Annotated in this window: 40 protein-coding genes (1 of these 40 running past the window's edge); 4 read left to right on the top strand and 36 right to left on the bottom strand. The window is 37.3% G+C overall.

The window, feature by feature from the left end:
- Positions 1 to 474 precede the first annotated feature (474 nt).
- The gene (locus tag D778_RS06005; protein ID WP_007648694.1) at positions 475 to 846 is read left to right on the top strand and encodes an endonuclease domain-containing protein; all 372 of its coding nucleotides are present in this window, start codon (positions 475 to 477) and stop codon (positions 844 to 846) included.
- Between the two features lie 905 nt (positions 847 to 1,751).
- On the opposite strand, the gene D778_RS06000 is transcribed toward D778_RS06005, so the two are convergent.
- The 36 genes from D778_RS06000 to D778_RS05825 form a co-directional block, all read right to left on the bottom strand.
- On the bottom strand, positions 1,752 to 2,762 hold the full coding sequence (locus D778_RS06000) for a glycosyltransferase family 4 protein (protein WP_040491626.1): 1,011 nt from the start codon (positions 2,760 to 2,762) through the stop codon (positions 1,752 to 1,754).
- The gene (locus D778_RS05995) at positions 2,713 to 4,077 is read right to left on the bottom strand and encodes an O-antigen ligase family protein (RefSeq protein ID WP_051052640.1); all 1,365 of its coding nucleotides are present in this window, start codon (positions 4,075 to 4,077) and stop codon (positions 2,713 to 2,715) included. The genes D778_RS06000 and D778_RS05995 overlap by 50 nt, the downstream gene beginning before the upstream one ends.
- Before the next feature lie 94 nt (positions 4,078 to 4,171).
- Positions 4,172 to 4,912 (bottom strand): transglutaminase domain-containing protein, encoded by a 741-nt coding sequence (locus D778_RS05990; RefSeq protein ID WP_007648684.1) that lies wholly within the window; start codon positions 4,910 to 4,912, stop codon positions 4,172 to 4,174.
- A gap of 148 nt (positions 4,913 to 5,060) precedes the next feature.
- Positions 5,061 to 6,182 (bottom strand): glycosyltransferase, encoded by a 1,122-nt coding sequence (locus D778_RS05985; protein ID WP_007648682.1) that lies wholly within the window; start codon positions 6,180 to 6,182, stop codon positions 5,061 to 5,063.
- A gap of 1 nt (position 6,183) precedes the next feature.
- A complete protein-coding gene (locus D778_RS05980; protein ID WP_007648679.1) occupies positions 6,184 to 6,732 on the bottom strand; it encodes an LbetaH domain-containing protein in 549 nt (182 codons plus the stop codon).
- Complete coding sequence (locus D778_RS05975; RefSeq protein ID WP_040491624.1) at positions 6,732 to 7,829, bottom strand: glycosyltransferase family 4 protein; 1,098 nt, start codon at positions 7,827 to 7,829, stop codon at positions 6,732 to 6,734. The genes D778_RS05980 and D778_RS05975 overlap by 1 nt, the downstream gene beginning before the upstream one ends.
- Positions 7,830 to 7,992: 163 nt before the next feature.
- Positions 7,993 to 8,166 (bottom strand): glycogen/starch synthase, encoded by a 174-nt coding sequence (locus D778_RS14500; RefSeq protein ID WP_155949895.1) that lies wholly within the window; start codon positions 8,164 to 8,166, stop codon positions 7,993 to 7,995.
- Positions 8,167 to 8,190: 24 nt separating this feature from the next.
- Positions 8,191 to 9,531 carry a glycosyltransferase family 2 protein gene (locus tag D778_RS05970; protein ID WP_040491622.1) on the bottom strand — a complete coding sequence of 447 codons (1,341 nt, stop codon included), beginning with the start codon at positions 9,529 to 9,531 and terminating at the stop codon, positions 8,191 to 8,193.
- Positions 9,531 to 10,334: an FkbM family methyltransferase gene (locus D778_RS05965; RefSeq protein ID WP_162138292.1), complete on the bottom strand. Its 804-nt coding sequence runs from the start codon at positions 10,332 to 10,334 to the stop codon at positions 9,531 to 9,533. Before D778_RS05965 ends, D778_RS05970 begins: the two co-directional genes overlap by 1 nt.
- 177 nt (positions 10,335 to 10,511) lie before the next feature.
- On the bottom strand, positions 10,512 to 11,708 hold the full coding sequence (locus D778_RS05960) for a glycosyltransferase family 4 protein (protein WP_040491620.1): 1,197 nt from the start codon (positions 11,706 to 11,708) through the stop codon (positions 10,512 to 10,514).
- Positions 11,709 to 12,060: 352 nt separating this feature from the next.
- Positions 12,061 to 12,366: a GIY-YIG nuclease family protein gene (locus D778_RS05950; RefSeq protein ID WP_007648669.1), complete on the bottom strand. Its 306-nt coding sequence runs from the start codon at positions 12,364 to 12,366 to the stop codon at positions 12,061 to 12,063.
- A gap of 711 nt (positions 12,367 to 13,077) precedes the next feature.
- On the bottom strand, positions 13,078 to 14,274 hold the full coding sequence (locus D778_RS05945) for a glycosyltransferase family 4 protein (RefSeq protein WP_007648667.1): 1,197 nt from the start codon (positions 14,272 to 14,274) through the stop codon (positions 13,078 to 13,080).
- Between the two features lie 19 nt (positions 14,275 to 14,293).
- The gene (locus D778_RS05940) at positions 14,294 to 15,187 is read right to left on the bottom strand and encodes a hypothetical protein (RefSeq protein WP_040491616.1); all 894 of its coding nucleotides are present in this window, start codon (positions 15,185 to 15,187) and stop codon (positions 14,294 to 14,296) included.
- A gap of 2 nt (positions 15,188 to 15,189) precedes the next feature.
- The gene (locus D778_RS05935) at positions 15,190 to 16,617 is read right to left on the bottom strand and encodes an MBOAT family O-acyltransferase (RefSeq protein ID WP_040491614.1); all 1,428 of its coding nucleotides are present in this window, start codon (positions 16,615 to 16,617) and stop codon (positions 15,190 to 15,192) included.
- Positions 16,618 to 16,626: 9 nt separating this feature from the next.
- The gene (locus D778_RS05930) at positions 16,627 to 17,481 is read right to left on the bottom strand and encodes a sulfotransferase family protein (protein ID WP_007648662.1); all 855 of its coding nucleotides are present in this window, start codon (positions 17,479 to 17,481) and stop codon (positions 16,627 to 16,629) included.
- A 3-nt stretch (positions 17,482 to 17,484) separates the two neighbouring features.
- A complete protein-coding gene (locus D778_RS05925) occupies positions 17,485 to 18,570 on the bottom strand; it encodes a glycosyltransferase (RefSeq protein WP_040491612.1) in 1,086 nt (361 codons plus the stop codon).
- A gap of 64 nt (positions 18,571 to 18,634) precedes the next feature.
- Positions 18,635 to 19,216 carry a serine acetyltransferase gene (locus D778_RS14880; RefSeq protein ID WP_007648660.1) on the bottom strand — a complete coding sequence of 194 codons (582 nt, stop codon included), beginning with the start codon at positions 19,214 to 19,216 and terminating at the stop codon, positions 18,635 to 18,637.
- Between the two features lie 6 nt (positions 19,217 to 19,222).
- Positions 19,223 to 20,209 carry a glycosyltransferase family 2 protein gene (locus D778_RS14140; protein WP_007648659.1) on the bottom strand — a complete coding sequence of 329 codons (987 nt, stop codon included), beginning with the start codon at positions 20,207 to 20,209 and terminating at the stop codon, positions 19,223 to 19,225.
- Entirely contained in the window at positions 20,206 to 21,603 is a 1,398-nt protein-coding gene (locus D778_RS05910; protein ID WP_238307591.1) for an asparagine synthase-related protein, read from the bottom strand. Before D778_RS05910 ends, D778_RS14140 begins: the two co-directional genes overlap by 4 nt.
- 115 nt (positions 21,604 to 21,718) lie before the next feature.
- Positions 21,719 to 23,572, bottom strand: a complete 1,854-nt coding sequence (asnB, locus tag D778_RS05905; protein ID WP_007648657.1) for an asparagine synthase (glutamine-hydrolyzing) — start codon at positions 23,570 to 23,572, stop codon at positions 21,719 to 21,721.
- Positions 23,573 to 23,578: 6 nt separating this feature from the next.
- A complete protein-coding gene (locus tag D778_RS05900) occupies positions 23,579 to 24,697 on the bottom strand; it encodes a glycosyltransferase family 4 protein (protein ID WP_040491610.1) in 1,119 nt (372 codons plus the stop codon).
- A 1-nt stretch (position 24,698) separates the two neighbouring features.
- On the bottom strand, positions 24,699 to 25,613 hold the full coding sequence (locus D778_RS05895; RefSeq protein ID WP_007648655.1) for a glycosyltransferase family 2 protein: 915 nt from the start codon (positions 25,611 to 25,613) through the stop codon (positions 24,699 to 24,701).
- Positions 25,614 to 25,630: 17 nt separating this feature from the next.
- Entirely contained in the window at positions 25,631 to 26,341 is a 711-nt protein-coding gene (locus D778_RS05890) for a class I SAM-dependent methyltransferase (protein ID WP_007648654.1), read from the bottom strand.
- Between the two features lie 41 nt (positions 26,342 to 26,382).
- The gene (locus D778_RS05885) at positions 26,383 to 27,279 is read right to left on the bottom strand and encodes a glycosyltransferase family 2 protein (RefSeq protein ID WP_040491608.1); all 897 of its coding nucleotides are present in this window, start codon (positions 27,277 to 27,279) and stop codon (positions 26,383 to 26,385) included.
- Positions 27,272 to 28,309, bottom strand: a complete 1,038-nt coding sequence (locus D778_RS05880; protein WP_007648652.1) for a glycosyltransferase — start codon at positions 28,307 to 28,309, stop codon at positions 27,272 to 27,274. Before D778_RS05880 ends, D778_RS05885 begins: the two co-directional genes overlap by 8 nt.
- Positions 28,310 to 28,311: 2 nt before the next feature.
- Positions 28,312 to 29,328, bottom strand: a complete 1,017-nt coding sequence (locus D778_RS14300) for a glycosyltransferase family 2 protein (RefSeq protein WP_007648651.1) — start codon at positions 29,326 to 29,328, stop codon at positions 28,312 to 28,314.
- Between the two features lie 414 nt (positions 29,329 to 29,742).
- Positions 29,743 to 30,126: an HU family DNA-binding protein gene (locus D778_RS05865; RefSeq protein ID WP_040491603.1), complete on the bottom strand. Its 384-nt coding sequence runs from the start codon at positions 30,124 to 30,126 to the stop codon at positions 29,743 to 29,745.
- A 662-nt stretch (positions 30,127 to 30,788) separates the two neighbouring features.
- Positions 30,789 to 31,895, bottom strand: coding sequence for a glycosyltransferase (locus D778_RS05860; RefSeq protein WP_007648650.1), 1,107 nt, complete (start codon positions 31,893 to 31,895; stop codon positions 30,789 to 30,791).
- A 9-nt stretch (positions 31,896 to 31,904) separates the two neighbouring features.
- Positions 31,905 to 32,606, bottom strand: a complete 702-nt coding sequence (locus D778_RS05855; protein WP_007648649.1) for a class I SAM-dependent methyltransferase — start codon at positions 32,604 to 32,606, stop codon at positions 31,905 to 31,907.
- Complete coding sequence (locus D778_RS05850) at positions 32,606 to 33,355, bottom strand: TylF/MycF/NovP-related O-methyltransferase (protein WP_007648648.1); 750 nt, start codon at positions 33,353 to 33,355, stop codon at positions 32,606 to 32,608. The genes D778_RS05855 and D778_RS05850 overlap by 1 nt, the downstream gene beginning before the upstream one ends.
- Before the next feature lie 5 nt (positions 33,356 to 33,360).
- On the bottom strand, positions 33,361 to 34,620 hold the full coding sequence (locus D778_RS05845) for an ABC transporter ATP-binding protein (protein WP_007648647.1): 1,260 nt from the start codon (positions 34,618 to 34,620) through the stop codon (positions 33,361 to 33,363).
- Between the two features lie 13 nt (positions 34,621 to 34,633).
- Positions 34,634 to 34,768 carry a four helix bundle protein gene (locus tag D778_RS14495; protein WP_007648646.1) on the bottom strand — a complete coding sequence of 45 codons (135 nt, stop codon included), beginning with the start codon at positions 34,766 to 34,768 and terminating at the stop codon, positions 34,634 to 34,636.
- A gap of 210 nt (positions 34,769 to 34,978) precedes the next feature.
- Positions 34,979 to 35,257 (bottom strand): four helix bundle protein, encoded by a 279-nt coding sequence (locus D778_RS05840; protein WP_007648644.1) that lies wholly within the window; start codon positions 35,255 to 35,257, stop codon positions 34,979 to 34,981.
- A 61-nt stretch (positions 35,258 to 35,318) separates the two neighbouring features.
- Positions 35,319 to 36,182: an ABC transporter permease gene (locus tag D778_RS05835; RefSeq protein ID WP_040491601.1), complete on the bottom strand. Its 864-nt coding sequence runs from the start codon at positions 36,180 to 36,182 to the stop codon at positions 35,319 to 35,321.
- Between the two features lie 181 nt (positions 36,183 to 36,363).
- Positions 36,364 to 36,999, bottom strand: coding sequence for a hypothetical protein (locus D778_RS05830; RefSeq protein WP_007648641.1), 636 nt, complete (start codon positions 36,997 to 36,999; stop codon positions 36,364 to 36,366).
- Positions 37,000 to 38,786: 1,787 nt separating this feature from the next.
- Entirely contained in the window at positions 38,787 to 39,665 is an 879-nt protein-coding gene (locus D778_RS05825; protein ID WP_007648639.1) for a helix-turn-helix domain-containing protein, read from the bottom strand.
- Between the two features lie 91 nt (positions 39,666 to 39,756).
- On the opposite strand from D778_RS05825, the gene D778_RS14760 reads away from it, so the two are divergent.
- From D778_RS14760 to D778_RS05810, 3 genes are all read left to right on the top strand, one after another.
- Positions 39,757 to 39,984, top strand: coding sequence for a hypothetical protein (locus tag D778_RS14760; RefSeq protein WP_238307589.1), 228 nt, complete (start codon positions 39,757 to 39,759; stop codon positions 39,982 to 39,984).
- A gap of 360 nt (positions 39,985 to 40,344) precedes the next feature.
- Positions 40,345 to 41,034 (top strand): FAD-binding oxidoreductase, encoded by a 690-nt coding sequence (locus D778_RS05815; RefSeq protein ID WP_007648636.1) that lies wholly within the window; start codon positions 40,345 to 40,347, stop codon positions 41,032 to 41,034.
- A gap of 16 nt (positions 41,035 to 41,050) precedes the next feature.
- Positions 41,051 to 42,454, top strand: the 5' portion of a protein-coding gene (locus D778_RS05810) for a pyridoxal phosphate-dependent decarboxylase family protein (protein WP_007648635.1). 33 nt of this gene lie beyond the right edge of the window; the window shows 1,404 of its 1,437 coding nt (coding positions 1-1,404); the start codon lies at positions 41,051 to 41,053; its stop codon lies beyond the right edge, outside the window.

Below are 42,454 nucleotides of genomic sequence, written 5' to 3'. Positions count from 1 at the left end.
GTCAGTCTAGCCACGCCTTGCGCCAGCTCGCTCCTGCGCTAAAATAGCCCACAGGGCTATTTCTTAACGCTTGGCCGTAACTAAAGGGAGGAGCCCTGGTTTAGCTATTTTTTATTAAATGTTTTTAAATACCTTGATTAGGTTTGCTTTATAAGTTTACTATAAAAGATAAATAGTTAATATCCCATTCCAAATTCCAATAAACAATAACTACGTGGCTCCCCTCTTCAGTTGAAGAGGGGTGGACTGACGCAGTCTGGACGGGGAGTTTGTTTAAATTAATTATCTGTGTTTAAATAGCAAACCCTCCGTCTAGACTTCCTACTGTCAGTCTAGCCACGCCTTGCGCCAGCTCGCTCCTGCGCTAAAATAGCCCACAGGGCTATTTCTTAACGCTTGGCCGTAACTAAAGGGAGGAGCCCTGGTTTGGTTATTTTTTTTAATAAGTATTTAAATAATATGTATTTTTAATATATGTCCAAACAAAAAATACATAGTAAAAAGGAATATCAAAAACGTAGAAAACAACTACGGAATAACTTAACTCCTGCTGAAGCATTTTTATGGTCTCAGTTAAAGAATAGAAAATTGGACAACAAACGTTTTACAAAACAACATGGTATTGGTCATTATATAGTTGATTTTTATTGTGCTTCTGAAAAGTTAATTGTTGAGTTAGATGGCGAAGTTCATAATAACTTAGAAGCACAGGAATATGATTGTAAACGAACAACATATTTAGAACAAAAAGGTTATAAAGTGATCTGGTTTGAAAATAAAATGGTTTTTGATTTACTACCGTCTGTGTTAAAAGAAATAAGGAATCATTTTGATTCTGAAAATTAATAAATGTTTCTTTCACAAACCCAAAAAACAATAACTACGTGGCTCCCCTCTTCAGTTGAAGAGGGGTGGACTGACGCAGTCTGGACGGGGAGTTTGCTTAAACTAAATATCTAATTTTAAATTACAAACCCTCCGTCTAGACTTCCTACCGTCAGTCTAGCCACGCCTTGCGCCAGCTCGCTCCTGCGCTAATCCCGATAGCTATCGGGACCACAGGGCTATTTCTTAACGCTTGGCCGTAACTAAAGGGAGGAGCCCTGGTTTGGTTATTTTTTATTATATGTTTTTAAATACCTTGATTTGGTTTGCTTTAAAAGTTTACTATAAAAGATTAATAGTTAATATCCCATTCCAAATTCCAATAAACAATAACTACGTGGCTCCCCTCTTCAGTTGAAGAGGGGTGGACAGACGCAGTCTGGACGGGGAGTTTGTTTAAATTAATTATCTGTGTTTAAATAGCAAACCCTCCGTCTAGACTTCCTACCGTCAGTCTAGCCACCTCCCTTTAACTAAAGGGAGGAGCCCTGGTTTAGTTATTTTTTATTATATGTTTTTAAATACCTTGATTTGGTTTGCTTTAAAAGTTTACTATAAAAGATAAATAGTTAATATCCCATTCCAAATTCCAATAAACAATAACCATCTAGCTCCCCTCTTCAGTTGAAGAGGGGTGGACAGACGCAGTCTGGACGGGGAGCTTGTTTAAATTAATTATCTGTGTTTTAATTACAAACCCCTGCCTGCCTCCTATTTTGTTTAGCATTTAGACAGGCTCGTAATCACAAGTTTTTAGGAGTCTTCGTAATAACAGATATAATGATGACACAAGAAAGCAAAACACCTCAACCACAATTTAGATTTCAATTTCCACAGAAAAAGTCCCTTTTGGGAATTTAGGGGCTTTAACTAAGCAATTTTATCCACTGATGTTTTACTAAGTTCCAATCAAATTGTTCCACTTTTTTTCTGGCATGAAAAGTCATGGTTCTGGTAGCCACCGGATTGTATATAAGCTGCTTAATCGCCACTACAAAAGCGTCTACATCCTTAGGAGGTACTAAAAGGGCCTCTTTTTCATGATGCAATAAGTAAGGCAAGCCCCCCACATTGGTGGATACCACCGGTAAGCCCAAGGCCATGGCTTCTATCACGCTTACCGGCATGTTATCATAATTGGTGGTATTGATAAAGATGTTATAGTCTTTTGCCAAGGCAATCCAATCCTTTTTAGGCAGCTTTCCTGTAATGGTTACAGAGACCCCTAAGTTAGTCGCTAAAGATTTTACCCGTTCCATGGAGCCATCGGTATCGGGTCCTACCATACAGAGACTGGCTTTGATACCGTCATCTTGTAATTTTTTTAAAACTGTAACGGCCAACTCCGGATTATAAATCTTGGAAAAAGACCGTACCCATAAGATCTTAACCTGATCCAGTTGTTTTTCGTGAAAGGCATACTGCTCCATCTCTAAGCTATTAGGGATATATACCACATTTTTATAACCGGAAGCTTCAAAAGCTTCCTTTAAATAAACAGATGGGGAGACCAAAGCAAAGGCCGGTTTAAATAGCATTTGAGACCATAGAGGATTGGTTTTTAAACGGCTTGGCAAATTCCCTCCGTGAAGTATGGGAATGTAAGGCAATCCCATAATCCGGCACAGCTGACTGACCAGCAAGGCATAGTAAAAGTTTTGGGTACTATAGGTGTCCACCAATACCCATTGGGATGCTTTGCCATAACGCACACAGGCCCATAGCATGTCCAGGAGCCTTTGAGTTTTATGGGACTTGGAAGAGGCATAGCGCACCCTAAAGCCTTCCTCGGTCAACTTGGGACCCAGACGGCCTATGGCCGAAACATTAGCGCGTTGTTGCTTTAAGTTGTTTCCTATGTACAGGACGTTTTTCATGAGTTACATTTAATAAGGCCAGCCCATAGATAAAGGCTGGAGCCGCAATACGCATGGACGAGTGGTTGATGGTAGCAAACCAAAAAGCCAAAAGCGCATAAAAATAATAATTTTGTTTGTTCTTCGCTCGGATGTCCAAGGGTTTAAAGAGCAAGATAAGTAACATCATGATACCAAAAATACCATGCTCTGCCAAGGTCCTACTTAACTCGTTATGGGAGGTTACCCCTTGCCCCTCTTCTTCAATACGTTGGTCTTTGGCCCGACTGGAACCTATGCCAAAAAAAGGGTTGGTTAAAAAACCTTCTATCTCTTCCATAAACAACTGCTTTCTACCTGTAGTGATATCCTCTTTTTCAACCCCAGCTGCATTTTGATTCGCATAGCGCTTATCAACCATCCCACTGGATTGATTGGAGCTGATCACCCAGGCCATAGCCACACCTCCCAAAAACAGCACAAAAGCTCCCATGACCTGGTTTCTTACCTTGGGATTGGCTTGAAAAAAATACATGATCAAAAATATCGCTATGCATAAAATGGCTGTAATCACGCCCCCTCGGCTTAAGGTAACCACGGCCCGATAGGATACAAAAACAAAAAGTATGATGTTTAATAATTTTAAGGCCAAGGTAGGCGAATTTATAAAGATACGCACCCCCAAGATAAACATGCCCAAACCCAAAATTGATGCTACCTGATTGGAACCAAAGCCTCCTGCTGCTGCTCTGTTGGATGCTGTATTGGTTAAAATCTCACGTAAATCTGGGGCATAAAAATACACATACACCGTATGAGCTATAATGGGCAACAACATAAACAGTAAAATGTGTGACATTTGCTTAAAACTGATATGCTTGTCATAACAAAACAAAGCGGCCAGTCCCAAACACACTGGGCCACTAAGCACAAAAGCAATGTTGGTCCTAAAATTGGCATCAAAACTCAAGGTGGTGGAGGCCACAAAAATAGAAGGGATTAAAAACATGAGATAAATAAAATAGGGATAGCCTTTGCCCGAGAGCCCCCGGTAGAACATCCCCATCAGGATAAACAAGATGACCAAATATTTTCCTGACTCATAGGATATGGCCCCCCTGGTAGTTCTGAAAAATACCTCAGCCCCAACAAAATAAGCACAGGCTTTTAAGACTTCATAAGTTTTTTTATTATCTGCTACGGTAATGATCCGATATATAAAATAAAAAACCGCTAGATAAAAATAGGGCTTGGCCAGGCTCTCATTCAAAAATATCAAAAACCCCAAACCGGCATGGAAGCCTATGGCAGTAATGTATGTGATATTGGTTTTCAATTAAAAAAGAGGCGTTTTTGCAAAGTTACAGCTATTTGGCAAGTTCATATATAAAATGTTTCAATCAAGCCAAAAGTACCAACAAGTATAAGAATTAATTAAATATGTTTCTATAATCGTCCATTGGAAATTTGTAATGGTAGCTTTTTCCTAGAACATAGACCATAAAATGCACGATAAAAACAGGAATGAAGGGCCTGGTCATTCTTAAATAGGCATCATACACCTTATTCCGATACCCACAAATCAAAAAAGGGGTAATGTCGGCATTCAGGTAGTTTTTAAAAACCTGGGATGCTTCAAGGTGTTTATCCTTTATAAAAGAATTGTAACTAACCGTTTGTGCTGTTCGAACCTTTTGAAACAATTCAATTACCGACAAGGGAACTTTGTTTTCATCATAAAACAACAAGCCCCAAGAGGGATCTATCAACACCCATTTTTGCCATTCTTTTATAAATATCTCATTAAAGGAATGTCCCCCGTTGGTATGGGTAAAAGGTACAGAGGTCGTGCCCCATTCCCGTACCTGTATGTTGTTGATGACACAAAAATTATTGAATACCTGTACCATATCACTACAAACCCCTCCTTTTTCGTAGAGCATGGTTTTTAAAACCTTGTCTGAAGGTTCGCTCAAGCCAGGTCCCATTCTTGTATGGGCATTTAACCAAGACACCAATTGCTTGATAAGCTCGAAATCTGACCTAGGTCTGCCCTGTTTAAAAACCTGTGCATTGACCTCATAAAAACAGCGGGGAATGTCTTCTTTTTTATTCCAGACATTATAACTATTCCCTTGAATGGCATCCTCTTCAGCATTGTGAGACAGCAACCAAAACCTTGTTTTATATAAAAAAGGATGACGCTTTACCGTCCAGCGTAGTTTTTTTATCAGCATCAAAGAATTAAAAATGAATTAGTTTCAGATAAAAATATTATTTTTTTTTTAATAGCAACCTCTTATCCCAAAAAATTCCAAATTATAGGACGTCCTGTTCAATTCTCTGGTTGTAATACGGATAGGAAAAGCGTTGCATAAAAGATATGGAAGGTTGTGTCATCGTTTTAAAAGCAGCCTCCTCCAAATCCAAGAACCGGTTCAAACAGGTATTTAGGGCCTGTACCGAAACCGTCTCCATTAACAAACCATTTTCCCCATGTGCGATATATTGCCCAATGGCAGAGACCTGGGAGACAATGGGCACACAACCATAGTTCATGGCTTCAGCAATCACCTTGGGAAAGCCTTCGGAAGCAGAGGGCAAGAGGATGGCATGCGATCTCTTATAGATGTCATGCACTTCCGAACGGGATAAATATCCATGAAAGGTCACAGTCAACCCCAGGGTGTCCACATGCTGTTGATAGGCTGTACTCCTGTTGCCAGCCCCCACCAAATGCAAGGTCGCTATCTTACTGCTTTGGTGATCATCCAAGCTCGCCAAGGCCTCAAGGATGAGATCCACCCCTTTGGCAGCTTCCAAACGTCCCACAAAACAAAGCTCGATTGGTTTTGAAAAGGTCTTATTGGCAACAACTTTTTGCCCCTCATCAAGTTCCTGCTTGGTTAGGCAGGGATTTTCAAAACTCAAACAGTGTTTTGGTTGATTTGGCCAACTCCCATTGATGGTCACCGGTCGGCTCTGGCTTTCTAAAAGCCATTTTTGAAAGCGGTATGCCAGGGGAGCCTGTTCCTGCTTCCAATTCCCTGCATATTTAAACCAGCCCCGTTTGGATGTAAAAACCATTAAATAAGGAATTACAAACACCCCCATCCCTGTGGGGGCGCGAAACTGAAAATAGTCAGCCTGTTTTAAAGCCCGATGGATCTGTACTAAAATATTTGGGGCTTGAAGCAACAGTTGAAGTTTGGCTGCCCATGTGGTACCTCCCACTGCTGGCAAGCCCACAAATGTAATGCTGTTAGAGCTATAGGGCAGTGCACTGGGTGGGGCTGGGGTGTCATGCAGCATGGCCACATGGGTAATGGTATCAAAAATACCTAAAAGCTGATTGATTTCCGTAACGGTCGATCCCAAACCCACAATGCTGCCATCGTCCAATTGGTAATGCTCCGTATGTGATATGATGGTTAATTTCATACTAAGATTTTTGATAATTGGTGGCAGGTACTCCAACCAATACTTGATGTGATTCATAAAAATTATCAACCACACAAGCATGAGCTCCTATTTGAATATAATCACCTAAAATTAAAGGACCAATTAAAGTAGCATTACCACCGAAATGACAATGGTCGCCTATAACAAAATCTCCTTTTTTTGATGTTTTTTTACTACCTATAAGATTTCCTCCAACTAGTGTCAGATTAGCACCTATAATGGCTTGACCTGATATTACAACACCTAAAGAAGGGTGTAAAATTAAAATTCCTCCTTGTATATTTGATTTATAATGAATGTCTATATTGGAATAAGCTTGTATGACATATAAAATGGGTGTTATTGGAATTCTAACATATTTATAATTGTTCCCAAGTAATAAATATAGTGCTCTCTCCATTCTATACATGAAAATCCCACAAAATGACCTACTCATCCAAATAATTAATATTCTCCATTTTGTTTTACCCAACATACGCTGAATATCTTCAAAGAAATATCTCATCTGAAGTTTTTTTTCTTGATTCATTATTTAAACAACTTTAAATAGTCCAAAATAATTTTGTTCCAAGAAAATGATGATGCCCATTCTAAAGTTTTTGTTTTGTAGCTGTCCATATTATTTAAAATTGTATCAATGGCTTCAACAATTTCCAGATTTTCTTTTGGGTTAATTACAATTCCCGATTTATAATTACTAATCGCATCTTCTATCCCACAGCCTTTGGCCCCTATGGCCGGGATGCCCAGAGCATTGGCTTCCAAGATGGCTATCCCAAAGCCTTCCACATCCCCAGTCTCGCTTTCCGTACTCAACATAACAAACACATCTGTAGCCAAAAGCAGGGATTTCAAACTGCTTTCAGGTACTGCCCCATGAAAGGTTACCTGGTCGGCCACCCCCAAGGCTTTGGCCTGAGCCCTACATGCGTCTGCTTCGGTAGGAATCCCAACACAATGGTAATGAAGGTCGGGAAATCGCTGTTTTAAGGCAGGTAAGAGCTTGATGACTTGCAACTGCCCTTTTCGTGTACTCACTCTCCCCACCGTAGTCAACACCGGATATCCCTGTAAGGTGGCTTTCAATATCCCCTCTGTCTGCCATTGGCTGAGATCTATCCCATTGGGAATAACCACCACCTCTTTCTGGATATGGCCCATCAAGCTTTTGGTATAGTTGGAAACTGCCACCAGGGTATCAAAACGTTTTAAAGACATGGCAATCGATTGACGGAGCCAGGGTGTTTTGAAATTGACCTCGGTACCGTGAATGACCGCAAGGGTCTCCCGTTTGTAAAACAAGGAACAAAACGCCACAGACCAAAGCGAGAACTTTCCAGTGGCAATGATGATCTCTGCCTGTTTAAAGCCTTGTATGGTTTTAACGATACGATCTACATACATCCATAGCCTGTGCCGTTTTAAAGCAATCCGTGTGACGCGAACCGGCAAGTCTTGATCAAAAGCCAACTCTTCCCTATGGTCCCCCTCCCTCTGATCGGCAATCACGCTTACTTGATAGCCCTGGTTAGACAGATTCAAGGCCAAATGTAGGGCATGGTTCCCTATGCCACCCGGTTGTGGCGGGAATTCGGAGGTCACTATGAGGATGTGCTTTTTGTTCAATGTGGTTCAGTATTTAGTGTGTTTTAGTTGTTTTTAATCTTACGTTGTTATTTTCATTTTAGAATTTAACTTCAACTTCAATATCTTGGCTCCCCTCTTTAGTTAAAGAGGGGAATGAATTTACCGAAGTACAACGGAGGTAAAGAAAGGGGAGTTTGCATACTCAAATTTTATTACTGGTTAGCAATCCCTCCGTCTTATCTCCACTGCGTTTCGATATCACAGTCACCCCATAACCATTCTTAACCAGATGCAAAGCCAAATAATAAGCATGAGTTCCAATCCCACCCGGTTGTGGCGGGAATTCGGAGGTAACTATAAGGATGTTTTTTTTCACTATTAACTATTAACTATTAACTATTCACTTCTCACGTCTCACTTCTAATTTTTCAATCAAAGCCCCTTCCTTTATTTTCTTACTTGCCAAGTTCCAACTTTCTAATACTTGATACAACACCAAAGGCAAAAGTAAAATACTTAAGAATAAGCCCAACACCAACATGCCTTTGTTTTTTTTAAACTGGTATGGGATCAAGGATGTAGGGATGGTTCGTAATAAGGCCCATCTAGCAGCGCGATCCCCATAATAGGTTCTATAGTAATACAGCACACTGGGGATGGGCCTGGGCGCAAAAAAATTGGAGGGCCTAAAGGCGTCCCAACTCCCCAGCTCCCTTAAGCCACCCGTACCTGCTTTCACATCGATGCAAGAGGCATACGGATTTGAAACCGAGAGCATCCCTTCCAAATACACGCGCAAGCCAAATTCCCCATCGCCCATCCGCTGTTTCTCAAATTGCCTGTCGAACAGTCCCACACGATAAAACACCTCCTTATAAAGCATGGCGTTTCCCGTAGCAAATTGGGAGGCCACAGCAAAAAACGAACGCGCTTTCGGTATTTCCTGTCCTTCTGGATAAAAGACCCCTGCCGATACCTGTGCCTTAAAAAAGTCCAAGCACCTCAAATGATTGGAAATCCAATTGTTGGGAATACGCACATCGTCTTCAGAGAGGGCTATCAAGTCCCCTTGGGCTTCTTTGATGGCGGTATTCCTGGCCAACCATAGGGCTTTTTCTTCCTGACGAATCACACGGATGCGCAAAGGGAACTGTTTGTAAAAATGTGGTTGAAAGGGTTCGGACTGATCTACAACCAAGACTTCAAAATGGGGATAATCCTGTTTTTCAAAATCCTGTAACACGTCCTTTAAGTAGTCATACCGGTTTAAGGTTGGGATGACCACGCTAACCAAAGGTGCCTGTTCCAGTAGTTGCGACTTATAATGGTACCATGCGTCATATGGCAAGGCTGTAACAGATGTAACACGCTTGGTCTTTGCTGTTGCTACCCAAGCCTGAATCTCTTTAAACGGATTGTGAAACGTGCATACCCGACAGATCAGCACATAAAACACCCAAACCGGATGAAACTGTTTCCTGATAAAACGGTACTCGTCTGCAAGGGGTAGTATTTCAAATTGCGTATAGGTCTCCACGTGACCTATATACCCATTTTGAATGGCCTGCCAAGACAAATCGTAATCCCGTGCATGTTCAGACTCATAACCTTCGTCATACATAAGTTGCTTTAAAACCAATTCTGGCAACGCTTCAACCTGTGGAAATACAGAAGCACCCGATGTTTGAAACAATCGAAAATACTGGGTAGGCTGCAAATATGTTAAGAATTTAAAGGGCATTATATAGATTTTGGTAAATGAGACTTTTGAGCAACACCCTTTAAATAGTCTGGGTAAGGTCTATTAAAAGGCATTAAAAGCAAATGACATTTACCTCTTCCTTTTATGGTATTAGCATCAATCAATTCACTTTCCATCTTAAGATACCAGGCCTTATATTGAACTTCCTGACACCAATCCAATATCATTTCCCCTGCTGCTTCCATACCTAAATCTTTCACATCATGCATTTCTATAAAAAAAGTACATTGAGTTTCCAATGCCATCTTTTTTGCTGCTTTCATTACAAGGGTTTCTGCTCCTTCCACATCAATTTTCACTAAATCCGGTTTTAATTCATAATATGCATATAAGAAATCCAGGGTCACCGTATTAACCTCCATGTAGGAGTTTATGGCAGCAGCAGATTCAGCATGTGAGCTATACATACTTCCTGCTTCACCAGAGCCTATTGTATAAAACTTCATCTTTTCATTAAGGGTATCTCCTACAAAAGCAGTAAAATATTGAGCTTTACTACCTAAATTGTTTTGGATGAGATTTATGGCTGCTTTTTGAAGTGCTTTGGGATTAGGATCCACTAAAAGCAACTGTTTATTTGAATCCTGGATGAGAGCCAACAATGCCATATAGCCTATATTACAACCTATATCAAAAATCACATGGTGATGTTTGCTTAAATAAAACCACCAAGCATCATCTTGATCTACAGTTTCACGTATTGTACCTTTCAACACTTTTAATGGAATGCCACATAGGTACTTAGTCTCAAACTTTAGTTTCTCTTGACGTTGCTTTAACATCAATGCCTTTAAAATCTTTTTAACATGCATCCAAATGACCTTTAATTTATATTTAACGAAAATACACAAATAAATGAATTATGTTAAACCATCTCTTAATATAAGGTCTTTTGCTTATTTCACAAGCTTTGTTTAAACATTCTTAGAGCTAAATAAGTATTGAGATTAGCTCAACATTCATTTGTCTGAATAAAATTGAGTGAACTTTTGTATTTGTGTTTCTATGGAAAAGATCTCCTGGACCCGAAAAGAAGCTTCGTGTGTAATCCTTTGTTTTTCCATTTCAGCCATTTGTATGACTTCTATCATTTTTTCTGTCAATAACTGGGGGTTACGTTTTGGTACCACCCAACCTGTTTTTCCATCCAATACATTCTCTGCCAAGCCTTCAGCATCACTCACCACACAGAGCAAGCCCATGGCCTGGGCTTCCAATACGGCATTGCAAAAGCCTTCCTGAACACTGTACTGAATATAATACTGTGCTTGTGTTAAATGCTGCCTCACCTCCTCGTGACCCAGCTTGCCCAAAAAAAACACCTGCGCTTGCAGGCCCAACTGGTAACAGGCAAATTTTAAAGCCTCTTCCTCTGGCCCCGAGCCTATAATCCGGTATTCAAAAGCTATTCCTTGCTGCTTTAAGAGTGCTAAAGCCTCCAAAGTATATTCCAAACCTTTTTTCCAGTGCAATCGGGCTACCGTAATGAGTTGTATGGGATGTTCCACACACACATGTCCCTGCTCAGTAGAAAAATAATGGGTATCTATGGCAGGGGTGATCTTAACAACAGGGGCTTGATCCCTAAACCCATGGGAATAGAGCAATTGCTTGATATCATCGGAAATGACATGGATTTTGGATACTTTATCCCACAGACCGCTATAACACTGGGGATGTTTGATGGGGTACACCCCTATATCAAAGCCCCTAAAGCTCACCGCCATGTCTGCTTGAATAGCAGCTGCCATATTTTCACAGCCCAATGCCAATGTCCCAAACCCAAAATGCAAGCAATCCAAATCCTGCTTAAACACAGGTGCATGCGTGTACAGGCGTTTTAAAATAGGTAACCAAGCTTTTCCATCGGTTCGTTCCAATTGCACAAACCTTCTTAGGGTCTTTACATAGGGCAACAAGCCCAAATATACCCACACAAGTTTAATACCTAGAATCAGTTTGTTTTTAGCTTGCTGAGGCAATAAAACTACTGGACAGTCTTTAAAGCCATGTTGGTTCTCACTACAAAACAACACAAGGTCAAATCCGGACTCCTTTAAACCCTTGATTTTGGATCTAAAAAACGTTTCCGAATACCCAGGTGCTGCAGAAAGCAGCAAGCCAATACGTCCTTTATGTGTGTTTGTTTTAGTCATTTGGTAATGGTTGGTCAAGATATCAAAATTTTGAATCTTAATTTCTATGTATTGATTAATTTCTTTATAGATTCTTCACTTCGTAGATTCTTCACTTCGTTCAGAATGACAGGGGTCATGCTGAGTGCAAGCGAAGCATCTATGTGTCATGCTGAGCGCAAGCGAAGCATCTTTACTCCTGTTCCTATAGATTCTTCTTTTAGATTCTTCACTTCGTAGATTCTTCACTTCGTTCAGAATGACAGGGGTCATGCTGAGTGCTTTGTCATGCTGAGCGCAGTGAAGCATCTCTTTGTCATGCTGAGCGCAAGCGAAGCATCTCTTTGTCATGCTGAGCGCAAGCGAAGCATCTCTATACATCATCATTCAAAAACCTCCATTCAGGATTTTTGGTGGCTATCAGTTCCTCTTTCTTAATTCTAAGCCATCCTTTTATTTGTTTTTCCCGTTCAATGGCCTCATCCACTTCAAAAAAATGTTCATAATAAATCAAAAAGAAACATTTATACTTAGCCGTAAAGGCTTTAGAAAAAGGAAGTGGGTTGGTATGAGCATATAACCGTTCTTTTAGGTTATTGGTAACACCAGTATATAAAACCGTTTTGCTTTTATTGGTTAGTATATAAACATAATAATTATGTGAGCCTTTTGTTTTCATTTTTTAAAATTAAAAAAAATAACAGCAGAATCCACTGTGTGTGAGACTTTCTGCCAATAGGGCAACATGCTCAGTTTGTGGTTTTTCTTTGCAGGTTTTTTTGTAGATTATTTTAATAGATTCTTCACTTTGTGGATTCTTCACTTAGTAGATTCTTCACTTCGTTCAGAATGACAGGGGTCATGCTGAGCAGCCTGTACTGAGCAAGCCTGCACTGAGTTTATCGAAGTGTCGAAGTAAAGCATCTTTACTCCTTTTCCTATAGATTCTTCACTTAGTAGATTCTTCACTTTGTTCAGAATGACATTGTCATGCTGAGCGCTTTGTCATGCTGAGCGCAAGCGAAGCATCTCTTTGTCATGCTGAGCGCAAGCGAAGCATCTTTACTCCTGTTCCTAAAGATTCTTCTTTTAGATTCTTCACTTAGTAGATTCTTCACTTAGTAGATTCTTCACTTCGTAGATTCTTCACTTTGTTCAGAATGACAGGGGTCATGCTGAGTGCTTTGTCATGCTGAGCGCAAGCGAAGCATCTTTACTCCTGTTCCTAAAGATTCTTCTTTTAGATTCTTCACTTCGTAGATTCTTCACTTCGTTCAGAATGACAGGGTCGTTCAGAAATCGAAGATTCGACGTAGTCAATGACAGGGTCGTTCAGAAATCGAAGATTCAACGAAGTCAATGACAATCAAAACATCCTGACAGGTATTGGTTAGTTGACCTTATCAGACCCTTCAAGCATGAGCCTTTTATATAACCCGAGCATCCCAGACACCATTTGAGCTTCGCTGTGGTTTGCTTCCACAAAGGCTCTAGCCTGTTGTGTTATTCTTTGATATGTCTCCAGGGGTAATTCACTCACCTCCTTCAAGGCCAGTGCCATCGCTTGAGCATCCCGAACGGGTACCAAATACCCGGTTTGTTTTGGCAATACCACTTCTTTCATTCCTCCACAGTCTGTGCTTACCACCAAGGTCCCCAAGGCCATGGCTTCCAAAACCACATTGGCGATCCCTTCCTCCACGCTGGGCAACAACATCACATCAGCTTCTTTGATGGCTTTCTGCACCTCTTTAAAGGGCAATGGACCAATAAACCCCACTTCCTGTTCCAAGCCCAATTGGGCGCGCTGAAACAACAAAGCTTCTTCCCCTGAGACTCCAATGATATCATAACGAAATGCAAGCCCCAGTTGTTTTAACGCATGCATGGCATCCAAGGCCAAGCGGTAATTTTTTTTCCAATGTCCCCTTCCAACTGACAGAATGTTTATAGGGGCTTGGGGGTTGGTTGTTTTTAATTGAAAGAGAAAGTCCTGAAGTTTTAGGCCACTTTTAACCACTTGAATATGCTGTTTGTCAGCTCCATATTTACAGGCCTCCTTCGCAATGGCTTGGGAGACGGCATGAAACCCAGCGACTTTTGGGAAGTTTTCTCTATACATGGCTGCTAATTTGGTGTCTGCAATGGGGGAATAATTGATATGGGCTCCACGCAAGCTTAGCATCAAACGCATCCCAAACTCCTGTACCCAGAGCCACTCATCCAGCCCTTTCGCCCATTGGACATGAAAAATGTCCGGTTGGTGCCATAGCACAGGATAGTATTTTACCTTAGAATATAAGGTGTTATTATTTGTTTTGTTGAGTATCGCATCCAAACGTTTTTTTTGAGTCGGCTTAAATAAAAACAAAAGGCAAGTGTATTTGATTAAAACCCAAAGTTTGGAACCTTTTGTGTTTTTATAGCCAAAAACCTGCACCTGGTTCCCATAAGTTGTTTTTTGTTTGATCAGACCAAACAAAAATACCTGACTCCCTGAATCAGAAACCCCCTTAATAAGACGTTCAATAAAGGTCGTGCTTGGAATATTTCCAGAATATATGGCTATTTTTAATGATTTCTCCATGAATTTTTTTAGAAAACTACTACTTCCTTAAAGCTTTAATATCATTAGTAAATTGCTCACTGGCAACCTGTCTCCCTTTTGAATCTACATGTATGGCATCAAAAAAATACTTGGAGTCCTTCAGCAAATCACTATGATTGATCACTAAGAAGTCTTTTGAAGACACCATAACTTTCTTTCCTTCCATAGGAGAAATATAACAAATCAATTCTATATCATTGGCTTTACAAAGTGCTTTTATTTTATTTACATAGGGATTTTTAAAGTCCAAGGTAACAGACTTTAAGTCATTTATCATTTTACTTGCTTTTTTAGATTCGGGATATACATAATTACCAGTAGCATCAAACCTATTCCTTTTTTCCGGTTGCATAAGGGCTACCAACGAAGGGTAAAACAACTCTACATTATAATAGGACACGCCTAACATGGGAAACCACTTGCTATAAGCCAATACCTTAGCATCCACTCCTTTAAATTGCTTATAATAGTCATAAACATAAGTTGTGTTTACATAGGGTAAAAAACGATAATCGTTGCCACTTAATTCATTCGTGCGAACATCATAATCTTTAACACTAGGTGCCAACACACAAACTTTTGTGGTTTTCCCCTGTGCCAAAAAATGTTGCAGCATAAGGTACTGACTGGACAGTGCTGTATCATCCATGGACAGATTAACACCATTGGTATGCAACATAGAATCAATGACTTTGGTATTTAAAGTGGTTAAACCCGTACTGGCACCCAACACTATATAATCGAAGCTTTTTTCGGATAGGGAATTGACCAAAAAAGAGGGTTTATAAAAAGAAGACTGACGTAAGGCCCACAAACTTCCCCAAGACACAAGCATGCTCATACCAATGAAAACCAATACAACAAACCCGATTCTTTTTAAAAACAACATCATCCTTAAAACTGAAAATAAATAAACTCTGAGGGATTCTTAAACACGCCCATAAAACAGATAAGCATGGCAATACATACAGCAGTATATGTTGTTAAAACCACTTCTTTTTTATTTTTTTGAACCGCCAAAAACTCAAATAACAACAAGATAGAAATACTTATTACAATTATGGCACTAAATAAAAGCATTTTTGGAGTCTTATAAAAAGTAGCTACAGAGCCACTGTTAAAACTAAAAATATCCTGAATATATTGCATTGCCATACTTGCGTTATCTGCCCTAAAGAAAATCCATGCAAAAGTCACCAATACAAATGTAAACAGAATAAAAGGTAATTGGCCTAAGCTGATGCGAGTTGTTTCCAGATATTTTCTATGGACTTTAATCAGTAACAAGGGTAAAAACAACAGTGCGTGAATACCACCCCAAATCACAAAAGTCCAGTTGGCACCATGCCAAAACCCACTCACCAGAAACACAATAAACACATTTCGAATCCCTTGCCAAGTATTTCCACGAGACCCACCTAATGGAATATATAAATAATCGCGAAACCAAGTGGATAAGGAAATGTGCCAACGTCTCCAAAACTCAGCGATATCCCTGGAGAAATACGGAAAGGAAAAATTGGTCATTAAGGAGAAACCAAACAATCTTGCCACTCCAATGGCTATATCCGAGTAACCAGAAAAATCCCCATAAATCTGAAATCCAAACAAAACTGCTCCCAAAAACAATTCCAGGGAAGTGTAAGCTCCTCCACCATCAAAGATCTGATTGACAAAAAAAGCACAGTTATCTGCCACTACCACTTTTTTAAACAGGCCCCAAATAATTAAATAGAACCCACTAATTGCAAATTCACTGTTAAAAACACGCTTTTGACTAAATTGTGGCAACAATTGCGAGGCCCTCTCTATGGGGCCAGCCACCAACTGAGGAAAAAAGGACACAAAGGCTGCAAACTGGATAAAATTTGAAGTAGGCTCAATGTTTTTTCTATAAACATCTATGGTATAGCTTAATGTTTGAAAGGTATAAAAAGATATCCCAACCGGCAGAATAATCTGTAAGGTTGTGGTTTGCATGGAAACCCCTATAAGTTGCCATGCATCTACCCAACTGGATATAAAAAAATTATAATACTTAAAAAAGACCAACAACCCAAGGTTGAAACACAAACTGACCAACAATAATATCTTTCTTCGTGTTTGTGTGGTTTCCCTATGCATCAGTTTGGCAACCACAAAATCCACCAAAGTACTTAAAACTATTAAGGCTAAAAACCGATAATCCCACCAGGCATAAAATACATAACTAGCCAGGACAACAAATAGGTTTTGCCGGTTTAAGGAAGGTTTTAACACAAACCAATACAGTGCAAAAACCAAGGGAAGAAATATAGCGAAGTCTAGGGAGTTGAATAGCATATAATGATATTAATAATGTTTGGTATAAAGCTGCGTCTTAAAAACATCCAATAGCTTATTTATTTGGATTAGTTCAGCAGTACTCAATTTATTTTTATCGCTACCTTTCTGTAAAAACACGCTCTCTGGATGTGTTTTGGATGATGGCTGTTTATAATGCCTTTCTAAATTAGCAACTGGTTCCAAATGAAAGGCAGCACATAAATCATAAAACAATTGAATGTTATTGGACAACGCTTCATAACGAACAACAACAGCTTCTTCAGAATAGGGCTCCAATACTTCCAACGGTATCACATTTTCAATACACCAACGCAAGGTTAACTTTTCCACATCCGTCAATGTTTCAAATTGGGTAATATCATACAAAAACTTGTCTTTAATAAGTGTTACCAACTTTTCTTGATTTGCAAAATAAGACAAGTCATACAACCAAGAAAATTTTACTTGTTGCTGAGACCTAATAACATCATAAGGATTTCTAATAAGATGTATAACCGGAATCCCAAATTCATTGTGTATAAAAGGTGCAGACAGATTACAACGTACAAACTTGATGATATACTTTTTGGGTACAAAAGGCCATAAATGACGCTTCCATTTTCGGTTACTGTTTTGTGCGATCCAATCGCAATCCACACGGTTATTAAAAACAGCCTTTAAATATGTATAAGCTTCCTTGGAATCTGTAGGAGACCTTAACCATCTGTCACAAAGCAAATGCCCTCTTTCAGTACGAGTTTCTTGATCGGGTTCAAATAGCATGCGATACCTAAAGGGTTGGGCCATCAGCTCACTCAACCAACTGGTACCACTTCGGGCACTGCCTACTACAACAACATGTTTATTGAAGTTATTGCCCATATCCTATAAAGTTTTATAAAGTGCTTCATGTGCAGCAATAAAAGCCTCCATGGTAAAATGGGTCTCGCAATAAGTGCGCAACCGTTTCCCTAAAGCCAATCTTTGTAAGGGATCCGTAGCTTTTAATTGCTTCATCTTTTCCGCCAAAACTTCTGCGTTTCCTGCTGGAAACAATAGTTCGGGAAATGCTTTTAATACATAATTAATACCTGTAATATGGGAACCCAATACTGGAATCCCCATACTCATGGCTTCCACCAAAGCCATGGGCATCCCCTCTTTTCTCCCTGCATCCAAAGTAGGTATCACATAAACATCGGCTGCGCTTATATAGGGTCTTACATCTAATTGTTTTCCTAAAAACTTAACTTGTTCCTGTAGACCCAAATGCTCCGTTAATAACATCATGTTACGCCCATAGGCATTCTCACAGTCACCCAAAACACTTAGTTGAATTCCAGAATCTTGAAGAATAGCCAAGGCTTCAAGTAAAATTTCAATCCCTTTAACAGGCACCAAATTGGCAACTGTGATAATATGAAATTTATCTGGATTCATGGCCTTGGTTTTAGCAACCTTATTTGTATCATAATATGCTGTATCAATCCCCAATGGGATTAAAGCCTGCTTTGTTTTGTTTGGAAAATAAGCAGACATTTCATCATTGATGGTAATAATATAATCAGCCAAAAAACTTTTTATTTTCCAATGCCTACTATTAAAACCCATCGCTTTTTTGGTGTATAACCATTTCACTCCTGCTAATTTGGCTGCTAAGACCTCCGTCCAATCACTGCTCCATTGCCATGAATGAACAACATCATATTGTTGTTCTTTAAAGAATTTTGAAATCTTCCAGATTCTAAACAATAAGCTGTGGTATGGCCTATAATTTGTTTTGGTTTCAAAAACATGTATGGGCAAGCCCAAAGTTGACACTACCTTATAAAAATCACCATCACTACTACCACAGGCTATTTCAACCTCAAATTGGTTATTATCCATATGTTTAACCAAATCATAAACCACCTTACCACTGCCTGCTGTGTGGAAATTTGAAATTGTATATAGTATTTTAATTTTCTTCATTATTAATTTTACTTCCCTTATCTGCACTAACAAAATTCCTCCCCTTAGGGACGGGGTAAGAAATTCATTCCAATGTTTTAATAACTCGTGCCGGGTTTCCAGCTATCACACTATTGGAAGGCACATCTTTTACCACAACAGACCCAGCGCCAATAACCACATGATCTCCAATGGTAATGTTCCCTATAATAACCACATTGGCACCAACGGTTACATCATTTCCTATTACTGGAAGCAACTTATTATCATTTGCTTTATTGCCTATGGTCAATCCATTTCTAAATTGAAAGTTCTTACCTATGGATTTGGCATTAATGACAGTAGCATACGGATGGTAACATGTCAAGCCTCCAGCTATTTTTGTACTTCTAAAAATTTTGCAGGGCATCTCAGGCACAAACAATGATTTCCAACGATAGTTTAGTTTATTGATTCGCCAAAAAAAGATAAACGCAAAATCTGGATAATACAACATCACATGGTCAAACTGCTTTTCCAAAGCATAATCCTGTGCCTTGGAACCCCTAACTTGAAGGGCTTGTTTGATATCTGTCTGGATAACCACATTGTTTACCACGTAGCGTTTATACCATCCACCCAATAGGATGCGCTTAAAAGCATGGATTAAAAAATGTTTTGGTGTCAAGTGTTTTTATTTTAAAAGCTGTTTTACCGTAAAGGGCACTATATAATACCCATAAACTTTCCGTAAACTTTCCAATGGCAAGATAACAAATATGCTTAAAAAAAAGCGAATGACGAACGGAATTCTAATGGCATGTACTTCTTGATATAGTTTGCTTTTCAACCGCTTCCTAGCCCAATAACCTTTGGTAAACACCAACTGCCTGCCCATGGACTGAAACAGTTGACTAAACAGTAACTCCTGAAAGCGTTTAGGGGTCTCCTGACTTAAATAAAAAGGCAAGTGCTCTTTGACCAAGCGTGGCCACACCATAAAAGCACGGGGTATTTTACGCTTTGTTTGTTCAATGGTAGATTCAGAATGTTTGAAATACAAATACACATAACTATCTAAACATGCAAGATTACAAGTCATTCCAAGTTTGATATCTAAGGCAGTATCTTCATTATTTTTTATTTCTTCATTATAAACACCAATTTTATCAAACACCGTTCTTCTATATAAAAATGCCGGAGGCCCAACTACATGTCTCAAGCTCGAAAACCAATATAAGCCCCAATAGGGTTTTTCTTTAAAAAGGATTTCATGGGTCTCATCCATAGGTTTTTTAGTTTCCGAAATGCCTTTATAAGATTTTACCATTTTACCAAACACAGCATCCATGTCTGGATAGCTATCCAAAACACCAATCATCCTATTTAAAGCACCTGGATAAATCTCGTCATCTACATCAAACACATACATATAATCCCCTTGAGCCTTTTCAATGCCCTTATTTCTGGCAGGAGCAGCACCTTGCTTGGTTTGAATTAATAATTTTACCCGTGCATCAGTTTGAATCAGACTTTCAATTTTTTCAACGGAGTCATCTTTCGAGTTATTATCTACATAAAGAATTTCAAAATCCGCTAATTGTTGATTAATAATCGAGTTATAGGACTTTTCAATAAAGTCTGCCCCATTGTAAACAGGTATGATTACCGATAGTTTCATAATGCTGTTATGTTATTTTGATACCATACGGACAAACACAACAACATACTTGCGGCATGGGAACTGGCAACAGCATCTCCATGTTTAAAATCTTGATAAACCTCTTTAATAATTGTTTGTGGAATCCAGTGATTAAATTCATCATCAAACAAATGACTTTCTAAGTGTTTAGCGTTCTCAGTTCCTAAAAATTGCAGTTCCCAATTCCGTTGGATATACGGTTTTCCCAAAAAACCAGTCACTTCCCGTTGCAGCTTATTAAAAATACGGTAGGGTAAATTATAGGGAGCCTTATTGTACTGGTAGTTTAAAAGGTTAAAGGGTCTCTGGGCATGCCAGGTAATTTGAGCAAGTTTTTTGTCCTGCTGCAAATGGGCCAACTGTAGGCGTCTGTCTGCCAAATATGCCTCTGGTGTCGAACAGACAAACTCACACATGCGATTGTCGTAATACGGTAAAGTTATGGGATGTGCTGCTTCAAACACCTTTAAATTGGTCGTGGTCCAACGGTGTGCCCACTGACTGGTTTTATAAGCGCGTACTTTGGCACTTACATTATCAATTTTAATATCAGCCAAATCCTTTTCAATCCGGGATATCAAATAGCTTTTAAAGTCGCCTTCTAAACTCCAGTGCTGCCATAATTTTTCGGCAAGCTCTATACCTTTAGGCTTTACCATCTTTTTAAAAAGCAAGGGAACCATATCTGCTTCGGTGCTGCCTTCCGGTGCCCCCCTGTCAAAAAAAACATCGCCCCAATGCCCTAAAGAGAAAACCCCTTTCATCTTTTTTAACTGGGGTAAAACAGCCATTTGTCTAGGATGGGTAAACTCCGAATAACAACCATTTATTGATGCTAGTTCCTCGATACAATGCCATAAATATCCTTTAGGAATTTTAAAACCATCAAACGTAAAATGGCACTCCTTAGCTATTTGCTCGCTAATTTTATGTTCTGGATACCCCCCTTCAAACGAATAACTAAAGGCATGAACCGGGTTGGGCAAATCCTTTAAAACTAGGGCCTGACTTCTACTGTCCAAACCCCCAGACAAAGGTAAAATAACTGGTTCATCCCCTACCTGTTCCTTAGTGATGGTGGTCAATAAGTCTATATACGCTTCCAAACTCTGTTCAAACGATAGCTCTTGGGGCGTATGGTGCCACCTAAAATTAGGGGTGCTCTTCATTAAATACCCTTTGGCATCTATCTCATGAGCATGCCCTGGCAAGAGGCAAACCCTATTTTTCCAATAGGTATCTACCCCCATAAAAAACCCCGTGGCCACAAACACACAAATGGCTTCTAAGTCAAGCGTATGCGGTGTATTTGGCTTTTTTGCAAAGACCTGCTTGGTTGGTAATATGGGGGTGTTTATGGTCGTTATAGTCATAGCAAGCTAATATAACAAAAAGACGGTGGCAACTAGTAGTATCAGTGGGGATTTTTTTTGTAATAACAACCAAATTAACTTCATGAATTATGGATTTTGACTAATTTTTAATTTTTCACTGTTCACGTTTCACTTTTAACTTTTCACCTGTCACCCCATGCTCCAACCACCATTTTTGCCAAGCATAAATATGCCATACACCCCAAGCATTATCATGTTTATTATCATAAAAATCCTTAACATAAGTCTGTAAAACAGACACATCCATAACCGCTTCACCGTAAAATGGGCGCTCAAAAACCACATGCCTCACATCTGATTGCAACTCGGTGTGTAACCACGTCTTTAAGGGAACGGTAAACCCCATTTTCTTTTGGTTTATGATGGTTTCTGGTACTTCTTTGGCCAATAAGTCTTTCAACTCTTTTTTCAACTCCTGTTTGGAGTTAAGCCTTCCTTTTTGTGACCACGCCCAACCAATATTTTCTTTATCCAAAAAAGGTACACGAACTTCCAAACTATGGGCCATACTGGCCCGATCTACTTTTATTAGCACTCGTTGCAGGTGGGCATAAAATTCATTCCATCGTAGCTGATGCAACAACGCGTCTTTGTTCAAACTTGAAAATGTGTATAGGTTTTTCATAGCACTGGAAAACGACGTGTTTGGAAAGACTTTATCCAAAACAACAGGTGGCATATGCAAATGCTTGTTTTCAATAAAAGCATCCAAACTTTTAAAATAAGGAGCCCAGGTTTTTGTCAATCCTATTTTATTGGTTAGCTGTGCCAACGGCTTTCTTAAGTAAAAAGGTAGTTTAAACCACCAACGTTTTTGCAATACATCCAACATCCTAGGATAACCAAAAAACAGCTCGTCACCACCATCACCAGATAGCATCACGGTGTGTTTCTGTTTGGCTTCTTTTGAAATCACATAGGTAGGAATACTAGAATAATCCCCAAAAGGCTCTGAAAAAGCTTTAAAATGACTATCTATTTCTAATAATAAATCAGATTCTTTAACTGATACAATATGTTGTTTAATCTCCAAATAATCTGCATAGGCTTTTGCCATGGCACTTTCATTTAATTGAGGATTAGCAACCTCTAATGTAAAAGCCTCTATCTCAGAAATGTTTTTTTTGGCATAAGCACTAATTAATGGGCTATCAATCCCACCACTTAAAAATGTGGCAATGGGTACATCGCTTACCAATTGTCTGGCTACAACCTCCTGTAATAACTCTGATAATTCTGGTTTTGATACTGTTTCTTTTTGAGTTTTAGGAAAAGTAATAAGTTGATTTTTTTTAACAACTCCTGTTCTATCAACTTGAATCAATTCCCCAGGAGAAGCTTGGTAAATAGATTGATAAATAGTATTGGGTGCCTGCATATACCCAAAACCAAAATACTCTTTTACAATCTCTGGTCTCAAATCCAAGCTTTTACAAAACCAATCATGCTTGTAAATTTGATCAAATTGCGATGCCATAACAATTCCTTGAGGAGATAAACCATAAAACAAAGGTTTAATTCCTGCAAAATCCCGTGCAAGATACAAGCAATCTATTTCGCTATCCACAATGGCTATAGCGAACATGCCATTTAGCATTTGAATGGTGCTGTCAACCCCATGTTTATCTAACAAATGAATCAATACTTCTGTATCTGAACCAGAAGATAAATTAGTAAATCCATACTTCTTTGCTAAATCTTTATAGTTATAAAGCTCACCATTAAACACCACCTGATAACGCCCACTCGGACTTTCCTTCGGCTGATTCCCCTGTGCCGAAACATCTAAAATAGCCAACCGATTAAATCCCAACTGGAAACCAGAACCTCGTGTGGTACAGGAAGCATCAGGCCCACGGTGTTGGGACAAGTCTAAAAGCGCTTCAAAAGATGCCGACTCCGTTAAGGAGTTATGTTGAAAGGTAAATTCGCCTAGAAATCCGCACATAGCAATTTAAGGTATTAAGGATTTGTAAAGTCTTCGCAAGGCTTCTACTTCGGTTTCCACAGAAAAATGTTGGTGACTAAATGCAATGGCTTCTTGACTAAATTGCTTATATAAATCAGGGTTCTGCCATAACTGCAAAAGATGAGTAGCCGCGGCTTCAGAGTCATGCGGCGCTACACAAAATCCAGTTTGGTTATGCACAACCACTTCAGGCAAGCCATCACTATTGGAAACAATAGCTGGTATTCCTTGGGATTGAGCTTCTATAACTGACATGCCTAAAGATTCTGAATAACTCAACTGTAAATAGAAATCATATCGTTTTAACTGTGCTTTTAATTCGCTGTTGTCTAACCTGCCATGGTAGGCAACACAATCCTGTAAATTATACTTATCTATGAGGTAATAAGCCTGTCCGGAATCAGCACCATCGCCATACAAATGATACTGAACATGAATGCCGCGATCTTTTAAAATTTTAACAGCTAACAAGTTACCAGCTATGTTTTTTTCCCAACACATTCTAAAAGCAGAAACAATACGCATAACGCTTGGATCTGCCTGTTTAATAGAAGCATTAAAAGCTTGACCAAACGAAATGGGTATTACGTGAACTCGTTCTAATGAAACTCCCCATTTGTCGTGTAAATAGTTTTTTTGATGGTTGCTCATTACCACAAAAGCATCTACTACATGGCCGTAATTTTTATAAAAATCTTGCCATTTTTTAGCATACCAAGGTTTAACATAGGTATCGCCACCGCGAAGGGTTATAACGACTAGAGGTCTTTGATCACGTGGCAGGTCTAGTAAATTTGTAACTTTAGAAAATAAATAGGATTGTTGCACATGTATAATGGCAGCCTGCTGTTCCAAACATAAAATTTCTAAATAATTCAATCTAGAATTATGTGTTAAGGCGTACCATTTTTCTTTTAACCAACGTTTTTTATAGCGAGGAACAAAAAAATCTACCGTGTCATGCGCATTAAAAGCAACGACATCTACGTGTAATTTAGTATCTGCCTTTAATGCTTGAATAACCGGAGAAATATAGGGTTGATATACCTCACCGTAGGTTTCAAAAAGTTGGATTACTCTAATTTCATATTTTTTTTCTTTCATTTTACATAACATACTTCCACATTAAATATATTAAATGAAAACCATCGGTTATACTATTAAAAAAAACTTGACATAAAAATTTAATTTTATTTATAACTCCTGGATAATGATTACTCATAAGTCTCCTGTAACGTTTCCATTCAACTTTGTAAATTAACTCATAATCAGCAGGTTTAAATCGATTTGTTCCCCATTTTAATAAATTTTTTGTGAGTTTTCGATATAACTTAAAGCTTTCAAATGGTTTCCCTGTTCGAGATTTAGACATGTTTTCAGGATGTAGTCTAACATAAGCCAACACTTCATTTATATTATAAAACTTATAGTAATAACTAACTCGTCTCCAAAACTCCCAGTCTTCAGCTATCCTGAAATTAGAGTTAAAAAAACCTATTTTATCAATAACTTCTCTTTTAAATAATGGCGTAATTGAAGCAGTTCTATTTTTTTCTAGAAAATCTTTAAAAACATTACCATGAATGTGCCCTTCATGACATTTTAATTGCTCCGTTTTAGCACCTGATACATCAACATATTCAATACACCCAGTTACTATAGAGTATTCTGGATTTGCATTTAAAACCTTTAATTGTTTTTCCAACTTTTTATTATGCCAAAAATCATCATCATCACAGAAACCGATATATGATCCTTTAGATCTCAATATTCCAAAATTCCGAGAATCAGGTTGCCCAGAATTTTCTTTATAATAGTAATAACATTTTTTAAATTCGTCTGCAATTTTTTTGTTTTGTTTTGCTATATCTGGTTTGGAACCATCATCAATTAATAGTATTTCAATATGTGGATAACTTTGACTCTTTATACTCTCCAATGTTTCTCTCAAATACAAACTTCTATTAAAAGTGGTAATTACAATACTAACAAGTGAATTGTTATTAAGATCTGACTTCATTTTTACTTATTAATAATTCACTTGTTTTTTCTAAATAAAGCTACCTGATATACATCAAAATATTTTCCACTTTGTTTTTGTTTAAGAGGTATTCTCGAAGAATCCAATTGCTTAAAACCATTACTTTCAAATAAATCCCTAAGTTCTTCTTCAGATATCCAATCTTCTACTGGCTGGTTTGCAGACACATACCTATTCCACTCTTCTTGAACTTCTTGACGGGGAGTTGTAATTATACAATATCCTTTTGAACTTAACAACTTATAAATATCAGCTATAAATTTAGGCTTTTCATTGTTTGATATATGCTCTATTACTTCACTTGAAACAATCAATTGAAATTGTCCTCCATACCCTAATCCTAACATTTTTGTAGTAGAGCCGGCAATAAACTTTAGATGTGGGTATAATGAACGTGCGTAATCAACTACTTTTGATACTGGCTCTACTCCAATACTTGAACCGTAATTTGAAATTAAATTAGTTAACCATCCACGACCTGACCCTAAGTCTAATATTTTAATATTATTTTTTGTTTCAGAAATAATCTGTTTGATATGACGTTCTATAATCTCCCATCGTTTTAGTTCATCATTATTGGGTGTTTTAGAATTCCAACTTGTGTTTTTAATAAACAATTCTTCATAAAATTCATCGTCACTTAATGGTAAAGTTGATTCTATTTTTTTTTTATTTAGTAGTATATTGAAAAATCGTTTTATGTTCATATTTATATATTTTAAATTCACACAGATTAAGTCTTATATATTTATAAAAAAACAGCTTTTAATAAAACAAAGGCTCCCTTATAATCATATTTTAAAATTTTAAAAAAAAGATTTACTTTACTTTTAACCCCCAGACAATGATTCCGTAATAATTGCCTATATCGTTTAGCCTCAACTTTTGCTATTAGCTGTTTATCGGCTTTGGTAAATCGGTGCTTGCCCCACTTCAAAAGCGCTTTGGTAAGGGCACGATATCTCGCATACTGTTCAAAAGGTGCTTCTGTTACAATTAAAGATGTATTACTATCGTGTTTTCGTACACAGGCCAAAACATCTGGCAAGGCATAAAACGGGTAATAATAAGCTACCCGACGCCAATACTCCCAATCTTCAAAAATAACAAAATCCGTATTAAACAACCCAACCTTATCGAACACCTCCCGCTTTAATACAGGAGTTATCATAGATAACCCATTTTTAAACAACAAACTCTCAAAGGCATCCCCATGGTTACCCGTTTGTTTTATAACGCGCCCCGTACGTTTACCATCACTATTTACATACTCTATATTGCCTGTTACAAGTCCAACATCTGGGTGTTCTTTAAATATGGCTAACTGCTTTTCTAATTTGTCATCCAACCAAAAATCATCGTCATCACAAAAGGCAATAAAGCTACCTTGGGCCAAATACAGGCCATAATTCCGACTGCCATTACTACCTTTAGGATAAGTATCTGGGCGCTTAACATAGCGTATTCTAGAATCCTTCTCCGTATAAACCTTTACTTGAACCTCTGTAGCATCGGTACTCCCATCATCAACCACCAAACATTCCCAATGGGTATAGGTTTGTGCCATGATGCTACTTAAAGCCTCGCCAATGTATTGAGCTCGGTTGTAGGTAGGGATGATGATGGATACTATTGCCTCATTCATAACCAAGAATTTTACTTCTATGCCTAGACACCCATTGCTCTATGATTGTAACATGCTTTAAATAGTGCTCATAACAAAAACATAAATAATATAATCGTTTAAAATATGTACGCCCCACTTCTTTTTGTTCATAAGTTCCAAAAACAAACCTAATAATGTTTTTAAAAAACCCCGCTTGTAACAAACCCAAAACACGACGTCTTTGACCTGCTCTTGACATAACCTGTTTATACAGCACATCACGATAAGCTAAAATAACAAAGTTTGAATAGGTCATGGCTTTCCGCAATCTGGTTAAATACGCAAAATTTAAACGACCCAAGGTCATAAAATGCTTAAAATGGAGTCGCTCATCATACCATATCTTATAACCTAACAATCGCAACGCAAAACAATACTCAGTATCGCCACCAGAACTTAATGTGTCCCCTTTTCTACAACTTAATATATGCTGAAATCCTAAATGTAACAATTCCCTCCAATGTGCCTTTCTTATTACCATACCTGCCCCGTACAAATACCCTGTTTGTTCAGTAACATCACCTGAGTTTTCGGCTTGTTTTCCTACCGCATAATATTTGGCATATTGCTGAAACCATACAGGATGTTCACTCTCAAAAACAGCCTCACACCAACCGCCTAAAGCACCTATTTCTATATTGGATTCCATTGTGTCAAAGGCAGTTTGCACATAGGTATTGCACAACCAATTATCATCATCACAAATCAACAAATAGTCATATTGCGCTTTTTCATAGCCTAGCTCTTGGGCATACGATTTACCGGGTTTTGGTTGACTATATGATTGATAGGTAATTGTTGTGTGCAAACCATAAGTATCCCACCATCGATCAACCTCTTGTTTTGTGCCATCTGTTGAAGCATTATCTATAAGAATGACTTCACACGGGATATCTATATTTTGTAACACAATATGACGAAGTGTTTCTGGCAAACGCTGTTTACCATTATAGGTACAAATAATAATTGAAACCCCTTTATGTATGTTTTCTTTTATATTATTTGTCATGCTTATTTTAAATGGGTAGTTTTCAAAGTTAAATACCTTTGATGCTTTTTATAATATGCCCCTAAAAGAAACTTTCGAATTTTAGTGCTTCTTGAAAGCAATTCAATTATATATATTTTAATAAATCTGTACCTTGATAGCCTGCCTTTAGAGAATGGAAACTTAAACAGATATACTAATGGAAACTTATGATAACCTAGGGAAACAGGTCGTTTTATTATCATATAAAACACCAAAACTTCAAATTGTAGTTTAATGGTTTTATATAAGGCTTTATGTGTTAGAAATTGTTTATAAATCGATAAAATTGCTATTGACACGGCATTAAGATATGCTTTATCTTTAAAAGTAGTAGCAATACCATCATTGGTTAAATACCGATAATAATTATCAGCTTTATCTACAAGGACAACCATTTTTGGTTGCTGTATTAATGCTCTACAATGCATTTCCCAATCTTGCCAAGCTGTCAATGTAGGATGCCACATACCACACTTATTAAAAAATCTTCGAGACCAAGTCACTCCGGCTGTTTGCCAAGGCATATCAACATTTAAAAAACGGATTAAGAAATCAACTACTGTTGTCCCATATGAAACAACATTCCATACTTTATCTATATCACCTATTTTCAACTTAAAAACACCAGATTGAGTTACCATTATTTCAGCTTGATTGCTAAGAGCTGCCTGTATTCTATTTTGTAAAGCAAAAGACATAAGTAAATCGTCTGAGTCTAAAAAAACTAAAAACTCCCCTTGACTCACCTCAAACCCATAATTCCTCGCCCCATTGCCCCCTGGCAAATGGCTGTCTGGCCGTTTGTGGTATTGAAAGCGTGAGTCTTTGACCACATAACCTAACACCAAAGTTTCAGTATCGTCTGTACTCCCATCATCCACCACAAGACATTCCCAGTTCGTGTACGTTTGTGCCAAGACCGAATCCAACGTCTCCCCCAATAAATGGGCGCGGTTATAGGTAGGAATAATGATGGAAACCAATGGGTGTTCTTGCATAAAAATCGTTTACCGGACTAAGATACAGCGAAGATTTTAAAAAAACAGACCAAAAAAGTAAGAAGTATTAAAAAAAGCCGTTGCGCATTCATACTTCTTAAAGCAAATAACAAAAAAGGCAGCAGGTATTACATAAGAAGTTGCTATGTGTATAAAACTGACCATACGGTGCCAATGTTGCATGGATGCGAAGGAAATGTTTAATGGATGCGGTGCCATGAGACCACGGATGCTGTGGATGTTTTTATCAGATGCTTTTGCAAGCTCTAAAAAGGGATGCCCCAGATTACAATTAAATGTACAAGATGTTGTACATGAATATAATTTTACATACATTTACTTAAATAAAAAAAACCTTGCGCTAGCGCCAACTAACACAAGGTCTTAAGCAAGTAAATGAATGCCTGCAAACTACTATCCTTGTACTTTAGAATACTTTAAGGATTTTAGCATCGCATTCAAATCTGCACCGGGCGAAAATAATATTTTCGCCTTTTTTACAGCGGCTGTCGTAAGGTCTTCTTCCAAATCTTGACCTACACTACTAACAGACACTCTAAAATTGCCCAAATCTCCCATTCGAACAATTTTACCTTCACTCAAGTTATAGGTTATCAATTCCAATAATGAAATAATAACCGCATAACAATCAGCTTTACTAACTGTACTTTGCTTGGATGCAAAATACGCTAGTTCATTAAGATCTACACTCCCCGAATACACGGCTTGTGCATAATACCGCTCTGGAGCTAATAAGTCCTGCGGATTTCTTTTCGTAATGGATTTTATTTTAACCATACAAAAAAAGTTTAAATGACACCCTTACTATCAGGCGACTAGGGCACTATTGCCTTCGTATGGTAAATTTAAAAAAAATTAAAATAGCAATAAAAAACACTTATTAACATCTACATATATAATAAATTATAATTATTAAGTTAGGTCGTAATATTAAAAAAATCTAAACTACCCGTAAACAGTGGCATATAAGCAAGTTAAGAAAAAAAGACATGAACCAAAACTTATTCTAAAAATACCTAAATTGTTAATAATTAGTTTTTTAAAATATTCTGAAAAGGGAGATTTATTAGCCCATGCTTTCAGTTTTACCTCATACGCTTTGTCATGCTGAACGCTTTGTCATGCTGAACGCAGTGAAGCATCTCTTTTACATAATAACAATAATAGATTCTTAACATCAAAGATTCTTAACATGGTAGATTCTTCACTTCGTTCCTTGTTCAGAAATCGAAGATTCGACGTAGTCAATGACAAGGGGCATGCTGAGTAAGCCTGTACTGAGTAAGCCTGCACTGAGTTTAACGAAGTGTCGAAGTAAAGCATCTCTTTAAAACCTGAAAACGGGCGCTTAGGCGTCCGTTTTTTTGTTTTTAGTTTACGAATGTCATGCTGTGTTTTGTCATACTGAACGCAGTAAAGCATCCTCTAAAACAAAACCCTTAACACACCTTAGCAACAGCCTCTAAGGTCTCCTGTAAAACCCCAATATGCCTTTCCAAACTAAAATGTTCCAAAATATATTGCTTCCCAGCTGCTCCCAGTTGTTTGGCCAATGCAACATCTTCCAAAAGTTGTAGCATGTTTTGCGCCATGGCTGCCACATCATGCTCAGCACACAACAAACCCGTCTTACCATGTAAAATCACATCTGGAATCCCAGCATGATAGGTAGAAATCACTGGCAAACCTGCCACACTGGCTTCTAAAACAGCCAATGGCGTGCCTTCCATATCGCCATTAGTTGCTGTGATGGAATGCTGTACAAAGGCTAAAGACTCCGATAATAAATCCCTATAAACCTCAGGGGTAATGACCCCTAAAAATTGTACTTGAGTTTCTAGCCCATACTGCTTCACTAGATTTTGACACACATTCAGCAACACCCCATCCCCTGCCAACAACAATTTAGCATCTGGTTGCTGTGAAGCCACCTTATTAAAAGCCATGATGGTATAATAAGGCGCTTTTTTATCGGTAAACCTCCCAATCCCTATAAATTGCTTATTTACAAACCTTGGGTTAACGGTTTCAAACTCGGGTTGTGGTCCATATACATTGTAGATAAGTTTTTCTCGTGGGCAACCAAGATTTAACAACATCTGCTCCATCATTTGGGACACGGCAACAACACGGGAGGCTAAATCAAAAACCGCTTTGTAAGCATTACATTTTTTAATTGTTTCTGTAACACTTGCATCATAACCATGATAGTGTACCACCACAGGCAAACCACTTTTCCGTAGCAGATTTTGTAAATGATATGCATGGGTCCCATACTCAACCAAAATAATATCTATGGCATGACTTTTTAAAGAAGCCAATACAGCCTGCTCATTAATATAGGAATAAGGATAGCGATGCAACTTCCGATTGATACGATACTGCCACTGCTTTGCTTTTGAAACCAAACTGTTTGAGCCTTCCAACCGTATGCGCCCTTTAGCACCATAATAATAAAACACTTGGTCTTTTAAATAGCGTTTGTGTGCCTGTATAAAAGTCTCGGAATAGGGGTTTTGTCCGGGTGTGAAAATGGCGATGTTCATAAATTATTATTACTTTCTTACAATTCCATATAAACCTGTTATCATTTGACCTTCTTTAAACTGAACGGTTTCTGGTTTGTCTAAGTTAATCAAGCGCTTAATTACTGGCATAAGAACTCTAGACAATATAGCTCTTTTTCTTGATGACATAGAACTTCTTTTTACCCAAAGCCCTAACATTTGCGCCATGGAGGCATGCCAGCCACCTGTAGCTTTGATTGTGATATCTGTAAAACCTGAGTTTTTTAAATGACGCTCCAATGAAAACGGTGTATAGCGATATTCGTCGTGTGGTACTTCATGCAAATTCCACAAAAAAGGAACCGTAAAAAAGAAAATGCCATTAGGTTTTAAAACCCGATAGACTTCTTTTAAAACCACTTCGGGCTCTGGACAGTGTTCCAGAACTTCAGTACCAAAAGCACAGTCAAAACTAGCAGTTTCAAACGGCATAGTTACTCCATTCCATGTAAAATCCGGTTTAACTTCTGTATCATACTCCAAAGCGTCTTCAATATCTAAACCTACATAATTTAACACCTTAGAGTTTTCTAAAATATAATTCCTGTAAGGCATCTTGCCACAGCCTATATCTAAAAGCTTTCCATTAAAATTTGGTAACAATTCTTTAAAGGCTTTAAAAATAGAAGATCGGATATAATATCTATCTAGATTTTTTTCACTTAGTTTTATGTCAATAAAATCTTTCATTAAACTAATTTTATGCCAATTCTTCCCGTATAATCTATTCTATTTAATAATAATCTTATGTTATTTTCAGAAATATATTCATCTATTGCCTTTTTACAACCTTTCCAATGTCCATAATCATCTATAATTATAACCCCTCCTTGTTCTAATCTAGGAAATAAATGCTCCATTTCATGTTTTGTTGATTCGTACCAATCAGTGTCTAATCTTAATATTGCTATTTTTTCTGGGATAGTTGCAGGGACTGTCTCCTCTACTTTTCCTTGAACAAAATGTATCTTATTTTCAGGGTATTCCAAATTATAAACATTGTTTTTCACTTCTTCTAATGTCGAGTAACATTTAATACGTTTCCAATAGTCATCCTTATTTAAATATGCATCTTTGGCAGATTCGTTCTTATAAGATTTATCCTTCTCTGTTGGTTCACTCATCCCTTCAAAAGTGTCATATAAAAAGACATCTCTTCTTTTTTCATTTAAGGCTAATAAAGCAGCCATCATGCTTCCTCCTTTCCACACGCCACATTCTACTATACTTCCTTCTATTTTGTTTGTTTCAATATAATTGACGGCTCTTATCAAACTCACTATGCGCTCAGGCGAAGTCATAGTATAAGGCTTAACCTTTTCTACAATTTGTTGTTCTTCTGGAGTAAAGTCAGAATAATTATTTTTCTGAACGGTTCTATATTCTGAAAAATATTTTTTAAATATCTTTTTCTTGAGCTTCTTTTTAAAGTTTTTCAACGTAATTATTTTTTAAAGGTTTGCCAGTTGATATCTTCTAGATATTTACACGTGTTTTTTTGCCAATGATATTCTGATCTTACGGTTTTCATCATCTGCACTTTAAAATGACAGATTGAATCTAAAAAATCAAACTTCTCTTTAGTTTTTGAATTAGATAAATGCACTAACAATGAATAATTTCCCATATATAGTTTAGGGTGGGGAAAACATCCTTCAAAACGATATCGACCTTTATCCCTTTTAATAACATTATCAGCATCAAATATCCACGAATGTGTTATGGGTACACTAAACTCATCTACAATTTGAAATGATAACGCTAAATTATCAGTTTCATATGGTAAATCAATTTCAAATATAAATTTAATTTCTTTTCCAAATTCATGTATATTATTTGGTAAACTTGTTTCTACTTCAACTTCTACAATTTTTGGCTTATAGAATTCTCCTTCGTATTTGTATTTTATTTGATTATTTTCTCCTTTCAGATATTCCTTTATACCTTCATCTGTATCCCCGTCAAAATCAACTATGCCATTTTTTAAAACAATAACTCTACTTGTCAGAACTGAAACTGCATTCATATCATGACTAACAAAAATCACCGTTCTCCCATCTCCCTTAGAAATATCCTGCATCTTGCCTATGGCTTTTTTCTGGAATTCGGCATCTCCTACCGCCAACACCTCATCAATCACCAAAATATCCGGCTCCAAAAAAGCGGCCACAGCAAAGGCCAAACGCACGCGCATCCCGGAACTGTAGCGCTTTACAGGCGTATCCACATAGCGCTCGCAGCCCGAAAAGTCGATAATCTCGGCTTCCTTACTTTTAATTTCGGCTTTGCTCATGCCTAAAATCGCCCCATTCAAATAAATATTCTCACGGCCGGTCAACTCGGGATGAAACCCCGTGCCCACTTCCAACAAAGAGGCAATACGCCCTTTGGTTTTTATCTCGCCTGTGGTAGGAATGGTCACACGGGACAGGATTTTTAACAAGGTACTCTTGCCAGCGCCGTTTTTACCGATGATGCCCAAGACCTCGCCTTGCTGCACCTCAAAATTGATGTCTTTTAAGGCCCAAACATATTCGCTATCGGCTTTGGTGCTTCGGTCGTTTACAGAACCCACTTTTAAATACGGATCCTCTTTCCCTCTAATGCCAGCCCACCATCTATTCAAATCGTGACTAAGCGTCCCGGTCCCTACCAAGCCCAGTCGGTATTGTTTGCTAATGTTTTCGGCTTTGAGAATAGTCATTAGTTTTTAGTTGTTAGTTGTTAGTTGTTGGTTGTTGGTTGTTGGTTGTTGGTTTTAAGGTAAAATCGTAAACTACATCCACAAAATCTAAAGCTTTTTGATAAACCTTTAAATCTTCAAAACTAAAATGTACGTTCTTATTCTTCATACAATATAAAAATTTAAAATTACTACCAACTAAAGACTAAAAACTAAAGACTACCAACTCCTTAAACTGTATCAATAAACGTCTTCTCTGTTCTATTAAATTAGTTTTTAGTTGTTAGTTGTTGGTTTTAAGGTATTTGGTTAAGCCTGTTAACATTTTTGCTAATTCTGATAGTAAAACTCTATGATATTCATTGTTTTCCTTAGTTATTTAACCACGTCTAAAAGCAATGGTATTACATACAACACATTCGTTAACGGAATTTTTAGCTATTTGTAAAAACCGATTGAATTGAGCGTTGGAATCCCCATGTCCTTCAGCTACATTCAATGCAATAGAAACAGCAGCTCTATGAAATTGAGAACTTAAATTATACTGTTCATGCTTAGGAAATGTATGAGTCAAATCGTAAACTACATCCACAAAATCTAAAGCTTTTTGATAAACCTTTAAATCTTCAAAACTAAAATGTACGTTCTTATTCTTCATACAATATAAAAATTTAAAATTACTACCAACTAAAGACTAAAAACTAAAGACTACCAACTCCTTAAACTGTATCAATAAATGTTTTTTCGGTGCGATTAAATATAATAATTCCCAACAGGAGCACCAACATCGTCACGCCAAGGGTATATAAAATGCCAAACCAACTAAAGGTTCCTGTGCCCAACAGCATAAACCTGGCAGTTTCTATCATATAGGCCAAGGGGTTATACTCCACCAACCAAGCTATTTTAGGTAATTTTTCGCGCATCAATGCCAAGGGATACATCACAGCAGACACATACATGAGCAGCTGCACCCCAAAGCCTACCAAAAACTTGAGGTCGCGATATTTGGTGACCATACTGGAAATAATCATGCCAAAACCCAAACCTATCAAGCCCATAAGCAAAACAAGTACCGGAAAAAACACCATACTGCCATCTACGTGTATGGCAGCGCCATTTATATAATAATAGATATAAAACGCAATAAAAATGAGCAACTGGATGCCAAACTTCATCAGGTTGGAGATGATTATGGACAAAGGCACAATGATCCTTGGAAAATACACCTTCCCAAAAATAGCGGCATTGGTTTTAAAAGTATCACTAGTGGTGGTAAGACAGGTATTGAAATAATTCCATACGGATACCCCAGCCAGGTTAAACAAAAAAGGAGGTACCGTCCCGGTTTCTATATTGGCTACCTTGTTAAAGATAAGTGTAAAGGTCAGGGCCGTAAACAAAGGCTGTATCAAATACCATAAAGGCCCAAGGATGGTTTGCTTGTACACGGTTACCACATCGCGTTTGACAAACAACATGAGCAAATCGCGATAGCGCCAAATCTCCTTAAAATTAAAGTCTATAAGCTTCCGTTTGGAAGAAATGGTGTACAACCAGGCATCGTCATCTATCTTACTCAATGTGTGTGATTCTTTTTGGTTGTGGCTAATATAAACAAAGCCCCGTAAATAATGAAACATATTTTTTTTAATAGGATTTGGAGACCCTCCTGTACGCACCCTTCGGTACAGGCAGGTTGGGGATTGGAGTTTTGAGCATACAGCATATAGCCTAAAGCCTAAAGCATAAAGCCTAAAACCTTCAATCCAAATACCCTTCCTCCAAGAACTCTCGCAATTGGTGCAAAGAATACCAGTCCATATCATTGGGGTACAAATGATCGTAATACACCATCTCAATATGCTGACTCACAAAAAGCTCCCCAAACATATCCACCAAAATAATGTACAGGTAATCTATATACTTTTCATAGGAAATCTCGGGATTGGCGTAAGGCAACCCGATAAAATGAAAAACAAATTCATACTTATAGGTCTCCCTGTTCATATCCACCGGTAACCACCGCACCCGAGACAGGTGCAAATCAAACTCCATGAATTTGTAATGTTCAAGATCCTTGTTCTTGATATCATCAACAGTGAGTTTTGGCTGAATAAGGGCCGTAAAGACCCAATTGGGAACAGTAGGTGCCACGTTTCGTAAATTGGTAGCAAGTAGCATCCCATCCGGATCGCCATTGGCCGTTAAGATCAATTCAGCCTCAAGTCTATCTTTTGGGGAATGGAGCACATAGGTAAGGCTCGGGTGATAGACTTTCAACTGCCTGTCTAGCTCGTTAAAATAATAGGCTTGCTCATCCTCTGGAAAACCCCTTAAATGATAATAAGCCTCCTGGTATTCTGAAAACCACTCCCAAAATGCTTTTAGTTGTGCCATAATCTTAATTGTTATATACACATGCTTAATCCTAAATTAATCAAAATATTTGTAACAAGGTGCATACCCCTTTAAATGAAAGACTTGCCTGCCGGCAGGCAGGTTTGGTTCTTTTGTATCAAGACAAAAGAACAAACACCTTCTTATAAATTGACTAAGTTTTCATTTAAAAAAAAATTAAGACCAAGCCAGGGCTCCTCTCTTCAGATGAAGAGGGGTGGACAGACGCAGTCTGGACGGGGAGTTTGAATAAAAATTAAAGGGAATGAATTTACCGGAGTGACAACGTAGGTAAAGAAAGGGGAGTTTGTATTAACTAAATATCTGATTTTAAATCACAAACCCTCCGTCTGGATTGTTATTGTTTTTATAATTAGTTTATTAAATTGATAATATCTCAATTTAAACTTTAATTAAAATACACCTGTTTTAATAAAATTCCAAAACCACATAAACCTGCCTAACTGTTTTCAGAAATAGTGAGCTACAACACGCTATAAACAATCCCAAAACAAGGGAGTAAAGAACCACATGTTATAAACCTTCCTAATTAATCTTAAGAAAAAAGCGAACGTTACGTAGTGAAACGGAGTAATTTCCTTAATAAACAGTTTTGATTTTTTGGTTCTTTTGTATCAAGACAAAAGAACAAACACCTTCCCACTGTCATTTTAAAGCAAGCCTGTCATTCTGAGCGAAGCGAAGAATCTGTAAGCATCAGCGTAGCTAATCTCACAACCAACACCACAAACCAAAAAATTTGAATTATTGTAAAGAAAGGGGAGTTTGTATTAACTAAATATCTGATTTTAAATCACAAACCCTCCGTCTGGATTGTTATTGTTTTTATAATTAGTTTATTAACTTGATAAAATCTCAATTTAAACTTTAATTAAAATACACCTGTTTTAATCATATTCCAAAACCACATAAACCTGCCCAACTGTTTTCAGAAATAGTGAGCTACAACATACTATAAACCATCCCTAAACAAGGGAGTTATGAACTACATGCTAAAGATCATTCCCAAATAATCTTAAGAAAAAAGCGAACGTTACGAAGTGAAACGGAGTAATTTCCTAAAAACCAGTTTTGATTTTTTGGTTCTTTTGTATCAAGACAAAAGAACAAACACCTACTTATAACTTGACTATGTTCTATTTAAAAAAATTAAGACCAAGCCAGGGCTCCCCTCTTCAGATGAAGAGGGGTGGACAGACGCAGTCTGGACGGGGAGTTTGTTTTAATCATATTCCTAAACAATATAAATCATTCCAACTGTTTTCAGAAATAGTGAGCTACAACACGCCATAAACCATCCCAAAACAAGGGAGTTATGAACTACATCTTATAAACATTCCTAAATTATCTTAAGAAAAAAGCGAACGATACGTAGTGTAACGGAGTAATTTCCTTAATAAACAGTTTTGATTTTTTGGTTCTTTTGTATCAAGACAAAAGAACAAATACCTTCCCACTGTCATTTTAAAGCAAGCCTGTTATTCTGAGCGAAGCGAAGAATCTGTAAGCATCAGCGTAGCTAATCTCTCCAAAAAGCTCCTCCCTTCAGATGAAGGGCGACCGAGCGTATAAAAATAGTCCTGTGATCCCAATAGCTATCGGGATTGGCAAAGGCGCCTGCCTGCCAGAGGAAGGCAAACTGGCACATTGACCAATATTAAAACGCAGTGGGGATAAGACGAAGCCCGATCAAATGCCTTAAAGGATGTGAGATACACAGGGGGTTAATCTAACTACCCATCTGTCCACCCCCAGGCAAACAAAAACTACCAACCCATATACTTTTTGCGAAAACCAGATGGAGTTATCCCGGTTTTAGATTTAAAGTACTTGGAAAAATAAGCATCATCTGAAAACCCCAATGTATTACCAATTTCTGTAAGTTGATCTTTTGAATGCACAAGCAAACGCTTGGCTTCCAAGATAACCCTTTCTGAAATTAATTGACTTGTTGTTTTATTTATAGTTTCTTTAACAATCCTATTCAAATGTTTGGTACTAACACAAAGCTTCTCGGCATAAAATTTCGGGAGTTTCTGCTTATAAAAATGATGATCGATTAATGCTTCCAACTTTTCAAAAATTGCATAATAGTTGGAAGAACATCCAAAATCCGAACTAACAGGTTTGGAATATACCCGGGTAAGTTCAATATAAATGTAACTCATTAAGTTAACAATTTTAACTTCCCTAAACACATTCATTTCTAAATACTCAATGTACAACTCTTGAAACTTAAGACTTAAGTCCAATAGTTTCTCTTGAGATAATTGCAAAACTGGTGGATTTTGCAAGGAATAAAAAAATGGAAACGATTGTAACCGATGCTCCAAAAAATGTAACTCATAAAACGCTTGCGAATGGAAAAAAATAAATCCTTCTGGTTTGGTTTCAAATTTCCAATAATGTGTCTGACCTGGTTTTAAAAAAAATACTTTTCCTGATTGTATTTTATAGGCATTAAAGTCAATTTCATGTACTCCTGCTCCTTTGGTGAAAAGAACACACAAATAAAAATCATGACGATGAGGTATGTGGATTAAATGTTCATTGAGTTCTAAGTGAGTTGAAAAAGTATTGACATAAACCTCCTTAACGGACGACATTTCTTTAAAATGAGCAAAGTTTAATACGGGTATTTTCATAAAATGTCTCAAAAGTACAAAAAAAAGGGAACTTTATGTAAATACATTAAGAACTTCAGCTCCTACTTTTGCATCATAAAAATGCCCGTAAATGAAAACATTTGTAAATATTCTAAAATGTAATTGTCCTAATTGTAAAAAAGAAAAAATGTTTAAAAAAGGTGGTAATCTTTTAATGCTCAACATTCCTAAAATGCATAAAAACTGTCCTCTCTGTAGCTATACTTTTGAAAGGGAAACTGGATTCTTTTTTGGGGCTATGTTTGTAAGTTATGCCTTGGCTGCTGCTTTAATGATAATCTGCTTAATCATATTTTAGTGTTTTTTGGATTTAACACCTCTAATTGTCTTCGCCATCATTGTATTACTCGCCATTCTATCCAGTACTTGGAACTTTAAAGTGTCAAGGTCAATTTGGTTATATTTATTTCACAAGCACTAAGCTTATATCCTTATGTTTAACTGCATTTTTCGGTTTTATGCGCTTCTCATGTCCCACCCATCTTAAGATGATTTCGACCCGTATTGAAAACAATTTGTTTATTTCAAAAAACTAATCATGTATAACTAAATATAAAATTTAAAAGATTGGGAAGCCTTTGTAATGTTCCGTTTATTCAGTTTGTAACCTACATGGTAAAATTGCATCAAATTAATAAATCAACTAAACAGAAAACTCATGGGCCTTATTTTTCCTTATAAAGCAAAAGTAATTCAGGTTACTTATGTCAATCATGATGTCGTCTTATTAAAAATAACAAAGCCCTGGAAATTTGAATTTAATGTGGGACAAGCAGTAGATTTAAGTATTGATAAACCAGGTTACGAATTGGCTGTGGCTCCTTTTACAATAGCCAATGTACCTACAGATAATTATTTGGAATTTGTTATAAAAATTTATCCAACTGAAAATGGCCTAACAAAGGGGATTTCAGAGTTGTTGACGAATGATACAATTCAACTTTCCAAAGCTTGGGATTCCTATAAGTATGATGGAAGTGGTACTTTTATTGCTGCTGGAACTGGTATAACCCCTTTTTTGCCAATTTTTAAGGATTTGCAAGGGAAAGGTATTGATGTCAAACATGATCATAATCTAATTTATGCCAATAAAACTAAAGATGACGTTATATTTTATAAAAAACTGAAACAATTATTCAGTTCTAACTTGTCACTTATTTTAAGTAGATCTAAATATGGTAGTCATTATTTTGGAAAAATAGATAAAGTCTTCTTGTTGAAACTAGTTAAAAGCACTGATCAAAAATTTTATATCTGTGGTCCAAGAAAATTTGAAGAAGATGTAAGAACACATTTAATAACAATTGGTGTCAATCAAGATTACATTGAAACAGGGTATAAGTTCTAAATGTTATAAATAACTTATGAAAGAAGATAAATCAAAAATGCCTACTAATATTTTTGAGTTGGAAGAATCAGCTATTGAAAGAAAATCATTGTATGAAAAGATAATTAATTTTTCAGAGGAATTTATTCATACTATAGAAGAACAGAAAGCTTTCCATTTTGATACAAATGAAATAACAGAATATGATTCATTTTTTGATATTGATAAGAAGAAAAATTCTATAGAAGATATACTTGTGTTTTTTAAGGAACGTGTGCTAAATACAGGACTCAATGCAGCTTCTGGTGGCCATTTAGGATATATTCCTGGTGGTGGAATTTATAGTTCAGCTCTTGGGGATTACCTCGCTGCTATTACCAATAGGTATGCAGGAGTGTTTTATGCATCTCCAGGGGCAGTAAGAATGGAAGATGCATTGATAAATTGGACTGGAAAATTAATAGGCTATGACAAAGGCTTTGGTGGAAACCTAACATCAGGCGGGAGTATGGCAAACCTAATTGCACTTCATACGGCCAAACATAGTAAAGGTATTACAATATCAAATGTTTCAAAAAATGTTATTTATTTCACATCCCAAACGCACCATAGTGTATATAAAGCTTTAAAGATTACAGGGCTAGAAAAATGTGTTTTGCGGGAAATTCCTGTTGATTCACACTTTAAAATGTCTGTAATAGATTTAGAAACTCAAATCAAGCATGATAAACATATAGGTTTAGTTCCTTTCTTAATTATAGCGAATGCAGGATCAACCGATGTTGGATCTGTGGACCCCTTAATAAATTTAAGCGACATAGCTAAAGCACATCATATTTGGTTGCATATAGATGCGGCATACGGTGGCTTCTTTAAGTTGACAGCTTTGGGGAAGGATAAACTTAAAGGAATGGAGCTTGCTGATTCCATTATACTGGACCCTCACAAAGGTTTATTTATGCCATATGGTTTGGGAATTGTTTTAGTGAAAAATATAAAGTATCTCGCAGAAGCTCATAGTTATAATGCTAATTACATGAGAGATGCGAAAAATGATAATCAATATTCTCCAGCTGACTTATCTCCAGAATTAAGTAAACACTTTAGAGGGCTTCGAATGTGGTTGCCTTTAAAATTATATGGGGATACTGTTTTTTCAGAATATCTAAATGAAAAATTACAATTGGCCTATTACTTATACCAAGAACTTTCAATAATTGGTTATAAAGTTCTATGTGAACCAGATTTAAGCGTTGTAGCTTTTAGATTGGAATTAAAGGCATATGAAAGTGATGTGCTTAATAAAATAATATTGGATTATATTCACCAAGATGGTAGAATATTTATTTCCTCAACCATTTTGGATAACAAATTAACTTTACGTGCAGCAATATTGTCTTTTCGAACTCATAAACAAGAAATAGACTTGTTATTGTATTTG

This window comes from Xanthomarina gelatinilytica (genome assembly GCF_000348685.1).
GTDB lineage: Bacteria > Bacteroidota > Bacteroidia > Flavobacteriales > Flavobacteriaceae > Xanthomarina > Xanthomarina gelatinilytica.
The sequence above is the reverse complement of the archived record's forward strand: the minus strand, read 5'-3'. Positions and strand labels throughout refer to the sequence as shown.

Bases quoted from the DNA above. Each gene is read 5' to 3' on its own strand.
- D778_RS14760 (WP_238307589.1), top strand. From the start codon at position 39,757: ATGAAAACATTTGTAAATATTCTAAAATGTAATTGTCCTAATTGTAAA.
- D778_RS05935 (WP_040491614.1), bottom strand. From the start codon at position 16,617: ATGCTATTCAACTCCCTAGACTTCGCTATATTTCTTCCCTTGGTTTTT.
- D778_RS14300 (WP_007648651.1), bottom strand. From the start codon at position 29,328: ATGCAAGAACACCCATTGGTTTCCATCATTATTCCTACCTATAACCGC.
- D778_RS05865 (WP_040491603.1), bottom strand. From the start codon at position 30,126: ATGGTTAAAATAAAATCCATTACGAAAAGAAATCCGCAGGACTTATTA.
- D778_RS14140 (WP_007648659.1), bottom strand. From the start codon at position 20,209: ATGAAACTATCGGTAATCATACCTGTTTACAATGGGGCAGACTTTATT.
- D778_RS06000 (WP_040491626.1), bottom strand. From the start codon at position 2,762: ATGAAAAACGTCCTGTACATAGGAAACAACTTAAAGCAACAACGCGCT.
- D778_RS05885 (WP_040491608.1), bottom strand. From the start codon at position 27,279: ATGAATGAGGCAATAGTATCCATCATCATCCCTACCTACAACCGAGCT.
- D778_RS05880 (WP_007648652.1), bottom strand. From the start codon at position 28,309: ATGACAAATAATATAAAAGAAAACATACATAAAGGGGTTTCAATTATT.
- D778_RS05895 (WP_007648655.1), bottom strand. From the start codon at position 25,613: ATGAAGTCAGATCTTAATAACAATTCACTTGTTAGTATTGTAATTACC.
- D778_RS05965 (WP_162138292.1), bottom strand. From the start codon at position 10,334: ATGTTAAAGCAACGTCAAGAGAAACTAAAGTTTGAGACTAAGTACCTA.
- D778_RS05940 (WP_040491616.1), bottom strand. From the start codon at position 15,187: ATGATGTTGTTTTTAAAAAGAATCGGGTTTGTTGTATTGGTTTTCATT.
- asnB (WP_007648657.1), bottom strand. From the start codon at position 23,572: ATGTGCGGATTTCTAGGCGAATTTACCTTTCAACATAACTCCTTAACG.
- D778_RS05845 (WP_007648647.1), bottom strand. From the start codon at position 34,620: ATGACTATTCTCAAAGCCGAAAACATTAGCAAACAATACCGACTGGGC.
- D778_RS05855 (WP_007648649.1), bottom strand. From the start codon at position 32,606: ATGAAAGATTTTATTGACATAAAACTAAGTGAAAAAAATCTAGATAGA.
- D778_RS05945 (WP_007648667.1), bottom strand. From the start codon at position 14,274: ATGGAGAAATCATTAAAAATAGCCATATATTCTGGAAATATTCCAAGC.
- D778_RS05825 (WP_007648639.1), bottom strand. From the start codon at position 39,665: ATGAAAATACCCGTATTAAACTTTGCTCATTTTAAAGAAATGTCGTCC.
- D778_RS05980 (WP_007648679.1), bottom strand. From the start codon at position 6,732: ATGAATCAAGAAAAAAAACTTCAGATGAGATATTTCTTTGAAGATATT.
- D778_RS05930 (WP_007648662.1), bottom strand. From the start codon at position 17,481: ATGGGCAATAACTTCAATAAACATGTTGTTGTAGTAGGCAGTGCCCGA.
- D778_RS05900 (WP_040491610.1), bottom strand. From the start codon at position 24,697: ATGAAAGAAAAAAAATATGAAATTAGAGTAATCCAACTTTTTGAAACC.
- D778_RS05830 (WP_007648641.1), bottom strand. From the start codon at position 36,999: ATGGCACAACTAAAAGCATTTTGGGAGTGGTTTTCAGAATACCAGGAG.
- D778_RS05840 (WP_007648644.1), bottom strand. From the start codon at position 35,257: ATGAAGAATAAGAACGTACATTTTAGTTTTGAAGATTTAAAGGTTTAT.
- D778_RS14495 (WP_007648646.1), bottom strand. From the start codon at position 34,768: ATGAAGAATAAGAACGTACATTTTAGTTTTGAAGATTTAAAGGTTTAT.
- D778_RS05985 (WP_007648682.1), bottom strand. From the start codon at position 6,182: ATGAAATTAACCATCATATCACATACGGAGCATTACCAATTGGACGAT.
- D778_RS05960 (WP_040491620.1), bottom strand. From the start codon at position 11,708: ATGACTAAAACAAACACACATAAAGGACGTATTGGCTTGCTGCTTTCT.
- D778_RS05925 (WP_040491612.1), bottom strand. From the start codon at position 18,570: ATGAAGAAAATTAAAATACTATATACAATTTCAAATTTCCACACAGCA.
- D778_RS05950 (WP_007648669.1), bottom strand. From the start codon at position 12,366: ATGAAAACAAAAGGCTCACATAATTATTATGTTTATATACTAACCAAT.
- D778_RS05815 (WP_007648636.1), top strand. From the start codon at position 40,345: ATGGGCCTTATTTTTCCTTATAAAGCAAAAGTAATTCAGGTTACTTAT.
- D778_RS05970 (WP_040491622.1), bottom strand. From the start codon at position 9,531: ATGCCCTTTAAATTCTTAACATATTTGCAGCCTACCCAGTATTTTCGA.
- D778_RS05860 (WP_007648650.1), bottom strand. From the start codon at position 31,895: ATGAACATCGCCATTTTCACACCCGGACAAAACCCCTATTCCGAGACT.
- D778_RS05890 (WP_007648654.1), bottom strand. From the start codon at position 26,341: ATGAACATAAAACGATTTTTCAATATACTACTAAATAAAAAAAAAATA.
- D778_RS06005 (WP_007648694.1), top strand. From the start codon at position 475: ATGTCCAAACAAAAAATACATAGTAAAAAGGAATATCAAAAACGTAGA.
- D778_RS05910 (WP_238307591.1), bottom strand. From the start codon at position 21,603: ATGACTATAACGACCATAAACACCCCCATATTACCAACCAAGCAGGTC.